Origin of the sequence: Nonomuraea sediminis (assembly GCF_018531495.1) — a bacterium.
Taxonomy (GTDB): Bacteria; Actinomycetota; Actinomycetes; order Streptosporangiales; family Streptosporangiaceae; genus Nonomuraea; species Nonomuraea sediminis.
The window spans coordinates 282,414-338,536 of record NZ_JAHDTI010000011.1 but is presented as its reverse complement, the minus strand read 5'-3'; the positions used below and the strand labels follow the sequence as shown (position 1 = coordinate 338,536).

At 72.4% G+C, this 56,123-nt stretch carries 52 protein-coding genes and 3 tRNA genes (2 of these 55 cut by a window edge); 36 read left to right on the top strand and 19 right to left on the bottom strand.

From position 1 onward, the window contains the following. The 3 genes in view from KIK09_RS39130 to KIK09_RS39120 are tightly spaced (at most 6 nt apart) and all read right to left on the bottom strand, a layout consistent with a single transcriptional unit that may run on beyond the window. Positions 1-557 carry the 5' portion of a carbohydrate ABC transporter permease gene (locus KIK09_RS39130; protein ID WP_214324527.1) on the bottom strand. 253 nt of this gene lie to the left of the window's left edge, so the window shows 557 of its 810 coding nt (coding positions 1-557); the start codon lies at positions 555-557; its stop codon lies off the left edge, out of view. A gap of 6 nt (positions 558-563) precedes the next feature. Then, entirely contained in the window at positions 564-1,487 is a 924-nt protein-coding gene (locus KIK09_RS39125) for a carbohydrate ABC transporter permease (RefSeq protein ID WP_214324526.1), read from the bottom strand. Next, entirely contained in the window at positions 1,484-2,791 is a 1,308-nt protein-coding gene (locus tag KIK09_RS39120) for a glycoside hydrolase family 36 protein (RefSeq protein ID WP_214324525.1), read from the bottom strand. The genes KIK09_RS39125 and KIK09_RS39120 overlap by 4 nt, the downstream gene beginning before the upstream one ends. Positions 2,792-2,926: 135 nt before the next feature. Between KIK09_RS39120 and KIK09_RS39115 the strand changes: the two genes are divergently transcribed. Further along, complete coding sequence (locus KIK09_RS39115; protein ID WP_214324524.1) at positions 2,927-4,096, top strand: ROK family transcriptional regulator; 1,170 nt, start codon at positions 2,927-2,929, stop codon at positions 4,094-4,096. Positions 4,097-4,223: 127 nt separating this feature from the next. Continuing rightward, entirely contained in the window at positions 4,224-7,142 is a 2,919-nt protein-coding gene (locus tag KIK09_RS39110) for an AfsR/SARP family transcriptional regulator (protein WP_214324523.1), read from the top strand. Between the two features lie 2 nt (positions 7,143-7,144). On the opposite strand, the gene KIK09_RS39105 is transcribed toward KIK09_RS39110, so the two are convergent. Continuing rightward, a complete protein-coding gene (locus KIK09_RS39105) occupies positions 7,145-7,948 on the bottom strand; it encodes a ParB/RepB/Spo0J family partition protein (protein ID WP_214324522.1) in 804 nt (267 codons plus the stop codon). A 207-nt stretch (positions 7,949-8,155) separates the two neighbouring features. Next, complete coding sequence (locus tag KIK09_RS39100; RefSeq protein ID WP_214324521.1) at positions 8,156-10,252, bottom strand: B12-binding domain-containing radical SAM protein; 2,097 nt, start codon at positions 10,250-10,252, stop codon at positions 8,156-8,158. 262 nt (positions 10,253-10,514) lie between these two features. Between KIK09_RS39100 and KIK09_RS39095 the strand changes: the two genes are divergently transcribed. The 11 genes from KIK09_RS39095 (at position 10,515) to KIK09_RS39045 (ending at position 21,530) form a co-directional block, all read left to right on the top strand. Then, a complete protein-coding gene (locus KIK09_RS39095; RefSeq protein WP_214324520.1) occupies positions 10,515-10,700 on the top strand; it encodes an aroma-sacti cluster domain-containing protein in 186 nt (61 codons plus the stop codon). Positions 10,701-10,770: 70 nt separating this feature from the next. Further along, the gene (locus KIK09_RS39090; RefSeq protein ID WP_214324519.1) at positions 10,771-12,123 is read left to right on the top strand and encodes a radical SAM/SPASM domain-containing protein; all 1,353 of its coding nucleotides are present in this window, start codon (positions 10,771-10,773) and stop codon (positions 12,121-12,123) included. Positions 12,124-12,129: 6 nt separating this feature from the next. After that, positions 12,130-12,681: a flavoprotein gene (locus KIK09_RS39085; RefSeq protein WP_214324518.1), complete on the top strand. Its 552-nt coding sequence runs from the start codon at positions 12,130-12,132 to the stop codon at positions 12,679-12,681. Continuing rightward, positions 12,678-13,934, top strand: coding sequence for an MFS transporter (locus KIK09_RS39080; protein WP_214324517.1), 1,257 nt, complete (start codon positions 12,678-12,680; stop codon positions 13,932-13,934). Before KIK09_RS39085 ends, KIK09_RS39080 begins: the two co-directional genes overlap by 4 nt. Then, positions 13,931-14,113: an aroma-sacti cluster domain-containing protein gene (locus KIK09_RS39075; RefSeq protein WP_214324516.1), complete on the top strand. Its 183-nt coding sequence runs from the start codon at positions 13,931-13,933 to the stop codon at positions 14,111-14,113. Before KIK09_RS39080 ends, KIK09_RS39075 begins: the two co-directional genes overlap by 4 nt. Position 14,114: 1 nt before the next feature. Then, a complete protein-coding gene (locus tag KIK09_RS39070; RefSeq protein WP_214324515.1) occupies positions 14,115-17,216 on the top strand; it encodes an adenylate/guanylate cyclase domain-containing protein in 3,102 nt (1,033 codons plus the stop codon). Beyond that, the gene (locus KIK09_RS39065; RefSeq protein ID WP_214324514.1) at positions 17,213-18,082 is read left to right on the top strand and encodes a S8 family serine peptidase; all 870 of its coding nucleotides are present in this window, start codon (positions 17,213-17,215) and stop codon (positions 18,080-18,082) included. The genes KIK09_RS39070 and KIK09_RS39065 overlap by 4 nt, the downstream gene beginning before the upstream one ends. Continuing rightward, on the top strand, positions 18,069-18,716 hold the full coding sequence (locus KIK09_RS39060) for a GAF domain-containing protein (protein ID WP_214324513.1): 648 nt from the start codon (positions 18,069-18,071) through the stop codon (positions 18,714-18,716). The genes KIK09_RS39065 and KIK09_RS39060 overlap by 14 nt, the downstream gene beginning before the upstream one ends. Further along, on the top strand, positions 18,713-19,741 hold the full coding sequence (locus KIK09_RS39055) for an ATP-grasp domain-containing protein (RefSeq protein WP_214324512.1): 1,029 nt from the start codon (positions 18,713-18,715) through the stop codon (positions 19,739-19,741). The genes KIK09_RS39060 and KIK09_RS39055 overlap by 4 nt, the downstream gene beginning before the upstream one ends. A gap of 3 nt (positions 19,742-19,744) precedes the next feature. After that, the gene (locus KIK09_RS39050; protein ID WP_214324511.1) at positions 19,745-21,019 is read left to right on the top strand and encodes a YcaO-like family protein; all 1,275 of its coding nucleotides are present in this window, start codon (positions 19,745-19,747) and stop codon (positions 21,017-21,019) included. Between the two features lies 1 nt (position 21,020). After that, positions 21,021-21,530, top strand: coding sequence for a TOMM precursor leader peptide-binding protein (locus tag KIK09_RS39045; protein ID WP_214324510.1), 510 nt, complete (start codon positions 21,021-21,023; stop codon positions 21,528-21,530). A 1,454-nt stretch (positions 21,531-22,984) separates the two neighbouring features. Here the strand turns inward: KIK09_RS39045 and KIK09_RS60735 are convergent. Continuing rightward, positions 22,985-23,833: a helix-turn-helix domain-containing protein gene (locus KIK09_RS60735; RefSeq protein WP_372455742.1), complete on the bottom strand. Its 849-nt coding sequence runs from the start codon at positions 23,831-23,833 to the stop codon at positions 22,985-22,987. 80 nt (positions 23,834-23,913) lie between these two features. Here KIK09_RS60735 and KIK09_RS39035 point away from each other — a divergent pair, with 80 nt between their 5' ends. Beyond that, on the top strand, positions 23,914-24,693 hold the full coding sequence (locus tag KIK09_RS39035; RefSeq protein ID WP_214324508.1) for a phytanoyl-CoA dioxygenase family protein: 780 nt from the start codon (positions 23,914-23,916) through the stop codon (positions 24,691-24,693). Here KIK09_RS39035 and dusB read toward each other — a convergent pair. Then, entirely contained in the window at positions 24,690-25,799 is a 1,110-nt protein-coding gene (gene dusB / locus KIK09_RS39030; RefSeq protein WP_308164578.1) for a tRNA dihydrouridine synthase DusB, read from the bottom strand. The genes KIK09_RS39035 and dusB overlap by 4 nt on opposite strands. A gap of 82 nt (positions 25,800-25,881) precedes the next feature. Here dusB and KIK09_RS39025 point away from each other — a divergent pair, with 82 nt between their 5' ends. The 8 genes from KIK09_RS39025 to KIK09_RS38990 all read left to right on the top strand — a co-directional run bounded on the left by KIK09_RS39025 (position 25,882) and on the right by KIK09_RS38990 (position 31,645). After that, a complete protein-coding gene (locus tag KIK09_RS39025) occupies positions 25,882-26,517 on the top strand; it encodes an ACT domain-containing protein (RefSeq protein WP_214324507.1) in 636 nt (211 codons plus the stop codon). A 38-nt stretch (positions 26,518-26,555) separates the two neighbouring features. Then, positions 26,556-26,627 (top strand) — tRNA-Gly (locus KIK09_RS39020). 13 nt (positions 26,628-26,640) lie between these two features. Continuing rightward, positions 26,641-26,711: transfer RNA gene (locus KIK09_RS39015), tRNA-Cys, on the top strand. A 3-nt stretch (positions 26,712-26,714) separates the two neighbouring features. Continuing rightward, a tRNA-Val gene (locus tag KIK09_RS39010) sits at positions 26,715-26,789 on the top strand. A 63-nt stretch (positions 26,790-26,852) separates the two neighbouring features. After that, complete coding sequence (locus tag KIK09_RS39005; protein ID WP_214324506.1) at positions 26,853-29,534, top strand: helix-turn-helix transcriptional regulator; 2,682 nt, start codon at positions 26,853-26,855, stop codon at positions 29,532-29,534. Positions 29,535-29,605: 71 nt separating this feature from the next. Further along, positions 29,606-30,472 (top strand): NAD-dependent epimerase/dehydratase family protein, encoded by an 867-nt coding sequence (locus KIK09_RS39000; RefSeq protein ID WP_214324505.1) that lies wholly within the window; start codon positions 29,606-29,608, stop codon positions 30,470-30,472. A 10-nt stretch (positions 30,473-30,482) separates the two neighbouring features. Further along, positions 30,483-30,671: a hypothetical protein gene (locus tag KIK09_RS38995; protein WP_214324504.1), complete on the top strand. Its 189-nt coding sequence runs from the start codon at positions 30,483-30,485 to the stop codon at positions 30,669-30,671. A 53-nt stretch (positions 30,672-30,724) separates the two neighbouring features. Beyond that, entirely contained in the window at positions 30,725-31,645 is a 921-nt protein-coding gene (locus KIK09_RS38990) for an NAD(P)-dependent alcohol dehydrogenase (RefSeq protein WP_214324503.1), read from the top strand. Here the strand turns inward: KIK09_RS38990 and KIK09_RS38985 are convergent. Then, positions 31,638-32,399, bottom strand: a complete 762-nt coding sequence (locus KIK09_RS38985) for a nucleotidyltransferase domain-containing protein (protein ID WP_214324502.1) — start codon at positions 32,397-32,399, stop codon at positions 31,638-31,640. The two genes, KIK09_RS38990 and KIK09_RS38985, sit on opposite strands and share 8 nt — an antisense overlap. A 131-nt stretch (positions 32,400-32,530) precedes the next feature. Next, the gene (locus KIK09_RS38980) at positions 32,531-33,514 is read right to left on the bottom strand and encodes a S66 family peptidase (protein WP_214324501.1); all 984 of its coding nucleotides are present in this window, start codon (positions 33,512-33,514) and stop codon (positions 32,531-32,533) included. Positions 33,515-33,566: 52 nt separating this feature from the next. Here KIK09_RS38980 and KIK09_RS38975 point away from each other — a divergent pair, with 52 nt between their 5' ends. Continuing rightward, complete coding sequence (locus tag KIK09_RS38975; protein ID WP_214324500.1) at positions 33,567-34,037, top strand: hypothetical protein; 471 nt, start codon at positions 33,567-33,569, stop codon at positions 34,035-34,037. On the opposite strand, the gene KIK09_RS38970 is transcribed toward KIK09_RS38975, so the two are convergent. Beyond that, entirely contained in the window at positions 34,018-34,716 is a 699-nt protein-coding gene (locus KIK09_RS38970; RefSeq protein WP_214324499.1) for a helix-turn-helix transcriptional regulator, read from the bottom strand. The two genes, KIK09_RS38975 and KIK09_RS38970, sit on opposite strands and share 20 nt — an antisense overlap. 105 nt (positions 34,717-34,821) lie before the next feature. On the opposite strand from KIK09_RS38970, the gene KIK09_RS38965 reads away from it, so the two are divergent. The 4 genes from KIK09_RS38965 to KIK09_RS38950 all read left to right on the top strand — a co-directional run bounded on the left by KIK09_RS38965 (position 34,822) and on the right by KIK09_RS38950 (position 37,087). Continuing rightward, positions 34,822-35,319, top strand: coding sequence for a DUF2231 domain-containing protein (locus KIK09_RS38965; RefSeq protein ID WP_214324498.1), 498 nt, complete (start codon positions 34,822-34,824; stop codon positions 35,317-35,319). A gap of 2 nt (positions 35,320-35,321) precedes the next feature. Beyond that, on the top strand, positions 35,322-35,750 hold the full coding sequence (locus tag KIK09_RS38960) for a hypothetical protein (protein WP_214324497.1): 429 nt from the start codon (positions 35,322-35,324) through the stop codon (positions 35,748-35,750). A gap of 164 nt (positions 35,751-35,914) precedes the next feature. Further along, positions 35,915-36,841, top strand: a complete 927-nt coding sequence (locus KIK09_RS38955) for an ankyrin repeat domain-containing protein (RefSeq protein WP_214324496.1) — start codon at positions 35,915-35,917, stop codon at positions 36,839-36,841. A gap of 18 nt (positions 36,842-36,859) precedes the next feature. Next, the gene (locus tag KIK09_RS38950; protein ID WP_214324495.1) at positions 36,860-37,087 is read left to right on the top strand and encodes a hypothetical protein; all 228 of its coding nucleotides are present in this window, start codon (positions 36,860-36,862) and stop codon (positions 37,085-37,087) included. Positions 37,088-37,126: 39 nt separating this feature from the next. On the opposite strand, the gene KIK09_RS38945 is transcribed toward KIK09_RS38950, so the two are convergent. Then, positions 37,127-37,714 (bottom strand): hypothetical protein, encoded by a 588-nt coding sequence (locus KIK09_RS38945; RefSeq protein ID WP_214324494.1) that lies wholly within the window; start codon positions 37,712-37,714, stop codon positions 37,127-37,129. Positions 37,715-37,867: 153 nt separating this feature from the next. Between KIK09_RS38945 and KIK09_RS38940 the strand changes: the two genes are divergently transcribed. The 4 genes from KIK09_RS38940 to KIK09_RS38925 all read left to right on the top strand — a co-directional run bounded on the left by KIK09_RS38940 (position 37,868) and on the right by KIK09_RS38925 (position 42,151). Beyond that, positions 37,868-38,881, top strand: coding sequence for a sugar ABC transporter substrate-binding protein (locus tag KIK09_RS38940; RefSeq protein ID WP_214324493.1), 1,014 nt, complete (start codon positions 37,868-37,870; stop codon positions 38,879-38,881). Beyond that, positions 38,878-40,350, top strand: coding sequence for a sugar ABC transporter ATP-binding protein (locus KIK09_RS38935; protein WP_214324492.1), 1,473 nt, complete (start codon positions 38,878-38,880; stop codon positions 40,348-40,350). The genes KIK09_RS38940 and KIK09_RS38935 overlap by 4 nt, the downstream gene beginning before the upstream one ends. After that, positions 40,347-41,279 (top strand): ABC transporter permease, encoded by a 933-nt coding sequence (locus tag KIK09_RS38930; RefSeq protein ID WP_214324491.1) that lies wholly within the window; start codon positions 40,347-40,349, stop codon positions 41,277-41,279. The genes KIK09_RS38935 and KIK09_RS38930 overlap by 4 nt, the downstream gene beginning before the upstream one ends. Positions 41,280-41,347: 68 nt before the next feature. Beyond that, the gene (locus KIK09_RS38925; RefSeq protein ID WP_214324490.1) at positions 41,348-42,151 is read left to right on the top strand and encodes an SAM-dependent methyltransferase; all 804 of its coding nucleotides are present in this window, start codon (positions 41,348-41,350) and stop codon (positions 42,149-42,151) included. Between the two features lie 34 nt (positions 42,152-42,185). On the opposite strand, the gene KIK09_RS38920 is transcribed toward KIK09_RS38925, so the two are convergent. After that, entirely contained in the window at positions 42,186-43,073 is an 888-nt protein-coding gene (locus tag KIK09_RS38920; protein WP_214324489.1) for a LysR family transcriptional regulator, read from the bottom strand. A gap of 61 nt (positions 43,074-43,134) precedes the next feature. On the opposite strand from KIK09_RS38920, the gene KIK09_RS38915 reads away from it, so the two are divergent. Further along, positions 43,135-43,485 (top strand): DoxX family protein, encoded by a 351-nt coding sequence (locus tag KIK09_RS38915; RefSeq protein WP_214324488.1) that lies wholly within the window; start codon positions 43,135-43,137, stop codon positions 43,483-43,485. Here KIK09_RS38915 and KIK09_RS38910 read toward each other — a convergent pair. The 7 genes from KIK09_RS38910 to KIK09_RS38880 all read right to left on the bottom strand — a co-directional run bounded on the left by KIK09_RS38910 (position 43,478) and on the right by KIK09_RS38880 (position 50,412). Then, positions 43,478-43,999 (bottom strand): GNAT family N-acetyltransferase, encoded by a 522-nt coding sequence (locus KIK09_RS38910; RefSeq protein ID WP_214324487.1) that lies wholly within the window; start codon positions 43,997-43,999, stop codon positions 43,478-43,480. The two genes, KIK09_RS38915 and KIK09_RS38910, sit on opposite strands and share 8 nt — an antisense overlap. 125 nt (positions 44,000-44,124) lie before the next feature. Further along, positions 44,125-45,492 (bottom strand): MDR family MFS transporter, encoded by a 1,368-nt coding sequence (locus KIK09_RS38905; RefSeq protein WP_214324486.1) that lies wholly within the window; start codon positions 45,490-45,492, stop codon positions 44,125-44,127. Next, positions 45,489-46,205, bottom strand: a complete 717-nt coding sequence (locus KIK09_RS38900) for an NAD(P)/FAD-dependent oxidoreductase (RefSeq protein ID WP_275956435.1) — start codon at positions 46,203-46,205, stop codon at positions 45,489-45,491. The genes KIK09_RS38905 and KIK09_RS38900 overlap by 4 nt, the downstream gene beginning before the upstream one ends. A gap of 207 nt (positions 46,206-46,412) precedes the next feature. Beyond that, the gene (locus KIK09_RS38895) at positions 46,413-47,234 is read right to left on the bottom strand and encodes a carbohydrate ABC transporter permease (protein WP_214324485.1); all 822 of its coding nucleotides are present in this window, start codon (positions 47,232-47,234) and stop codon (positions 46,413-46,415) included. Beyond that, entirely contained in the window at positions 47,231-48,184 is a 954-nt protein-coding gene (locus tag KIK09_RS38890; RefSeq protein WP_214324484.1) for a carbohydrate ABC transporter permease, read from the bottom strand. Before KIK09_RS38890 ends, KIK09_RS38895 begins: the two co-directional genes overlap by 4 nt. Position 48,185: 1 nt before the next feature. Further along, positions 48,186-49,457: an ABC transporter substrate-binding protein gene (locus KIK09_RS38885; protein WP_214324483.1), complete on the bottom strand. Its 1,272-nt coding sequence runs from the start codon at positions 49,455-49,457 to the stop codon at positions 48,186-48,188. A gap of 4 nt (positions 49,458-49,461) precedes the next feature. Beyond that, entirely contained in the window at positions 49,462-50,412 is a 951-nt protein-coding gene (locus KIK09_RS38880) for a carbohydrate kinase family protein (protein WP_214324482.1), read from the bottom strand. A 125-nt stretch (positions 50,413-50,537) separates the two neighbouring features. Between KIK09_RS38880 and KIK09_RS38875 the strand changes: the two genes are divergently transcribed. The 4 genes in view from KIK09_RS38875 to KIK09_RS38860 are tightly spaced (at most 1 nt apart) and all read left to right on the top strand, a layout consistent with a single transcriptional unit that may run on beyond the window. Beyond that, positions 50,538-51,290 carry a DeoR/GlpR family DNA-binding transcription regulator gene (locus tag KIK09_RS38875; RefSeq protein ID WP_214324481.1) on the top strand — a complete coding sequence of 251 codons (753 nt, stop codon included), beginning with the start codon at positions 50,538-50,540 and terminating at the stop codon, positions 51,288-51,290. Next, entirely contained in the window at positions 51,287-52,627 is a 1,341-nt protein-coding gene (locus KIK09_RS38870) for a 6-phospho-beta-glucosidase (RefSeq protein WP_214324480.1), read from the top strand. The genes KIK09_RS38875 and KIK09_RS38870 overlap by 4 nt, the downstream gene beginning before the upstream one ends. Before the next feature lies 1 nt (position 52,628). After that, positions 52,629-55,634, top strand: coding sequence for an alpha-mannosidase (locus KIK09_RS38865; RefSeq protein WP_214324479.1), 3,006 nt, complete (start codon positions 52,629-52,631; stop codon positions 55,632-55,634). After that, on the top strand, positions 55,631-56,123 hold the 5' portion of the coding sequence (locus tag KIK09_RS38860; RefSeq protein ID WP_214324478.1) for an endonuclease/exonuclease/phosphatase family protein. The gene runs 317 nt beyond the window's last position; the window shows 493 of its 810 coding nt (coding positions 1-493); it begins with the start codon at positions 55,631-55,633; the stop codon falls past the right edge of the window. Before KIK09_RS38865 ends, KIK09_RS38860 begins: the two co-directional genes overlap by 4 nt.

Sequence of the window (56,123 nt, the reverse complement as noted above, 5' to 3'; positions counted from 1 at the left end):
GGCTTGCACAGCGGCAGCAACACCCGCACCAGGATCGTCAGCGGCCCCGCGCCGTCGATGCGCGCGGCCTCCTCCAGCCCTGCCGGCAGCGACCTGAAGAACTGCCGCATGAGGAAGATCCCGTACGGCGTGCCGAGGATGTAGGGCACCAGCAGCCCGCCCCAGGTGTTGATCAGGCCGAGCTTCTGCATGATGAGGAAGAGCGGGATGACGGTCACCGCGACGGGCACCATCATGGTCGCCACGAACACCCAGAAGAGCACGTCCCTCCCGCGGAAGCGGAGCCGGGCGAAGGCGTAGGCGGCGAACGTGGTGAACACGAGCTGGCCGATCGTCAGCGCGAGGGTCATGAGCAGCGTGTTGAGGATGTAGTGCGGGAACTCGCCGCCGAGCAGCGCGGCCAGGTTGTCGGTGGTGGGCGGATTACCGGGCAGCCACGGCTGGGTCGAGTGCAGCTGCGTCTGCGTCTTGAACGCCGTCAGCACCACCAGCAGGTAGGGGAAGACCGAGATGATCGAGCCGATGACGAGCGTGGCGTAGAGGAGGATTCGCTTCATGGCCCCTCAGCTCAGGTCGTAGGTGGTGCGCTTGCCGAAGAACCTGACCTGGGTCAGCGTGACCAGCAGGATCACCAGGAACAGCACCAGCGACAGCGTCGAGGCGTAACCGAAGTCGAACTCCTTGAACGCCACGTGGAAGATCTTGTAGTTGATGACCGACGTCGACTCGCTCGGACCGCCGGCGGTCATGGAGTAGATCGTGTCGAACGCCTGGAAGGCGCCGATCATGTTGGTCACCGTGACGAAGAACATCGTGGGGTTGAGCAGCGGCAGCGTCACCCGCCAGAACCGCTGCCGGGGCGTGGCCCCGTCGCAGGCGGCCGCGTCGTAGAGCTCCTGCGGGATGCCCTGCAGCCCGGCCAGGAAGAACAGCATGTTGTAGCCGGTGTTCTGCCACACGTGCACCAGCGCGACCGCGGGCAGCGCCAGCGACGTCTCCGACAGCCAGGCGGGGCCGGTGATGCCGAACAGGTCGAGGAACTGGTTGATCGCGCCGTCCTTGGGATCGAAGATCCAGCTCCAGACCAGGCCGAGGACCATGGGCGTGGCCATCCACGGCACGACGAACAGGGCGCGGAAGAACTTCACGCCCCTGACCTTCTGGTTGGCCAGCAGGGCCAGCCCCAGGGCCAGCACGGTCTGCAGCGGGACGCACAGCAGCACGTAGGCGACCGTGATGCCGAGAGAGCTCCACACCGAGCCGTCGCCGGCCATCTTGCGGTAGTTGTCCAGGCCGACGAACGTCGGGTCCGACAGCAGCTCCCAGTCGAAGAAGCTGAGCACGAAGACGATGACGACCGGGAGGATCAGGAAGGCGACGACGCCGAACAGGCTGGGGCCGATGAACAGGTAGGCGTGCCAGCGGCCCCGGCGCCTGGTCCTGGTCTTCCGCGACGCGAGGCGCCGGGTGAGGGCTTGCGTCGTCATGCCGGCTCCACCGAGGTGGGGATCATGAGCTGTCTGGTGGTCTCCAGTCCCCACGCGTCCAGCGCGGCGATCGGGTCGCTTGAGCCGCGCAGCCCGCCGGTCGTCGCGACGAAGGCCGCCCACTCCTGCCTGGCCTCCACCTCGGGGCGCAGGATGATGCAGTCGGGGTCGTTGACCCACCAGCGGGCGTGCAGGAACTCCCTGGCCCCGCTGGTCAGCCGGGCGCCGAGCTGGGAGGGCTGGCTGATGTCGCCCGACTTGGGCAGCAGCGTGGGCGCGATGTCCGGGCCGACCCGCATGACGTCCACCAGGCCGATGCTGGGCAGCATCGGCGCGCCGCAGCCGTGCAGGGTGGCCTCGGGGCCCGCGCCCCGGCGGATGAGTTCCAGGCCGCGGCGGTAGGCCTCGACCGGGTCGACCTCCTCGTGGCGGCGGCCGTGCAGCGCGCCCGCGTAGACGAAGTCGAGCTTGAAGTGGGTGATGCCCTTGCCTGCCAGCTCGCTGAAGACGTTGACGAGATGGGCGGCGGCGTCGGGGTGGGTGACGTCGAGGACCGCGAGGTCCTGGTCCCACATGCGGCCGGCGTGGGCGTCGCCGACCAGCCAGTCGGGGTGTTCCTGGAAGATCCGGCTGCGGTGGCCGACCAGGAAGGGGGCGGTCCAGATGCCCGCCCGCCTGCCCGCGCCGGTGACCGTGCCGACCGCCCTGTCGAGCGAGCCGAAGCCGGGGCGTAACTCCAGCCAGTCGCCGATCTCCGCCTCGTAGCCGTCGTCGATGAGGAACATGTCGGCGCCCAGGCCGTGGCGCTCGCACAGCTCCAGGTTGTCGATCACGTCCTGGTCGGTGACCTTGTCCCAGTAGCCGTACCAGGTGCACCACATGGGGGGCACCGCCGTGATCCTGGGCGGGGACGACCCGGCCATCGTGTCCGCCCACTCGCGCAGCGCCGCGTCCAGGCCCGCCGTACTCCAGTGCAGGACGGGGCCGTCGGCGGAGACGACGACGCGATCCCCCTGCCTGCGTGCCCTGATCGAGGGGACGTGCAGCGGGTCGGGCGCGGAGAAGACCTGGACGGGCCCGCCGTCGCCGGGGTCGACGGCCAGCAGGCCCTCGCCCTGGAACTGGCCGGCGGGCACCGGCGTCTCCGGCCGGTAGCAGAGGGTCTGGATGTTGCCGTCGGCGGCTCTGGGTGGGGTGTCGCCGAGACCGTAGGAGCCTGAAGGGCTCCACGACTGCCAGCCGTGCTCGAAGATCCGCGCCCGGTCTGGCAGGCACCCGATCTCGCCGACGTCCGCGAACGGCATCTGGCTTCCTTTCACCTACTTACGAAGGAGCGCTTCATTACTAGCATTGACGATCGGGGCGGTCAATGCCCGTTCTTGCGCGATCGCTGGCATACTTGAGCATGACTTAACCAGGACACCTGCATTAGGACAACGATGGCCAAACTTCGCGGAGGCGACCTGTCCCGGCTCAGGCAGCTGAACTCCCTGACCGCGATCGGGGCGCTGCGCGGGGCCGAACCGCTCACCCTCTCGGCGCTGGCCGAGCGCACGGGCCTGTCGCGTCCCTCCACGAAGGAGGTCGTCGACGAGCTCATGGCGCTGGGCTGGGTGGAGGAGGTGCCGCCCACCCAGGGCACGATGGGCAGGCCGGCCCGCCGCTACCGCTTCCGCTCAAGCAGCGGCTACCTGGTCGGCCTGGACATCGGCGGCCACAACATCCGGGCTGCGCTGGCGGACCTCGACGGCGAGATCCTGGCCGAGACCAGGCAGCCCGTCCTGCCGGACACGCCGCTCGAGGAGCGCCTGGCCGCGATCGAGCGGGCCGTGGCCGGCTGCCTGGCGCTGGGCGGCAAGACGATCGCGGACGTGTGGATCGTCGCCGCGGGCACGATCGGCGTGGTCACGCCCGCGGGCCGCATCCTGTACTGCGCCGCGATCCCCGCCTGGACCGGGCTCGACCTGGCCGGGCACCTGCGCGAGATGTTCCCGTGCGAGGTCCTGGTCGAGAACGACAGCCGCCTCGCCGCCAGGGCCGAGGCCAAGCGCGGCGCCGCCCGCGGCGCGAGCGACGTGGTGTTCCTGCACGTCGGGCGCCGGATGGGCGCGGGGCTCATCATCGGCGGCAGGGTCCACCGCGGCTTCGGCACGGCCGCGGGCGAGATCGCCATGCTGCCGCAGTCACGCTGGTTCGACGCGCCTGAGCACCTGCAGACCTGCTCGATCATCCCCGCGGGCACCTCGCCCGAGGACGCCGCCGCCTACACGCTGGCGGCGGCCCGCGACGGCGACCCCGTCGCCCTGGACGCGGTCGACCGCTACGTCGACGACCTCGCGGTCGGCACCAGCGCCATGGTCCTGCTGCTCGATCCCCAGGTGGTCATCCTGGGCGGCGGCTTCTCCCGCTCGGCCGACGTCCTGCTGCCGCCGCTCAGGGAGCGCCTCGAACACGCCTGCATCCGCATGCCGGACCTGCGGGCCAGCACGCTCGGGGACGAATGCGTGGTGGCGGGCGCCATCGACTTCGCCGTCGACCACCTCGACCACCAGCTCTTCACCCCCGACACCCCGCTCCCGCCCATCAACGCCGAGACCGTTCCATCATGAAGACATGTCGCGATCCGCGGTGAGCAGCCGGTTTCGCCGGGAAAGTCGCGACTGAACCGGAAATATAGAGCGAACGGCGATCCTCGAGGCGGGACGTTCACCCGCGGCGATGCAAGGGGCGATCGAGGTGCCAAAAGAACTGGCGGCAGACCGTACGGCCGGCGAGGCGAGCACCGAGCACGCCGAGTTCCGCGTCCTCGGCAGGCTGGAGATCACGCGGGCCGGGCGGGGGGTGCGCCTGCCAGGGCAGCACGTGCACTGGCTGCTCGCCGTACTGCTGCTCTCCGACGGGAGTCCCGTGTCGGAGGACCAGCTGCTCCACCTGGTCTGGGGGCCGTCGGGGACCAGCGTGCGCGCGCTGCGCACCACCATCTCGCGGCTGCGGTCGTGGATGCGCGGCCACGCAGGGGCGGCGCACGCGATCGAGCACGTCAGGTCCGGCGGGTATCTCTTCGAGTTGCCCGGGGAGCGGCTGGACGCGGCGCGGTTCATGAGCCTCTACCAAGCCTCGGGACGCGAGCCCGATCCGGACGCCGGGCTGGGCCTGACGTTGCGGGCGTTGAAGGAATGGCGGGGCGTGGTCCTGGAGGGCGCGCCGGAGAACATCCGGGCGCATCCGGCGATCGGCCGGTTGGAGCGCGCCCGCACCGCGTGCGCGTCGCGGGCGGCGGATCTGGCGCTGCGCGCGCACCGGCCCGAGGCCGCGTTACGCCAGGTGCGTGATCTCGCGGCGGGCGCTCCCTTCGACGAGCCGTTGCAGGCGCGGCTGATCAGGCTGCTGGCGGCGACCGGGCGCAGGGCCGAGGGGCTGCGGCACTTCGCGCAGGTACGGCACAGGCTCGCCGACGAGCTCGGCGTCGATCCCTCCGACGAGCTGCGCGCGGCCCACGCGCTCCTGCTCCAGGAGCCACCGCGCACGGACACCGGCGCGTCCTCGCCGCCGCACTCGGGAACCGGCGCCCTCGCCAGTGCCGGGGGCACCACGACCGGGTGTGATTCCGTGGTGCCGGTCGCGGCGGAGTTGCCGATGGACGTGCGGACGTTCACCGGGCGCGCGCGGGAGGTCGAGAATCTCTGCTCGCTGCTGTCGGCGCCGCGGGGCGATGGGTCGGCGATCGCGTCGATCTCCGGATGCAGCGGCGTCGGCAAGTCGGCGCTGGCGATCCATGTGGCGCACAGGATCGCCGGGCTCTACCCGGACGGGCAGCTGTATGTGAACCTCGGCGGCTCCACCCCCAACGTCAGGCCGCTCGCCCCGGCCGCCGCGCTCGGCCGCATGCTGCGCTCGCTCGGGCTGGACGGCCAGGCGGTGCCGGTGGAGACCGAGGAGGCGGCGGCCAAGCTGCGTTCCCTGGTCGCGGGCAGGCGCCTGCTGATCGTGCTGGACAACGCCCTGGACGCCGCCCAGGTCCGCGACCTGCTGCCCGGCGACCGCGACGGCGCGGTCCTGATCACCAGCCGCAGGATCCTGACCGAGCTCGACGGTGTCACCCACGTCCGGCTTGATCTGCCTCCCGAGGAGGAATCCCTGTCACTGTTCGCCGGCCTGGTCGGCCGGCACCGGGTGCGGGCAGAGCCGGACGCCGCCGAGGACGTCGTCAGCCGGTGCGGCCGGCTCCCCCTGGCGGTGTGCATCGCGGCAGCCCGGCTCAACGCGCGCCTCACCTGGAGCGTGCGCACCCTGGCCGACCGGCTGTCCGTCGACCGGCACCGCCTGGGCGAGCTGCGGGCGGGCGACCGCGCGGTGCGGGCGAGCTTCGCGGTCGGCTACGACGAGCTCGACGCCGATGAGGCGCGGATGTTCCGGCGGCTCGGGCTGCTGGCCACGCCCGACGTCGACGTGGCCGTCGCGGCGGCGCTGGCGCAGGTCGAGGAACGAACGGCGGAGGACCTCCTCGATCGGCTCGTCGACCTGCACATGGTGGAGAACTACTCCCCCGGCCGCTACGGCATGCACGATCTGCTGCGCCAGTTCGCCCACGACCGCGCCCTGCGCGAGGAGGCGCCGCACGAGCGTGAGCGGGCGGTGCGCGAGGTCGCGCACTGGTACCTGGCCACAGCCCGCACGGCGTGCCTGCGCCTCAACCCGGACGCCGCCTGGCGCACGGAATGCGGATCGCGTCACCTGGACACCGCGGGCCGGCCGCTGGAGACCAACCAGCAGGTCCACGTCTGGGTCAAGGAGGAGGCGGCGAGCTTCGCCACGGTGCTGCGGCAGGCCGCGGCGGCGCTCGAGGACGGGCCGTCGCTGGTGGTGGCGCTGGCGGCGGCGCTCTATCTGCCGCTGGGATACCAGCGGCTGTGGAAGGAGCAGCTCGCGCTGTGCGAGCTGGCCGTCGAGGCGGCGGCACGGACGGGCGACCCGCTGCAGCACGCCATCAGCCACGGCGATCTGGGCGACGCGCGCTCGCACCTGGGGCGGCTGAGCGACGCGATCGACGAGCTGCGGGACTCGCTGGAGACCTACCGCGCCATCGGGCACGCGCGCGGCCAGGCGACGCAGCTCGATCGGCTGGCGGGCGCGCTCGGGCTGCTCGGCAGGTTCGAGGAGTCGATCGACTGCTACCTGCAGGCGCTTGAGCTGGATCGGCGGCAGGGCGACCGGTTCAACCAGGGCATCACGCTGAGCAATCTGGGGATCGCCTACCAGCAGGCAGGCCGCTACGACGAGGCGATCCAGGCGCATGACCAGGCCATCGTGATCCACCGGGAGGCCGACGACCCGTTCGGGCTCGGCAGCCTGCTGGGCAACCTGGCGGAGGCCTGGCGGCTCAAGGGCGATCCCGAGCGGGCGGCGGGCCTTTACCGGCAGGCGTTGCAGGCCGACGCGGACGCCCGCCGTACGGGCACCTACGACGAGGCCGAGCACTGGTGGGGGCTGAGCCGCTGCCACGACGACCTGGGCGAGCCGGAGGCAGCCAGGAAGTCCCGGCGGACGTGCGGAGCGATCCTGTACGACCTGGGGCTGATCACCGCCGCGGAGAGGCGCGGCATGGACGCGGAGCGGCGCCCGCCGACCCCGGAGATCATCCGCAGGAACACCTGAGGTCAGGGGCTACGGGGCGCGCCGCGGGCGGCGTCGCGCAGGAACGAGGCGATGATGCGGGCGCCCGCCCTGTCCTGGGTGAGGTTCCTGGTGCGCGCCCAGGCCCTGAGCGCCTCCAGGTCGGGGATGGTGAGCGTGACGATGATCTGCTTCACCGAGCCCGGCTTGTGCGGGGCGCGGCCGGCCTGCTCACCGGCGCTGAAGAAGTCGGACTGCTGGGCCATCGACATCCCGGCCACCTCCGCGGCGAGCTGCCTGAGCTGCCGCTCGTCCACCTCGCCGCGCTGGCAGTGGTCCTCCAGCTTGATCGCCGTCCTCAGGTCTATCGCCCCGTCCCTGACGAGCTCCTTCAGCTCGGGCCGCAGCCGGTCGAACTTCACGTATCGCCGCACCCTGCCGTACGGCAGGCCGAACCGCTCGGCGACCGCCTTGATCGACCCGTACCGGTTGTACAGGCTGGTGCAGGCGTCGATGAGGTCGAGCACGCTCAGGTCCCTGCGGATGAGGTTCTCGGAGATCGACAGGGCGCTGGCGACGTCGCGGTCCGGCCGTTCGTCGATGACGGCCGCGGTGATCTCGCTGGCGCCGAGCCTGCGCATCGCCAGCCAGCGCCGCTGGCCGGCCAGGATCTCGTAGTGGCCGTCGTGGTCGTTCAGCGGGGCGACGATGATGGGTTCCAGCTGGCCGTGAACGCGGATGTTGGCGACGAGCTCGTCGATGTCCTCCTCGACCTCGCGGGTGCGCACCTGCCGGTCGCCGATGACGAGCCGGTCCAGGGAGATCTTCTCGACTCTGCTGAATGACACCACTCTTGCCCCTCCTCGGCTCGAGCGCTCGACATCCCGACGATGACATCGGCCGATGACAGCTCGTTCACACCCGGCCGCCGCCGGCTTCATCCGGGTTACAGGGCCGGTGATCCTAAGAAACATCGCGGTGGTCCTAAGACCAGTGCGGGTCGCCGCACTGGTCTCAGGCCCCGGCCCGCCAGGCCGCCTGCCGGCCGGCGGACGTCAGGCATCGCCTCGCATGCGTGCGGCCAGCGTGACCAGCTCCGTCAGCCGTTCCGTGGGAAGGCCGGGGTCGTGGGCGTCGAGGGCGACGACGGCGCCCGACGGGGTGATCGCGACGGTGGCGGCGCCGCGCCTGGCCCGGCCGGGCCAGGCGAGCCAGGCGCTCATCCTGCTCGAGGTGGCGCCGCCGTCGCGCTGCTGCGCGAAGTACTCATCGCGCAGGTCCTCGAAGCGGGTGAACTCCTCGACGTTGCGGAAGGGGATGTCGAGCCGGGCGACACGGGCGAGCCTGCCGGCGGGTTCGTCGCCCGGGCTGCCCGGGGTCAGCCGCGGGCCGTACCTGCTGAAATAGAGCAGCGTGTGCGCGGTGTCGAGGCCGCCGACGAAGGGCCGGTCGTCCATCGTCCTGACGAGCGCTGCGGCGCGCTCCTCCCCCACGCGGCCGTCGGCCTCTCCTGGCCACTGCGGCGTGCGCTCCAGACGGCCCTGCCAGGGCAGGTAGCGGGCGATGTCCTGGGTGGCGGGCAACGGGAGGATGTCGATGTCGAACCTGTCGGGGTTCTTGGCCACGATGGATCCCGGAGTGAGCGAGAACGTGCCGATGCCGGCCAGGGCCCACAGTTCGCCGTGCTCGATGAGGAAGTCGTAGGTCCGCTCCGCCTCGTCGGCGCGTTCGGTGGGGAACCCGATGAAGCCCATCATCTGCACGCCGATGTCGTGTTCCGCCAGGTGGCCGAGGATGGCCGGAACCTCGGCGAGGTTGACGCCCTTGTCGATGAGGTCGAGCACGCGTTGCGAGCCCGACTCGTAGCCGAAGGAGATGGCCACGCATCCCGATCGCCTCAGGCGGCGTGCCATGTCGCTCTTGGGGAAGGTCCGCTCCAGCCGCAGCTCAGCACTCCAGCGCACGCCGGTGCCCGCATCGGCCATGGCCTCGCTCAGCCTGCGCAGGTATCTGGGGGACATGGCGTCGACGGAGAAGTAGACCGTCCTGCCGATCGCGGACATCGCGGCCAGGTCCTCGAGCACGGTCTCGACGGGCCGTTCCCTGGAGGGGGAGGTGGGCCTGTCCAGGTTCAGGCCGTAGTCGCAGAAGGTGCACTTGTTCCAGTAGCAGCCGCGGGTAGGGCTGTAAAGGACGACGGGTTCGGGAGTCCAGTAGGAGTCCCACTGCCACACGTCGTAGGCGGGGGCGGGCAGCTCGGCGACGTTCTCGTAGGTGATGGGCGGCGTGTCGGGCGTCGACCCGTGCGTCAGGATGCCGGGGATCCCGTCGAAGCCGCGACCGTCGTGGACGGCGCGCAGGATGTCGCAGAAGGGCGACTCGCCCTCGCCGGGCACGATGATGTCGGCGTCGCTGAAGAGCTTCCAGTAGTTCTTCGGTTCCCTGGCCAGGCGCACGTCGTCGCAGACCTCGGTGCCGCCGAAGACGATGACGGCGGACGGCAGCGCCGCGCGCGCCTCCCGCGCCAGGCGCAGGGCGGCGGGGAGCTGGCCGGTGAAGGCGACGGAGAAGCCGACCACCGCCCATTCGCGTTCGCGCAGCACGTCGGCGAAGGCGCCCTTGATGTACGGGTCGAAGGGGGCGGTCAGCCGGTCGATCACCGCCGGATCGCACAAGTCCTGGTAGGAGGACAGGTTGACGACGCCGCCCGGCAAGATGCCGAAGCCGTCGATGCTCTTGGGCACGCCGTCCAGGCAGAGCAGGTCCTGCCAGCGCTTCATCACCAGGACCGCCTGGCGGTAGGTCGGGTAGTGGTAGAAGGCTTCCTCGTCCTTGAAGACCTCGATCGCCCTGCTCACCAGGTCGGGGGTGAGCGTCTGCGCCGCCAGCGCCGACTCGTAGGTCAGCTCGTCGAGCCTGGTGAGCCGTGGCAGGTGCTCGATGCGGTCCCTCGCCTCGTCCGCCCTGGCCAGCAGGGCGGCCACCTGGTCGGGGCGGGCCAGCTCGTTCAGCGCGTCGATGTTGGCGTCGACGCAGCGCTCGCCGGTGAAACCGGCCGCCCGCGCGGCGCCGACCAGATAGGGAATCGAGTGGTAGGGCTGTGTCGGGTCGGTCAGCGGTGGATTCACCAGCAGATAGGGCAGCGTGCTCACCCTGCGACTCGTCCGGCGGACCGCTGGCGCCTGGGTGAGGAAAACCGGCATCCCTGCCTCCGAGAATTCTGACATCCGTTGCTCGCTCAGGCGCAGCGTACTTGAGCAGGAAATTAATAGAAGTGCTTTTTAAGAATTGCCCGGCTTGTCTTAGGAACACGTCTTAGGAATTCGCCCGAAGAAACACCTGGACACGTTCTGCGGGGCTGCTTATCGTCGGCCTCGACAGCGGACATCCGCATTCGGAAAAGAGGAGTCAAGCATGTCCAACGATCCCCTCGAGCCCCTGCGCGCCGCCGGCCTGGACAGGCTTCCCGAGTCCCAGCGGGCGGTGTTCGAGGAGCTGAGCCCGGAGGAAATGCGCGTGGTCAGCGCCATTCAGGAGCGCCTCAACGCCGCAGCGCCCGAAGTCGAAGGACAGATGAACAAGAACAACTGCCTCTGCTGACGGCGGAGCCCAGCCGGCCCGCCCGTATCGCGCGGGCCGGCAACCATCTTCGCGCGGTGAGGAGTGAAACGTGCAGGAGAAGATCGGCCACTATTTCGTGGTGAGCGACAATGTCTATGACGACGGCTCGGGCCTGCGCGTGAACATTGTTTATGCGACGCGCACGGCGGAGCTGATGTTCGTCATTCCTGAGGTCGCGGACGCGCTGCGCGCGGGTGAGCTGGACCCGGTTTCCCCGGGCATGCGCGCGGCGCTGCGCGAGGCGCAGATCGTGGTCCCCGAGGGCCAGGACGAGCTCGACGAGATCCTGAGCCGCAACCGGGCGGCGGCGCTCGACAGGTCTCTGGTCAACTTCATCCTGCTGCCCACCTCGTACTGCAACATGGGCTGCGCGTACTGCGGCCAGGAGCACGTGCGCGGCGGGCTCACCGCCGACCACCGCGACCGGGTGCGGGCGCGGGTGCTGCGCGCGATGCGGCTGCCGAGCACGCGGCGGGCGCTGGTCGACTGGTTCGGGTCGGAGCCCATGATGGGCTACGCCGTCATCCGTGACCTGAGCAAGCACTTCGTGCGAGAGGCCGACGAGCGCGGCATCGGGTACTCCTCCCAGATCGTCACCAACGGCTCGCTGCTCAATAGCAGGAACCTCGAGGTCCTGATCAAGGAGTGCCGGGTCGAGAAGTTCTACCTGACCGTGGACGGCCCGCCCGAGGTGCACGACGTCCACCGGCCGCTGAAGAGCGGCGGCGGCTCGTTCTGGAAGATCGTGCGGACCATCAGGGCGGCGCTGGACCGCGAGGACTACCGGCACGTGGTGTTCGACTTCCGCACCAACGTCGACGTGCACAACCAGGACAGCGTCTCGCGCTACATCGACCTGATGGCCGAGCTCGGCTTCGACAAGCCGAACGTCAACTTCACCCTGGCCCGCGTGCGGCCGTGGGGGAACGACGTGTCGGCGATCGAGCTGGCCGACCGCGACTACGCCGAGCGCGAGCTGGGCTGGCTGCGGCGCATGCAGGAGCGCGGCCTGCCGTTCATGCGGATGCCCAGCCTGGCCAAGCGGGTCACCTGCCCGGCCGTCAAGGCGACGTCGGAGCTGATCAGCGGCACCGGCAACATCTTCTCCTGCACCGACCACCCGCTGGTGCCCGAGTCCGAGCGCACTTCGGCGCTGGCCCACATCAGCCAGGACGACCTGACCGTCTTCCGGCCCGAGGGCGAGTTCGACGGCTGGTACGACGAGGTCGAGCAGGGCAAGTCGTGGTGCAGGGACTGCGTGTTCCTGCCGACGTGCGGCGGCTCGTGTCCCAAGGCCTGGCACGAGGGCAACCCGCCGTGTCCCGGCTACAAGTTCAACGTCCAGGGGCGGCTCGATCTGGCGGCTCAGCGCCTCGGCCTGCACCCCGTCGAGGCCGGGTGATCCAAGGTGGGCTCGCGGCTGCTCGTCGGCGCCTGCGGCGCGGCGAACGTGATGAACCTGCCCGGCTACCTGCTGGAGCTGCGCAGGCTGCCCGGCGTACAGGTCAGGGTCGTCATGACGGCGAGCGCCGCCAGGTTCCTGCCCGCCCGTACGCTCGCCCTGGTGAGCGAGACCGTCTTCTGCGACGGCGAGCACGACTTCGAGCCAGGGCACGCGCGGCTGGCGCGCTGGGCCGACCGCTTCATCGTGCTGCCCGCCACGGCGGACGTGCTCGCGCAGGCCGCGCACGGTTTCGCCGGCAGCCTGCTGACGGCCGCGCTGCTGGCGCACGAGGGCGCCGTGATCTTCTTCCCCAGCATGAACGAGCAGATGTGGCGCAAGCCCAGCGTCCAGCGGAACGTGGCCCAGCTCAAGGCCGACGGCCACCACATCGCCGGGCCGGTGATGACGCGGTGCTGGGAGATCGCCGGGCAGGACGACCGGGTCGGCCCCGGCCTGCCCTCGCCTGCGCAGGTGGCGGGGATCGTCGGCGACATCATGAAGGAGGACGCCGCATGAGCCGCACGCCGCTGACCCTGCCGGCGTCGGGGCCGATGGCCGTGCGGGGATTCCCGTGGCTGCTCGCGGGCCAGTTCACCTCCAGCGTCGGCGACCTGTGCTACGCGATCGCGCTGCCGTGGCTGGTGCTGTCATCGGGCGGCGGGCCTGCCCTGCTCGGCGTCGTGCTGGCGTGCTTCGGGGTCAGCAGGGCGGTCGCGATCCCGGCGGGCGGCGTGCTGGCCGACCGCTTCGGCCCACGTGTGATCATGCTGGTCACCGACGCCGTCCGCTTCGGCCTGGTCGGCGTGCTCGCGCTCCTGGCCGGTACGGTCACCCCGTCGCTGGCCGTGCTCGCGCCCATCGCGGTGGCGTTCGGAGTCTGCAGCGGGGTGTTCGTCCCCGCCTCCTACGCGCTGCTGCCCGGCATCCTGCCGGAGAAGGACCTCACGGCGGGCAACTCGCTGTCGACGGTCGCGACGGAGCTGGGCACGCTGCTCGGGCCGGCGCTCGGCGGGATCCTGGTCTCCCGCCTGGGTCCCTCGCCCGCCCTGCTGGTCGACGCGGGCTCCTACCTCGTCTCCGCCGCGGCGCTGCTCGCGGTGCGCGCGCCGCGCAGGGAGCAGGCGCCGGCGCAGGTCGCCGACGGCCACGCGGTGACGTTCGGGACGGTGCTGCTCCAGGGCAGGCTCCTCCAGGTGCTGCTGGTGGCGGCCATCATCGGCAACGTCGTCTACGCGGGCATCGCCGAGGTCGCCCTGCCGACGCTGGCCCACGAGGACTTCGGTGCCGGAGGCTACGGCGTCATGCTCGCCGGGCTCGGCGTCGGCATGATCGCGGGAGCGCTGCTTGCCAGGCCGCAATGGCGGCGTCCTCGTCCCGGCTACCTGCTGGCGATCCTGGTGCTGGTCATGGGCGCGTCGGTGGCGGCCGTGCCGTACTCCGGCGGGCTGGTGGGCGCCACGGTGTGCGTGACCGTGTTCTCCGTCGCCAACGGCTGGTCCGGCATCGCCATCATGACGATGTTGCAGCGGTGGGCGCCGCGCCACCTGCTGGCCCGGGTTATGAGCGTCATGCTGCTGGCGATGTCGGGCACCTTCCCGCTGTCGGTGGCGGTGACGGGCTGGGGCGTCGAGCGGTACGGCGTGGCCGCGTTCTTCGTGGTCGCCGGGTGCGGCATGGCCTGCGGCGGCCTGTGGGCGCTCAGCCGGCGGGTCTTCAGGAACTACCGGCACGGCGACCAGTTCGCCGAGAAAGGGGTGACCGCGTCATGACATTCGACGCTCTGGCCGCGCTGCGTGGCAGCGGCCAGTGGGTGGACCTGCTGTCCGCCGAGCAGAAGCAGGTGCTCGCGCAGCTGTCGCGAGCCGAGGTGGAGGTCCTCGTCCGGCTCAAGCGCCGCCTCGACGAGGCCGCCCCCGACGTCCAGGGCCAGGAACTCAAGGTCCTGTGACGTGGACGGGAGCGCCTGGGACTGCCGGGTGTGCGGCTCGCGGCTGTCGGACGGCGACCGGTTCTGCTCCTCCTGCGGAGCCGTCGCGGCGGTCGCGGAGGCGGGCCCCGAGGCCCGCAAGAACGTGGTCGTCCTGTTCGTCGACCTGGTGCGGTCGACGGCGCTGGGCGAGCGGCTGGATCCGGAGCTCCTGCACGGCGTGCTGCGCCGCTACTACGGGGTGTGCAGCGACCTGATCACCGAGCACGGCGGGGTGGTCGAGAAGTACATCGGTGACGCCATCATGGCGGTGTTCGGGGTCCCCGTCGCCCGCGAGGACGACGCGCTGCGCGCGGCGCGGGCGGCCCTGGCGCTGGTCGAGGCGGTGCACCGGCTGTCGGCCGAGCTCGGGCCGATCGAGGCGGACCTGGAGGTGCACTGCGGGATCGGCTCGGGCGAGGTGGTCGTGATCACCACCCCGGGGGCGCAGCTGCGGATCGTGGGCGACACGGTCAACACGGCCGCGCGGCTGCAGAGCGCCGCGGGGCCCGGCGAGACCCTGCTGAACGGCGAGGCCGCGCAGCTTGTGCGCGGGCGCGTCGGGCTGGAGGAGCTCCGGCCGCTGGCGCTCAGGGGGAAGGCGCTGCCCGAGCGGGCCTGGCGGGTGACCTCGGCTGTCGCGGCTCCCGCCGGTGCCCGCACCGCGATGGTCGGGCGCTCGGCGGAGCTGGACGGGCTGCTCGAGCGCTATCTCCGGGTGGTGGCCGAGGGGTTCTGCGGGTGCGTGCTGGTGCACGGCGAGGCGGGCATCGGCAAGACGCGGCTGGTCCTGGAGTTCACCGCCCGTCCCGAACTGGCGGGGGCGCTGGTGCTGACCGGCTGCTGCCAGCCGTACGGCAAGGACATCACCTTCCATCCGCTGGCGTCGATGCTGCGCGACTCACTGCCGGGCGGCTGGGTGGGGCTGGAGCGGCTGCTCGGCTCCGGAGAGCAGGGCGAGCGGGCGCGCAGGACCCTGTCCGCGGTGGCGGGCTCGCCCGAGCAGGCGGGCGGCGTGCCGGCCGGGGCCGAGGAGATCTGCTGGGCGGCGACCCGGCTGTTCACGGGCATCGCGCGGAGCCGGCCGCTGGTGCTGGTCTGGGAGGACCTGCAGTGGGCCGAGGGGGCGCTGCTCGGGCTGCTCGACGAGCTGACCCGCCGCCTGTCGGGCGTGCCCGTGCTGGTGGTCTGTGTCGCCAGGAACGAACTGCTCGAGAAACGCCAGGACGCGGGCGTGCCGGGCGCCGAGCGGATCGGCCTCGGCCCGCTGGGCCCTGCCGACACGCTCGGCCTGGTCGAGACGCTCACCTCCGGCGCGGCGGAGGTGGCCGGGCAGGGCCAGGACGCGGTCACCGCCAGGATCGTCGAGCTGAGCGCGGGCAACCCGCTCTTCGTGACGGCGATGATCGACGCGCTGGCCGACGACGGCTCTCCGCCGGCCGCGCCGCCGACGATCTCGGCGATGCTGCGGGCGCGCATCGACGCGCTGCCGCCCGCGGAGCGGCGCGCGCTGCAGTGGGCGGCCGCCTGCGGCAGCGACTTCGCCGACGACGAGCTGCTCGTGCTGGCCGAGCAGGACGGTACGGCGAGCGCCCACGTGCGCGTGGCGCTGGCGGGCCTGCGCAGGCGTGGCCTGATCCAGCCGCTGGGCGCGGGCCGGATGCGGTGCGGGCAGAGCCTGGTCCGCGACACCTGCTACGCGATGACGGCCAAGTCGTCGCGCGCCCGCTGGCACGCCCTGCTGGCCGAGCGGGCGCCGTCGCCGGCCGAGTCCATGTTCCACGCCGAGCGGGCCACGCAGCTGTTCCGCGAGGTGGGTCCCGACGAGCCGCGGCTGCCGGTGCTGGCGGGGCTGGCCGTACGGCTGCTGGCGGAGGAGGGGACGACGGCGCTGCACAGGCGCGACGCCGTCGCGGCCGGGTCGCTGTTCCAGCGGGCGCTCGAGCTGCACGCGGAGCGCGGGCGGCACTACGCCGACCTCACCGTGCGGTTGAGCGAGGCCAGGCTGGCGCTGGGGGACGGCGGCGGGGCGCTGGAGGTCCTCGAGGCGGGACTGGAGGGAGCCGCGGCTGACGGCCGGGTCGTGCTCAGGCTGCAGCGCGACATCGTGCGCTTCCGGCTGGGTCGGCTCGGGTTCGAGGCGGCGCGGGCGGCGATCGCCGCGCACGAGCGGCGGCTTGACCCGAGCGCGGTCGACGAGCTTGGCCGGTGCCTGATGCACCAGTTCAAGGCGTTCGTGGCGCTCGGCGAGGACCAGGTCGGCAGGGCCGAGGCGGAGTTCCACGCGGCGCTCGAGCGGGCGCGGCGGCTGGAGGAGCGCTGGATCGAGCACCGGCTGTCGAACGCGCTGTGCGAGCTGGCGCAGTGGTCGCCGGCCACCGTTTCCGAGGGGCTGCGGCTGTGCGGCGAGCTGCTGCGCGGGTTCGAGGCCGACCGGCTGCTGCTGATCCCCGTCATGGCGGCGCGGGCGCGCCTGCTCGCGCTGGCCGGACGGGTGGACGAGGCCAGGGCGGCGCTGTCGGCGGCGCGGCAGGACGCCGCCTCGCTGCGCGCGGCGTTCCCCGAGATCGCGATCAACCAGTCGGAGGCGGTGCTGCTGTCGCTGGTGGGCGAGCACGCGCCGGCCGCCCGCCGCTTCGGCGAGGCCGCGGCCATGCTGCGCGAGCAGGGGCACCTGCAGCCCGCGCTGACGCTGGAGGTGTACGCGGTGCGCGAGCTGCTGCGCTGCGGGCGGTACGGCACGGCCAGGGCGGCCTTCGACGCGCTGGAGGCGGGCGAGCACACCATCGGCATGGTGGCGCGGGCGCGGATCTGGCTGGAGCTGGTGCGGGCCCGGTTCGCGTGCGCGGAGGGGCGGCCGGCCGAGGGGTTCGAGCTGGCCGCGCGGACCCTTGACGGGATCTCCACGGACGACCCGTGCCTGCTCGGGGACGCCTGGTTCGAGTTCGCCGCGATCTCCCGGATGGCGGGCCGGCCGTACCGGGTGGCGATCGACGCGGCGGAGGCCCATTACCTCGCCAAAGGGGCGACGCTGCCGGCCGGGACGGTGCGCCGCTGGGCGGCGGGCGACGGAGGTGGACGGTGACCCTGCCCTGGCACGACGGCGAGCAGGAACAGTTTCCCGGGCTGCCGGCCTGGGGGGCGCCGACGTCGCGGCGCCCGCTACGCGGACTGCCGGCCTCCCGGCTGGCCGACGTCACCGCCGACTGGGCGTGGGGCGGCGCGGACGGCTCAGGGATCAGGGTGTGCGTGGTCGACAGCGGGATCGACGGCTCCCACCCGCTGGTTGCGCCGCTGGAGGAGGCCATGACGGTCCAGCTGGAGGACGGCCGGGCCCCCCGGATCGTGCCGTCGGAGCCCATCGACCTGGCCGGGCACGGCACGGCCTGCGCCGGCATCATCCGCTCGATCGCGCCCGAGGCGGCGATCTCGTCGATGCGGGTGCTCACCGAGTCCATCACGGGGACGGGGCGAGCGCTGCTTGCCGGGCTCGAGTGGGCGATCGAGTCGGGCTTCGACGTGGTCAATCTCAGCCTGTCCACCACCAAGCCGGAGTTCCTGCCCGCGCTGCACGCCCTGGCCGACCGGGCCTACTTCCGCCGTTCGGTCCTGGTCGTGTCCGCGCACAACATGCCGGTGCGGAGCTTCCCCTGGTCGTTCGCCTCGGTGATCTCGGTGGCCAGCCACGACCAGGCCGATCCGCTGCTGCACTACTACAACCCGGCGCCGCCGGTGGAGTTCTACGCCAGGGGGCTGGCGGTGCCCGTCGCCTCGCCCGGCGGCGGGCAGACCCGCAACAGCGGCAACAGCTTCGCCGCGCCGCACATCACCGGCCTGTGTGCGCTGATCCTCAGCAAGCACCGCTGGCTCACCCCGTTCCAGCTCAGGTCGGTGCTCTTCCAGACCGCGCACAACGTCACCCACCACGGAGCACGCCATGCCCCTGCATGACTACACGCTGCCGGATTCCCGCCCGGAGGGCCGGGCGCCGCTGACCGAGCGTCAGCTGCTGCACTCGGTGGTCGAGATGGCGCGCCTGCTGTTCGGCGCGGCCGCGGCGTCGATCTTCCTGGTCGACGGCGACACCGGGGAGCTCGTCTTCGAGGCCGTCTCGGGGAATGGTGATGCCCACCTGCCCGGCACCAGGTTCCCCTCGGGGACCGGCATCGCCGGCTGGGTCGCGATGAGCGGCCAGCCCGTCCACGTCGACGACCTGGCCTCCAGCACGCTGTTCGCCCGCGGCTCGGCCGAGTCGACCGGATTCGTGCCGAACAGCCTGATGGCCGCGCCGCTGATCAGGGAGTCGGACTGCCTCGGGGTGCTGGAGGTGCTCGACCCGTCGGCCGCCCCGCGCGGCGAACTGACCGATCTGGACGTGCTCGGCCTGCTCGCGGTCCAGGCGGCCATCGGGCTGGAGATCCTGATCCGCGCCCGTGGCAGGGCGAACGGGGCGGCACTGGCCGACGAGCACGCGCTGCTGCTCGAACGGATTGGCGCGGCCATGAGCACGGCCGCTCCCGCCACGGTGACGCTGGCCGGCAACCTGCTGGCCGCGGCGGAGGAGGTCCTGGTGGGGCGGCGATGATCCTCGACCATCGGACGCTCGTGCTGTCCGCCGATGCCCACCCGGGCGCGGCGGACCCGGCTGGCTCGGCCGCCGGCGGGTGCGTGGTGTTCTTCACCAGGCGCGCCGACGCCGAGGTCTCCGCGCTGGAGCGGCTGCTGGCCCTGGCAGGAGTCCCCACCCGCCGCGTCGACGCCGACGCCCTCGGCCCGATCCAGCTGGACCTGGCCCGCCCGGGGGTGCTCCGGCTCGGCGAGGGCCTGGTGCGGCCCACGGCGTGCTGGACCCGCAGGTTCTGGTCCTCGGCCATGACGGACCCGCGGACCGCGGCAGGGCTGCTGCGCCGCCAGTCCTGGCTGGCGCTGGTCCGGCAGTCGCGGCTGCTGGCGCCGCACGACCTGCCTGGCCCTCGGCTGGGGCTGCTCGAGCAGCTGGCCGGCGCCGCCGCGGCGGGCGTGCGCGTGCCCGCGACGGTCGTCACGACCGCGCCGGCGCGGGGGGCCGGGCTCCTGCCCGGTGACCGGGTGGTGGTCAAGACGCTCGGCCCGCATTTCGTCGAGCCCGAGCCGGGCACGCTCGACGGCGTCCTGCCGCGGATCCTGACGCGGGACGAGCTCGCGGACGGCGAAGGGCCGGTGCCGCTGGTCGTCCAGGAGTACGTGCCGCACCTGGCCGAGTACCGCGTCTACGCCATCGGCGACCGGCTGGTCGCCTTCGAGGTGCGCAAACCCTCCCCCGAGGCGATCTGGCACGACCAGGAGACGGTCGAGGTACGGCAGGCGGACTGCCCCGAGCCGGTGGCCGGGCTCGTCACCGGGCTGGCGGCGCGCTGGCGGCTCGGGTTCGGCGCGTTCGACGTGCTGCTGACCGAGGACGGCGCCGTGCTGCTCGAGGTGAACGCCGACGGCGACTGGCTCTGGTACGAGGCCAAGGCAGGCACCCGGGCGGTCAGCAGGCAGGTCGCGCTCGCCGTACGGGATCTGCACCTGGCGGCGGGCGGACGGCTCGCCGGGGGCGCGGGGCTGCCCGCGCTGCTGGGAGGGTGACCGATGGCCACCAGCCTGCTCGACCTGGCCGGCCCGTTCGGGGCGGTCGGCCGGCCGCAGCCGGTCGCCACCGGCGGCTGGCTGCCGCGCGAGTGCTCGATGTTCACCTCCTGGACCGGCAACCCGTCGGCGGTGGGCGGCCCGTTCCGCCGCAACGCGAGGACCGGCTACGGGATCGGCCGCGCCTACGGCGACCCGGAGCGGGCCCGGCTGCTCGCGGTCGCCGAGGCGCTCGAACGCTACGCAGGGCTCGTCGTCGACCGGCGGCGGCTGACCGTGGCCACCGCGGCGGAACTCGGCTCGCAGGCGCTGGATCCCGAGCGGATCCCGCGCTGCTCGGTGAGGGAGCTGGCCAGGCCGGGCTGTCCCGTGACGGGCTTCGACGGCAAGCGGCCGATCCGCTGGGTAGAGGCCGAGGAGCTGCGCACGGGCCGGCGCGTGCTGGTGCCCGCGGTCATGGTGTTCCTGGAGTTCCCCGAGCTGGACGCCGAGAACTTCTGGGTGCCGATCTCCACCGGCTGCGCCGTGCACACCGGCTTCGAGGCGGCCGCCGTCGGCGCGATCTGCGAGGTGATCGAGCGGGACGCGCTCGCGCTGACGTGGCTGCAGCGGCTGCCGCTGCCCAGGCTGGCGCCGTCCTGCCTGTCCGCCGCGGCCCGGTCGATCATCGACTGGTGTACGGCACGCGGCATCGACTCCCACCTGTTCGACGCCACCACCGACGTCGGCGTGCCCGTCGTGTACTGCCTGCAGACCACCGAGCGGGCGCCGCGCGGCGCCCAGATGGTGGGCGCCGCCTGCGGTTTCGACGTCGGCGACCTGGCCGAGCACGCGCTGCTTGAGACCATGGGGCTGCGGCCGGGGATCCAGGAGCAGGCGGTGCCCAGGAGGTACGCCGACTACCGTTCGGTCGACGACGGCGCGGCCGCGATGGCGCGCAGGAGCAGGCGCGCGGCGTTCGGCTTCCTGCTCGGCGAGCGGCCCTGCTCGGCGCCGCGGGAGGCGGGCCCGCGCTCGGATCGGGAACGGCTGGCCTTCCTGCTGCGGCGGCTGGAGCGGCTCGGCATGGGCGCGCTGGCGGTCGATCTCACGACGCGGGAGCTGCGCGAGAGCGGGCACGTCGCCGTCCGGGTGCTGATCCCCGAGCTGCAGCCGATGTCGGCCCGCCCGCTGGTGCAGTACCGCGGTCACCGGCGCCTGTTCACCGCGCCGCCCCGGATGGGCTTCCGAGCCCTGCCGGAACACCGGCTCAACCCCTACCCCCAGCCGATGGCGTGAGATGGACATCTGGATCAGCCCCAGCGGGGACTTCGGACACAGCTTCGCCGAGCAGCTGCGCGCCCTGCTGGCGGGCACCGGGCGCACGGTGCGCGTGGCCGGCGAGCCGGGGCCCGGTTTCGCGGTCCGCGCCGCGTGGCGGGACGTGCCCGCCGAGTTCGAGGCGTTCGCGGCCACGGCGCGGACGCCGTGGCTGGCGGTGGCCCAGGCGCATCCGTACCTCAGGGTCGGGCCGGCCGTGGTGCCGGGTATCGCGCCCTGCCACGAGTGCTACCTCACCCGGGTGCGGCAGCACGGTCCGGCTGACGGCGTCGAGGCGGCCCTGGCCGCACATCCGGAGGTGGGGGTGGGCGGGTTCGCGCCGCACCAGGTCATGATGGCGGCGGGCATGGCGCTGGCGCTGATCGACACGGCGGAGGCCGGGACCCTGGTCACGATCGACTGCCGCACCGACGAGGTCGTCTCGTGGCGGGTGGTGCCCGCCCACGCCTGCCGGGGGTGCGGGACATGAACGCCTATCCGCGCCTCACCGAAGGGCTGGCCTTCATCCCCGTCGCCGACGGATACGTGGTCGAGGGCGGGCAACGGCGCCAGACCCTCACCGGGCCTCTCGCGCGCGACGTGCTGCCCGTGCTGCTTCCCCTGCTCGACGGCAGCAGGACCGCCTGCGAGCTCGGGCTCCCGCCCGCCCTGGTCTCCGCGCTGGTACGGCTCGGCCTCGTCAGACTGCTGGACAGGCCGTGGACGCCCGATCCCGAAGACTCGGCGTTGCGGGTCTGCCTGCGGCGCTCGTTCCCTCCGGAGCGGGCGGATGGCGTCTGGCGGCGGCTGCGCGCCTCGCGAGTGGCCGTCGTGGGCCGCCATCGGCTGTGCGGACTGATCGCCGCCGTGCTGACGCAGTCCGGAGTCGAGGTGGGGCCGGGCTCCTTGACCATCGCGGTGAACGAACCCGGCGTGGATGCCGTGCTGCACGTGAGCGCGGGCAGTTCCACGATCGCGCTGGGCCGTGTCGTCCCGGACGCGGGTGCGGACTGTTCCGCCGCGCTGGCGGGCGCGGCGGCCGGGACGATCGCCGGGATCGCCCTGCGCCTGCTGGGCGGGCACGGGCCCGTGCACAGGGACGTGCAGGTCGTGGAGTCGGGCGGGCGGGTGCGGGTGATCGGGCCGCCCGTCGTCGGGGCGGGCGGCGCGAGCAGCCGATACCTGACGGAACGCCGCCTGCCGCTGCCCGCGTGGCTGCGGGGCCTGCCCGCTCCCCCGGGCGCGGTCCGGCTCTACGTGCGCGACGGCGCGGCCTCGTACTTCGCCGACCCGATCGCGCGCGAGCTGGTCGAGCTCGCGGGGTCGGGGCGGCCCGGGGGCGACGGGCCCGCGGTCGTGCTGACGTGTCCCGCGACGCGCGCTTCGACGGGCGTCGAGGCGGGCATCGAGGCTGGCATCACGCTGGCGGAGCTCGCGGCGGGCGTCCGCGCCCGCGGCCTGCGTGCCCGAGCCCGCAGGCCGCCGCGGGACGGCTCGCTGGACGAGCGGCTCGACCTCGACCCTGAACGCGAGCGGGTCGCCGTGGTTGTCGAGCTCTCCCCCGGTCCCCGCGCGGCGCGCCCGGTCAGGCGCCCGGCGACCTCCGCCTTCGCCGAGCGTCCCCTCGACGGGCGGCGCCTGGCCCGCCTCATCGAGCGGGCACGCTCCGCGGCCGAGGAGATCCACCCGGACGCCCTGCCGCGATGGACCCTGTACGCCCGCCGGGTCACCGGCGTCACGGCCGACTCGCCGCCGGAGCTGGAGCGGTATCTGGATGGCCGGGGCATGTCGCCCGCGGCGGTGCTGCTGTTCGCCGACGGGCCGGACCTGATCGGCGCGGGGCTGGCCGCGGGGACCGTCCGGCTGCTGGCCGGCCGCGCCGGAATCGCCGCGGCGCTGCTCGCGGATCAGGGCCTGTACGGCTGCGCCCTCGGATACGCCGCGTCATCTGAGCCCCCCGCGGTAGCCGCGCGGGGAGAGGCCGAACTCCTGGCGGAAGGCGCGGCTGAAGTGGAAGGGGCTGACGAAGCCCGAGGCCGTGGCGATCTGGGCGATGTCCAGGTCCGTGGCCTCGAGCAGGCGGGCGGCGTGCCACACCCGGGCCTCGCGGACGGCGCGCATGGGCGTGCGGCCGGTCTCGGCGGCGAACAGGTGGGCGAAGCGCGACGGCGACAGGGCGACCGCACCGGCCAGGGACGCGACCGAGTGGCGCGCGCCCGGCTCGGCGGCGATGAGCGCCAGCGCCCGGGCGACCCGCGGGTCGCCCGGCTCCTCCCCCGCCCTGGCCGAGGACGTGGCCAGCACCAGGATCTCCTCGAGCGCGCCGAGCACCAGCTCCCGCGCGGGAGCCGCGGTCGCGACCGCCGGCGCGACGGCGTCCCCCGGTCCCCGCTCAGGGTCGGGGACGGGCTCGGGGTGGCCGGCGGGGAGGCGGGCGTCGTGGTGCGCGCGGTGGAAGGCCGCCAGGATGCGCGGGTGCAGCGCGGCGGGCACCCCGGCCACCAGGTGGAACCCGGGCACCAGGGTGTGCGGCGCCAGCCACCCCTGCCAGGAGGGCCGGGGCTGGAAGTGGGCCCACCAGAAGCGCCAGTGCGCGTGCCCGGGCGCGACCCGGTAGTGCTGGGGCGCCCGGGATCCCAGCACGACCAGGTCGCCGGGCCGGGCCAGGCAGGCCGTACCCGACTGCTCGACCGAGCCGGCGCCCGCCTGCGTCCACATGAGCAGCCAGCTCGGCGAGCCGGCCGAACGGCGGATCGCGTAGCCGGGCGGCTTGTCGTGGTGGCCCACGATCATCAGCTCGGCAGCAGGAACAGACATGTTCTCAGCGGTCACAGACATACCCTTCCCCATGCGGGCTCCCTACCGTGAGAGGTATGAGGCGCAACGAGTTCGAGGAACGGGGCTACGTGATCGTGCCCGCGCTGCTGTCACCGGACGAGGTGGCCGAGCTGCGGGAGGAGTTCATGGCCCTGCACGCCAGGGGTCCGATCCCCGGGCACTTCAGTCCGGTTCCGCAACAGCCGGGCCGGCCGTACGACGTGCTGCGCGACTACCCGCGCGTCATGCACCCGCACCAGGTCAACGACGTGGCCCTGCGCTACCTGCTGGACACCAGGATCGCGGCGATACTGCGCGAGCTCCTGCAGGAGGAGCCGATAGCAGCCCAGAGCATGTTCTACTTCAAGCCTCCCGGCGCCAAGGGCCAGGCGCTGCACCAGGACAACTTCTACCTCCAGGTCGAGCCGGGCACCTGCGTGGCCGCGTGGATCGCGCTGGACAAGGTCGACAGGGCCAACGGCGGGCTGGAGGTCGTGCCGGGGACGCACAGGATGGACCTGTTCTGTCCCGAGGACGCCGACCCGAGCGTGTCGTTCACGCGGGACTACGTGGCGCCGCCGCCCGGGCTGGAGCGCGTGCCGGTCGACATGGAGCCGGGCGACGTGCTGTTCTTCAACGGCAGCCTGGTGCACGGCTCGGAGCCCAACACCACCGCCGACCGCTTCAGGCGCAGCTTCATCTGCCACTACGCCGGCCGGTCGGCCGAGCGCATCGCCACGTACTACCCGACGATCACCATGGACGGCGAGCCGATCCGCCTGGAGCCCGCCACGGGCGGCGGCCCCTGCGGGACGGAGGTCGACGGGCCGCACTAGCCGCCGGAGATGTCCGACTCGGCCTCCTCGGGGACGACGCAGTCCCACGGGTCGTCCAGCCAGCCGTCCGGCAGGTGCACCTTGCCGCGCTCACCTGACTTGCCGCGCGGGGTGTCGGTGTTGGGCGGCCACGGCTGGTCGCGGTCGAGCTTGGCCAGGCTCTCGCGCAGCCCGTCCAGCGACTCGGCGGTGGCCAGCTCGCGCCGCAGCGCGCTGCCGACGCTGAACCCCTTGAGGTACCAGCCGACGTGCTTGCGGAAGTCGGCGATCGCGTACCGCTCCTGGTCGAAGCACTCGGTCAGGCCCTCGGCGTGCCTGGCCATGGTGTCGGCCACCTCGCCGAGCGTCGGCGTTTTCCTGGAGTCATCGCCGTTGAAGGCGTTCTCGAGGTCCGCGAAGAGCCACGGGCGGCCCAGGCAGCCGCGCCCCACGACCACCCCGTCGCACCCGGTCCGCGCGACCATGCGCAGCGCGTCGTCGGCGCTCCAGATGTCGCCGTTGCCCAGCACCGGGATCTCCTCGACCGCCTCCTTCAGACGGGCGATCGCCTCCCAGTCGGCGACGCCGCCGTAGTGCTGCTTGGCCGTACGGGCGTGCAGCGCGATCGCGGCGACGCCCTCCTCGACGGCGATCCGCCCCGCGTCCAGATAGGTCAGGTGATCGTCGTCGATGCCCTTGCGCATCTTCATCGTCACCGGCAGCGGTCCCGCGTTCGTGACGGCCTCGCGCAGGATGCGCCGCAGCAGGTTCCTCTTGTACGGCAGGGCCGAGCCCCCACCCCGCCGGGTCACCTTCGGCACCGGGCACCCGAAGTTCAGGTCGATGTGGTCGGCCAGGTCCTCCTCGGCGATCATCTTGACCGCCCGCCCCACGGTCACGGGATCCACGCCGTACAGCTGGATGCTCCTCGGCGACTCCGACTCGGCGAACCTGATCATCCTGAACGTCTTGGGATTGCGCTCCACCAGCGCCCGCGTCGTGATCATCTCGCAGACGAACAGTCCGGCGCCCTGCTCCCTGCACAGCACCCGGAAAGGCGAGTTCGTGATCCCCGCCATGGGCGCCAGCACAACCGGCGGCCACACCCCTATCGGCCCAATCTTCACCCCTTCAGTTGTAGCGCACCTCCAGCCCCTGGAGGTATTCGCGGATAGGCTGAGGCCGGGGACTCAGCTGGGGAGGCGATGGATGCTGCTGAGACTGCGTATCGCGCTGCCCGACAAGCCAGGCTCGCTCGCCCAGGTCACCAGGGCACTGGGCGCGGCAGGGGCCGACATCACCCAGGTGACCGTCCTGGATCGGGGCGCGGGCCGGGCCGTCGACGACCTGACGGTCTTCTGCCCGGAGAGCACGCCCAAGGAGTCCCTCGTCAAGGGGCTGGAGAGCGTGCCCGGCGTGACCGTCGAGGGCGTCTGGACCACCCGCGAGGCACCGGGCACCTACCCCGAGCTGGAGATACTCAAGTACATCGCCACGGCGGGCGACAGGGCGCTCACCACGCTCGTCGACTCGCTGCCCGTCCTGTTCAGCGCCGACTGGGCCGCCATCTCCGGCGAGCACGGCGTCGTCTACACCAGCTGGCGGGCCCCGCAGGACGTCCCGAAGCTGCCCGACACGCCGCATCGCCCGGTGGCCGCCACGCTCGGCGGCGAGCTGCACGTCATCCACGCCCCGCTGCCGCCGCTGGCGCTCACGCTCCTGCTGGCCCGCTCCGACGGCCCGGCCTTCCACCGGATCGAGGTCCACCGGCTCACGCGCATCCTGGAGATCTTCCTCAGCCTGCCCGCGACCGAGCGCAGCGTGGCGCGCCAGCTTCGCAAGTGAGCATCCGGTCGGGAAACCCGGTACAATCGACGGGCAACGCGGAAGTGGCTCAGTGGTAGAGCATCACCTTGCCAAGGTGAGGGTCGCGGGTTCGAATCCCGTCTTCCGCTCGGAGATCGCCTCGGTGGAGTGGCCGAGAGGCGAGGCAGCGGCCTGCAAAGCCGTATACGCGGGTTCAAATCCCGTCTCCACCTCACGGACGATTAGCTCAGCGGGAGAGCGCTTCCCTGACACGGAAGAGGTCACTGGTTCAATCCCAGTATCGTCCACCACCAAGCCCCGGCTCACCGAGCCGGGGCTTTCGTTCTTCCTGGCGTCGGCTAGGGTGGGCGGCCGTGTTGAGGGGGAGGTCGGCCGAGCTCGCCGTACTGCGTGAGCTGCTGGCGCGGGCGAGCGAGGGCCGTGGCGGCGCCGTGGTGATCCGCGGGGAGGCCGGCACCGGCAAGACGGCGCTGCTGGAGTCGATGCCCGAGGGCGACGTCCGGCTGCTGCGGGCCAGTGGCGTCGAGTCCGAGGCCGAGCTGCCGTACGCCGGCCTGCAGGTGCTGCTGGGCGAGGTGCTCGGGCTGGCCGACCGGCTGCCCGGCCAGCAGGCCCGCGCGCTGCGCGGAGCGGTCGAACCGCCCTACGGCGTGCGCGGCGACCGCTTCCTGGTGGGCGCGGCCACGCTGACCCTGCTCAGCGAGCTGGCCGCGGACCGGCCCGTGGTGGTGCTGGTCGACGACGCGCACTGGCTGGATCTGGAGTCGGCCGAGACGCTGCTGTTCGCCGCGCGCAGGCTGGGCGCCGAGCGGGTGGCCGTGGTGTTCGCCACCCGGGACGACTCGGCGGTGTTCGACCGTCCGGGCGTGCCGGTGGTGCAGCTCGGCCCGCTCGGCGACGACGAAGCGGCCGTGCTGCTGGCCGATCGCGTGCCGGACCTGCACGCCTCGGTACGCCGGTGGCTGCTGTCGCAGGCTCGGGGGAACCCGCTCGCGCTGGTGGAGCTGGCCGGGGCGCTCACCCCGGCGCAGCGTGACGGCAGCGAACCGCTCGACGACCGCGAGCTCGCCGCCATCCCCGTCTCGCGGCGGGTCCGGCGGATCTTCGACGACAAGATCCGCGCGCTCGGCGACCGGGCGCGGTCGCTGCTGACGATCGCCGCCGCCGACGACACCGGTGACCTGGCGCTCGTCGTGCGTGCGGGAGAGCGGACGGGCACGGCGGCGGCGGATCTCGCGCCCGCGGCGGACGCCGGGCTGATCCTGCTCGGCGACGGCCGCGTGAGGTTCCGCCACCCGCTCGTGCGGGCCGCCGCCTACCAGGGCGCCTCGCTGTCCGAACGCGCCGCCGCGCATCTGGCGCTCGCCGGGGCGCTGCCCGCCGGCGGGGACGCGGCCCGGCGCGCCTGGCACCTGGCCGCCGCGACGGCGGGCTACGACGAGGGCGTCGCGGCGGAGCTGGAGAGCAGCGCCGAGTCGTTCAGGTCGCGCGGCGGTCTGGCCGCGGTCGCCGCCGCCTACCGGCGTGCCGCGCAGCTGACGCAGGAGCAGGACGCCAAGGCCCGGCGCCTGACCGCGGCGGCCCTGGCCGCGAGCGACGCCGGGCAGCTCGAACACGCCGCCGCGCTGGCGGACGCGGCGGCGGCGCACGTGCACGACCCCGCGCGGGCCGCCCGCCTGGTGTCGGTGCGGGCGGATCTCGAACACGCCATGGGCCGGCCCGAGGCGGCCCGCATGCTCCTGGTCGAGGCCGCGCGGCTGGATCCGCTCGTGGTCTTCAAGGCGATGGCGGCGGCCTGGGACGCGCCGAATCCGGCCGCCGCGGCGGCCGACACCGCGGCCCGGCTGTCCGGGATACAGGTGCGCGAGGCGTACGTGAGCAGGGGCGCGGCCGGGCTGTGCGGGCTCGCCACGGGCGACCTGGCGGGCGGGGCCGCCGCGCTGCGGGAGTTCGCCGCGCACGTCGCGGCCACCCGCGGGGAGCGCGGCCTGTCCGACCACGCCCGGCTGCAGGGCTGGGAGCTGCTGCTCGGCGACTACGAGAGCGTGCACGAGCAGGCCGTCGCCCTGGATCGGGAGTGCCGCGAGCAGGGGGCGCTGGGCGTGCTGCCCAGGGTGCTGCTGCGGCTGGCTCGCTGCCGGCTGTTCCTCGGCAGGCACCGCGACGCGTACGCCACTGCCGTGGAAGGGCTGGAGATCGCCCGCGACACCCGGCAGCACCACTACGTGGCCATGCTCGGCGGGGTGCTCGCCGTACTGGCCGCGATCGAGGGAGACGAGCAGGGCTGCCTGAGGCCCGTGGGCGAGGACCCGCCGAACCCGACGTGGCACGCGCACGCGCTGGGGCTGCTCGACCTCGGCCGCGGGCGGTACGAGTCCGCGTCGCACCGGCTCGGGTCCGTCACCTCCGGCGCCAGGAAGCAGGTCGTGATCGCGGTGCACAGCCTGCCCGACCAGGTGGAGGCGGCCGCCAGGCTCGGCGGGGACGGCGGCGCGCGCGAGGCGTGCGACCGGTTCGAGCGGTGGGCCGCCGCCGTCGGGACGCCCTGGGCGCGGGCCGTCGCGCTGCGCTGCCGCGCCCTGCTGGCGCCCGGCGAGGAGGCCGGGCCGCTCTTCGAGGCCGCGCTGGCCGCGCACGCGGAAGACGGCCGACCGTTCGAGCGGGCGCGTACCCGGTTGCTCCACGGCGAATGGCTGCGGCGCGCCAAACGACGCGGCGCCGCGCGCGAGGCGCTGGGCTCGGCGCTCGAGGCGTTCGAGCGGATGCGGGCGACGCCGTGGGCCGAGCGCGCCAGGAGCGAGCTGCGGGCGATCGGCGCCAGCCCCTCCCCCGCGCCGGCGGGGGTGGATCAGGTCGCGCGGCTGACGGCGCAGGAACTGCAGGTGGTACGGCTGGCCGCGGCGGGCCTGAGCAACCGCGACATCGGCGCCCGGCTGTTCATCAGCCCGCGGACCGTCGGCTACCACCTGTCCAACGCCTATCCCAAGCTCGGCGTCTCCTCCAGGGCCGCGCTGGCCCGGCTCGACCTGTCATAGAACCCGGTCATTCGACAGATCCGTGGCCATACCGCCCGCCCTTAGCGTTCGGTCAACGGAAAGGGGTTCCAATGAAGGTTCTCGTGCTGGGTGCGACGGGGTACATCGGTTCCGCGGCGGTGCGGCGGCTGCGGCGGACGGGCCACGAGGTGGTCCCGTTCGTGCAGGCAGGCGGTCAGGCGGAGGCCGGGGCGCGGGTGGGCGATCTGTCCGACGCGGCGTCGCTGCGGGCCGCGGTCACGGACGACGTCGACGCGGTGCTCAACATCGCGACGCCGACCGGCGACGAGGCGGTGGACGCCGCGGCGGTGGACGCGCTGCTGGAGCGGCTGCGCGGGACGGGGCGGGCGTTCGTCTACACCAGCGGCGTGTGGGTGCTCGGCGCCACGGGCGACCGGGCGGCCGACGAGGAGTCGGCGACCGACGCCATCGACATCGTGGGCTACCGGCCGCGGATCGAGCAGCGGGTGCTGGCGGCCGCGGCGGACGGCGTCCGCTCCGCGGTGGTCCGGCCGGGGATCGCCTACGGCAACGGCGGCGGCATCCCGGCGCTGATGGTGGCCTGGGCCAAGGAGCACGGCCACGGCCGGTACGTGGGTCCCGCCTCGACGCGCTGGCCGATGGTGCACGTGGACGACCTGGCCGAGCTGTACGGGCTGGTGCTCGAGCGGGGTACGGCGAGCGGCATCCTGCACGGCATCGCGCTGGAGGCGGTGCCGACCGCCGCGCTGGCCGCGGCCGCCGATCTGGCCGCCGGTGGGATCGGCCGGGCCGAGCCGTGGCCGGTCGAGCAGGCCGCCAGAACGCTGGGGCTGCCCTTCGCCCAGGCGCTGGCGCTGGACCAGACCGTGTCGGCCGCGCGCGCGACGGCCGAGCTGGGCTGGCGGCCCAGCAGGCCGTACGTCACCACCGATCTGGCTTCCGGCTCCTACGCCTGAGGGGCTCGCGATGATCACCATGCATGAGTACGCCCATGTGGAGCACCACCACCGTGCGGCTCCCGCCGGAATCGCGGCTGGTACCGGGGGCGTGGTGCTCGGCCTGGCCGCCGGGGCGGCGCTGGGCTGGGGCGACCTGCCCACGATCGTGATGGCGGGGGTGCTGGCCTGCGTACCGGCCTGGATCCGGGGAAGGTAGTTGTCGCCCTCGGGACCACTGATCGTCGCTGATCCCTCAGGCTGAATGAGGCCATGCGCGCGGTCGTGCACGACAGGTACGGCCCACCGGAGGTCCTCCGCCTGGCCGACATCGAACCGCCCCGCCCCGGGCCCGACGACGTGCTGATCCGGGTCCACGCCACCACGGTCAGCAGGACCGACTGCGCCTTCCGCAGCGGCAGGCCGTACGTCGGCCGGTTGGTGACCGGCTTCCCCCGGCCGAGGTGGCGTGTCCTGGGCAGCGAGCTGGCCGGGACGGTCGAGGCGATCGGCCCCGCCGTCACCGGCTTCGCCGTCGGCCAAGAGGTGTTCGGGCTCAACCCGTGGCGCTTCGGCACGCACGCCGAGTTCGTCCGCGTGCCGCAGAGCGGCCTGCTGGCTCCCAAGCCCGCCGGGGTCGGTTTCGACGAGGCGGCGGCCGTGTGCGACGGGGCGACGCTGGCCCTGATGGGGCTCAGACCCGCCGGGCTGCGTCCCGGCCGTTCGGTCCTCGTCTACGGGGCCTCAGGCTCGATCGGGACGGCGGCGGTCCAGCTGGCCAGGCACGCGGGCGCCGACGTCACCGCCGTCTGCCAGGCGCACAAGGTCGAGGCGGTGCGCCCGCTCGGCGTGGAGGTCGTCGACGCCTTCCCGCCGCGGACGTTCGACGTCGTCTTCGATGCTGTCGGCAAGCTGACCTTCCGCCGGTGCGCCCGCTCGCTGGCTCCCGGCGGCGTCTTCGTCGCCACCGACGGCCTGGGCAACCTGCTGCTGAGCCGGGTGAGCCGACGGGCCCTCTTCCCCGTCCCGCCGCGCTACGACAGCCGCGACGTCCTGTTCCTCAAACAGCTCGTCGAGGAGGGCCACTACCGCCCGGTCATCGACCGCCGCTACCCCCTCGAAGAGGTCACCCAGGCCACCCGCTACGTCGAAACGGGCCAGAAGACCGGCAACGTCGTCCTCACCGTCAGCTGAGCGAGCCTGCCGCGACGTCGAAGAGGCGTTCCGCCTCGGCGACCACGGCTGCCAGCGTGTCGGGCTCCGGTCCCAGGCCGGCCAGGAGCGTGTCGAGGGGGCGCAGGCCCGCCCGGTTCAGCAGGCGCTTCTCGTTGGTGACCCACTCGCCGCGGGCCGCCAGGATCGCGTGCGCGGTGTACGCGGCGGCGGTGGCCACGGCGCCGGCGACCTCGGTGGCCTGGCCGCGGGGGACGTAGGCCCCCTTGGCGTACAGCAGCGTCATGCGCGCCCGCTCGCGCCACACCGCGGGCGCCGACTCCCGCAGCGCCGGTGGATAGCCTGGCCGTGTCAGGTCGCCGCGCAGGACCCGGTTCGTGGCGAGCTCGGCGACCACCAGGTAGCTGGGGATGCCCGCCAGGTGGAACATCAGCGGCTCCCAGCGGAAACGCCCCTGCCGGGCCTCGGCGAGCTCGTGCTCGACCACGTCGAGATCGCGGTAGTGGACGTCGACGCGCCTGCCCTCCACGCAGAGCCACGCGCCGCCGTTGAAGACCCCGCCGCCCCAGCCGCCGAGCTCGGAGACCTCGCCTTCCCAGCCGACGGCCCGCAGGTCGGCAGGGTCGAAGCCACCTCGGTAGTAGAGCGCGAAGTCCCAGTCGCTGTCGGGGGTGTGGGTGCCCTGCGCACGCGACCCGCCAAGAGTGACAGCCCGTACGGCGGGCAACCCGGCAAGCCGGTCGGCGACAAGGTCGAGGAACATCTCATCGGTCATGAGGATCCGATCGTAGGAAGTGAATGACGGACACCACGCCGGAGCCAAGGCTCGAACGGCGTGTCACCGGTGCCGGATCATCACTCCACGACCCACGACCCTACCAGGTCACCCTCCGAAGATGATCAGGCCTAGTGGCGGAGGAGCGTGAGGTCGGCCCCGGCGTCGGTGACGGTGAGGCGGGCCTGCCCGCCGACGGGGAAGGTGGCCAGCGGGTGGGTGTGGCCGACGTCGACGTTGGCCAGGACGGGGAGACCCGCCAGGGCCGGCTGGGTGGCGATGATCTGCTCGAGCAGGGGGCGGGTCATGCGGCTGGCCTGCTGGAAGCGGCCGACGACCAGGCCCTGGACTCCCCGGGCGTCGGGGAGCTGGAGGAGCGAGGTGAGGTCGCGGGCGAAGGTCGCCGGGTGGGATTCGAGGTCGTCCTCGACGATCAGGAGCGCGCCGTCGAGGGACGGCATGTAGCCGGTGCCCTGCAGCAGGTTGAGCGTGCAGAGGTTGCCGCCGACGACGCGGCCTTCGGCGGCGCCGGGCCGCAGCCGCCACCAGCCGTCGTTGGGCATCAGGTCGCGCTTGGACTGGTCGAGGAACCAGAGGTCGTCACTCCACCGCTCCGGCGGGGTCAGGACGACGGGAGCGGTGCCGAACATGACCGCGGTGAACCATTCCAGGGTCTGCTCGAAGTGGTCCCGCATGCCGAACGTCGACCAGTGCGGACCCGAGTAGGTGACCAGCCCGGTCCTGGCCAGGATGGCGTTCTGCAGGGCCGTGATGTCGGAGTATCCGCACAGGATCTTCGGGTTGGCGCGGATCAGCTCCCAGTCCAGGTGCGGCAGGAGCTCGTTGCAGTTGAAGCCGCCGATGACCGTCATGATCGCCGCCACCGACGGGTCGGCGAAGGCGGCGTGCAGGTCGGCGACCCGCGCGGCGACGCTGGAGGAGTCGAAGGCGTCCCGCTCGTCGACGTGGTCGCCGTAGGTGAGCTTCAGGCCGAGGTCGGCGAACCTGGCCTCGATGACGGCGGAGTGGTCGTACTCCATCACCATGGAGCGCGACATGGCCGGCGCGACGACCCGGACGACGTCGCCTCTGTTCAGCTTGGCAGGGAAGATCACATCGTCAGGATACCTTGACGATCACGTTGAGCGTCAAGGTATCTTGACGCTCATGACTCTGAAATTGGCCGACATCCCCGGGCACGAGGGGTTCGCGGCGCCGGTGCTTCCCGGCGGGGAGCTGGCCCGCTCCGCCGGCGCGTTCACCAGGGACTTCGTCGGCTACCGCGGCGCGTGCTCCTGCGGCTGGTCCGACCGGCGGCAGTACCCGGCCACGCCCGAGGGCGCCAAGGAGGCGGAGGGCCGGTGGACCGTCCACGCCGGGCCGCTGCTCCTGGCCGCGCCGCCCAGCTGGCTGGTGATCAAGTCGAACCTGCTGTGCGAGCAGATCGTGAACCTCACGGCCGAGCGTCCTCTTGCGGCCCTCACCCTGCTGTCGCAGGTGGAGAGCTGGCAGCGCGCCCTGCTCGACCAGGCCGTGGCCAAGGCCAGGGAGGGCGGCGCGTCCTGGTCGGACGTGGGCGAGGCGATGGGGATCTCCAAGCAGGCCGCGCACGAGCGGTTCAGGTCCCACGCGGACTAGCCGCCGCGGACTCCAGCAGCACGCAGCACTCCCCCTCGCGCGGGTCCAGGCTCGCCCGCACCCCGGTGACCTCGAGCCCGTCCAGGTAGCCGGTCACGAACTGCTGGTTCATCGCGCACACCAGGTCGGGCGCCTGGGCGGCCAGCGGGTGGAAGGGGCAGTTGCGCAGGCGCACCCGCGTCGGGCTGACGCGGTCGGGCTCGAAGCCGAGCCGTTCGAGGACCTCACGGCAGAACGTGAGCGCGCGCTCCGCGCCGAGCCGCCCGGGGCGGGCCGCCGCCCGGTCGGCGGCTCCCAGTTCCCTGCCACGCTCCCGTGAGGTCCTGATGGCGGCCTCGGTGCCCGCCTCGCCGGAACGCTGACCGAGGATCGCCTCGAGGAAGAGGCCCGCCAGGAACTCGTGGCGCCGTTCGGGGATGCTGACCTGGACCTGCGTGTCGGCCGGCACGTAGACCTTGGGCTGCCTGCCGACCTTCCGCACTCCCCCTGGCGCCGCGTACTCGGCGCGCAGCAGCCCGGCCGTGACGAGTTTGTCCAGGTGGAAGGCGGCCAGCTTGCGGGAGATGCCGGCACTCGCGGCGGCCTCGTCCCGCGTGACGGGACGCCTGGCACGCCGTACGTAGAGGTAGAGCTCCCTGCGCGAGGGCTCGCCGAGCGCGCCCACGAGCTCCAGATCCATGCATACCTCCCATGAGCATTGGCGTAATTGTACGTCTTGACTGTGCGAGGGAATAAGACCAGCATTGGTTAGTGAAAAAGCCCTCCTGCTAGGGAGCTGGTCGCCGTGACGCCAGGCAAGCAACCGGTCAGCGCCGTACTCGCGGGACCGTACGGGCACCCGTACCATCCGATCCTGGTCACCGTGCCCATCGGCGCGTGGGTGTCCAGCCTGGCCTTCGACGTCGCCTCCCATCTCGTGGACGACGGCCGGTTCCTGGCCGACGGGGCGCTGTGGCTCATCGCGATCGGCATCGTGGGCGCGGTCGGCGCGGCCTGCGTCGGGGCGCTCGACCTGTTCGCCATCCCGACCGGCACGCGCGCCTTCAAGACGGGCCTGCTGCACATGACCCTGACCCTGTCGGTGACCGCCGCCTACGCGATCAACCTGTGGTGGCGGCTCAACGGCGGCGAGGGAGCGGGCGTGCTCGTGCTCAACGTGGCCGCCCTGGCCGTGCTGTCCGTCGCCGGATATCTCGGGGGCAAGCTCGCTTTCCGTTACGGCGTGCGCGTCGCCGACGAGAGCACGCAAGCCGAAGGGTTCACCCATCACGCTGAGAGGTAGCCATGGAAATCGCCGCACTGATCCTCTGGATCCTCACCGCTCTGGGCGGTGTGACCATGCTGGGCATGTGGCTCTCGCGCGGCGGAGCCCGGCAGGGCGGCACCACCCACCTGCCCGTTCCCGTCATCTTCGGCCACTTCGCCCTGGCCGCCGTCGGCCTGCTCGCCTGGATCTTCTACGTCGTCACCGACGCGAAGGCCCTGGCCTGGACCGCCCTGATCCTGCTGTTGCTGGTCGCCGTGCTCGGCTTCACCATGCTCGCCCGCTGGCTCCAGGTACGGCGGGCCAAGGCGGCCGTGGCTGCCGGGCAACCGGACACCGCGGCCTCGGCCCCGCCGGAGAGCCACTTCCCCGTGGCGATCGTGGGCGGCCACGGCGTGCTCGCGGTGGCGACGCTGGTGCTCGTGCTGCTGAGCACCCTGGCGGGCTGACGACTCCGCCGGAGCGCACCCGGCGGGCTATGGTCGAGGTGGGCGCGTGAGGGCGCCTCCGGGTCCGCGGGCAGGACTGAGTCCACCTCACCTCACCCAGCTCGACGAAGCCGACGATCTCCTTTCGGCCTGGCACGCGGACCTCGGGCCACGAAGGAGACGTCATGCCCGAGCTTCCCGCGCGCCCCGATCTCGACCAGCTGCGCCGCCAGGCCAAGGAACTCCTCCGCGCGGCCAGGGCGGGCGATCCCGCCGCGCTGGCCCGGATGAACGCCGTGTCGCCCCGCCTGACGCTGGCAGGCGCCCAGCTCGCGATCGCCCGCGAGCACGGCTTCGGCGGCTGGCGCAGGTTGCGGACCGAGGTGCTGCGGCGCGAGATCCTCAACCAGCGCGACCTGGAGCGGCTCGCCGTACTGCTGGCCGAGCAGCCCGAGCTGGCCAGGACGAGCATGCGCCGCTGGTGCGACCACCCGCGCGGCGCTTCCCCGCTCGGCTACGTCGCGATGCTCCGCTTCGACGCGGGGCGGCTGGGCCTGGACGGGCCGCTGCCGGGCACCGGCGCGGTGGCCAGGGCGCTGCTGGCGGCGGGCGCTCCTGTGAACGGCGAGCCAGGCGACCAGGAGACCCCGCTGATCACGGCCGCGAGCTACGGCGACGCCGAGGTGGCCGCCGTGCTCATCGAGGCGGGCGCCGACCTGGAGGCGACCGCGGCGCCGGCCTCCGGCGGGGTGCCGGGCGGCACGGCACTGCTCCACGCGGCGGTGTTCGGCATGACCGAGGTGGTGGAGGTGCTGCTGGCGGCCGGTGCGCGGGTGAACAGCCTCGGCGAGGCCGCGGCGGCCGGGGACGTCACGGGCTGGCTGGGGCCTGACACCCCGCTGCAGGACCGCGTCCGCGCCCTGGCCATGGCCGCCGACCACCAGCGGCTGGACGTGATCGACCAGCTGCTGGCCGCCGGGACCCCGATCGACGCCGAGGACGACCGCTACCACCTGCAGGCGCTGCGCCTGGCCACCGAGAACGGCAGGACGGCCAGTGTCGAGCACCTGCTGCGCCGCGGCGCGACCCCGCTCCCCCATCTCGATCGGTGATGGGTGTGATCGGGCGGGATGGTGGTGATCCCGCCCGGCGTGCCGCACGCCTTCGGCGCCGCGCCCGGGTCCGCCGCCGACCTGGTCGCGGTCCTGACCCCGGGCGTCGACCGGTTCGAGTACTTCAGGACGCTCGGGCGGGTCCAGCGCGGCGAGGAGTCCTTCGACGTCCTGCTGCCCGATCAGGACCGCTTCGACGTGCACTTCGTGGACGCCACCGCCTGGCTGGAGGCCCGCGGTCACTGACTCCCGAGAAAGGCGGGGGCGTCGCGACCTGTCGTGAGGTCAGCTCCAGGTTGCCTGCTCGAGGATCTTCGCCAGCCCGGGCGTGTTCCAGCCGTCGGCGACGAGGATCCCTGCCTTGGGGAGATACCACTCGCGCTGGGTGAAACGCTTGCCGGCCTTGTTGGTGTTGAAGTCGTAGCATTCGGCGGCCCATTCGCGGTATTGCGCCTTGTGGCCGCTGCCGAGGTCGCGGTGGCCGTTCACGGCCGGCTTGGTGCTCGGGTAACGCTCGCCGAATTTGGTGTCGGACCTGAACCGGCAGCCGCTGACGCCGGTGCCGGGCGCGAAGGGGTGGTCGGTCTTGTAGGACTCCATGGCGTCCCCGCCCCGGATCACCTTGGGGCCGACGATGTCGAAGCTCGGGCAGCTGGGCTTGGAGTGGCAGGACGTGGTCCAGATCTGGAGCCAATCCTTGCCCACGGCGTCCGTGTCGCTGCGTCGCACCTTCCATCCGGCGGGGACGACGATGCTCATCCCGCGGAAGGACACCGTCTTGGTCTTGGTCTGCTCGGCGGAGGCCGGGGAAACGGCGAACGCGCCCAGCAGTGCGGCCGCGGAAATGCCCATCAGTAACGGCGTGATCTTCATGGTTCGTTAGATGCCGGTCCACGCCGAAGAGTTGGCCGCGAATCGCGACACGGGGAAGCGGGGGCTTCTCTATGATCAAGTCCAGCAAGTCGCGAAATTTCCTCACGTGCACATTCGCCGGCGTAGCCACGCCAGGAAGCGAAGGAGACCGAGATGGTCGCACGATGGGCCGGGTTACCCGTACTCGCCGCGGTGATGCTCCTGGCCGCCGCGTGCGTCAATCCGAGCACCGACCGGCCGCCGCAGCCCAGCGCGAGCGCGAGCGGCGGCGCGCAGAAACGCATCGCGTTCTTCGGCTTCGCCAAGGCCAACTCCTTCGCCTCGGCCACCTTCGCCGGCATCGAGGACTACGCCAAGGCGCACGGCGCCGCCGCCGAGTTCTTCGACCCCAACTTCGACGCGCAGGCGCAGGTACGCCAGATCCAGGACGCCGTGACCGCCAAGCGCTTCGACGTGTTCGTCGTCCAGGCCAACGACGGCGCCGCCGTGGTCCCCGCGCTGCAGGCGGCCGTGCGGGCCGGCATCGCGGTCGTCATCCACTTCACCCCCGCCGGCACCCGCTACGACACCGCGCAACCCCAGGTGGACGGCACGGTCACGCTGGTGGACGTGCCCACGCGGAACGGGCAGACCCTCGGCGAGCTGGCGGTCCAGGCCTGCCGGAGCAGGAAGCTGAACCCGTGCGAGGTCGCCTACCTGGAGGGGCTCAAAGCGCTGCCGCTCGACAACGCCAGGACGCAGGCGGCCGTCGGCGTGCTGAAGCAGGCACCCGGCGTCAAGCTCGTGGCGCAGGTGGAAGGCGGCTACACCCAGGACACCGGCCGCAAGGCCATGCAGGACATCCTGCAGCGCGACCCGGGCATCGACGTCGTCATCGGCTCCTCGCAGGCCGTCGCCGGCGCCGAGGCGGTCGCCAAGGGCAAGCAGATCATGTACGTGGCCAACGGCGGCTCGCGCCAGACCGTCAAGGCGGTGCAGGACGGCCGCTGGTTCGCCGCCTACTACCTGCCGGTGCGCACCCTCGGCGCCAAGGCGGCCGAGCTGGGCCTGGACAGGGCGCGCGGCGAGCAGGTGCCCGCCGCCAACATCATGACCGACGTCCAGCCGGGCAAGAGCCTGGGCACCAAGGAGGTGCTGGCCGGCGTCACCGGCGAGTACGACGAATGATCCGGCTGGAGGGCGTCACCAAGAGCTACGCGGGCACGACCGTGCTGCACGGGGTGAGCCTGGACCTCGAGCCTGGCCGGGTGCACGGCCTGGTCGGCGAGAACGGGGCGGGCAAGACCACCCTGGTGCGGATCATGTCCGGCCTCACCCCGCCGGACGCGGGCCGGGTCCTGCTCGACGGGCGGCCCGTGACCCCGCGCGCCGCGCACGGGATCAAGCTGGTGACGCAGGAGGTGACACTGGTCCCCGCGCTGTCGGTGCTGGAGAACGTCTTCCTCGGCGGCTTGACCGGTCGCGGCGGGTGGTGGACTCCGCGGGCCGACCGCAGGCGGCTCGCGGCGCTGCTCGGCCGTACCGGCTTCGCGATCGAGGCGGACAGGCCCGTGCGGGAGCTGTCGGTGGCCGACCGGCAGCGGGTGGAGATCCTGCGCGCGCTGGCGGGCGAGCCCAGGGTGATCGCGCTGGACGAGCCGACGGCGCTGCTCACGCAGGCCGAGGCGGACCAGCTGCTCGACCTGCTGCGGCGGCTGGCGGCGGACGGGGCGGCCGTGGTGCTGATCTCGCACCGGCTGCCTGAGGTGCTGTCGGCGTGCGAGGTCGTCACCGTGCTGCGCGACGGGCGGCACGTGCTCACCTCGCCCGCGTCGGAGCAGACGCCGGACTCGCTGGTGCGGCACATGGTCGGCCGGCCGATCGAGGTCCTCTACCCCGAGCCGGGCCCGGTCGCCGACGACGCGCCCGTGGTCCTGTCCGTCACCGGCCTGCGCGCGGCGGGCACGCTGGACGTGCCCAGGCTGGAGGTCCGTTCCGGCGAGATCGTCGGCCTGGCCGGGCTGGTCGGCAGCGGCAGGACGCGGACGCTGCGGCTGCTGTTCGGCGCCGAGCGCCGCACGTCCGGCCGCGTCGAGATCGACGGGCAGCCGGTACGGCAGGCCACGCCGGCCGCGGCCATGGCGCGCGGGATGGCGATGGTGCCCGAGTCCCGCCAGGAGCAGGGCCTGGTGCTGGTGCGCTCGCTGCGCGAGAACCTGGCGCTGGCCTCCCTGCCCGCCCGGCGGCGCGCGGGCTTCGTCCGGCGGGCCGCCGAGGCCCGCGACGTCGCCGCCTGGACCGGCCGGCTGGACATCACCGCGGCCGATCCCCGCGGGCCGGTCGCCGGGCTGTCGGGGGGCAACCAGCAGAAGGCGATGTTCGGCAAGTGGCTCCTGCGCGAGCCCAGGGTGCTGCTGGTGGACGAGCCGACCCGCGGGGTGGACGTGGCCGTGAAGATCGAGATCCACCGGCTGCTTGTCGAGCTGGCGGCGCGCGGCATCGCCGTCCTGATGGTCTCCTCCGAGATCGAGGAGGTCCTCGGCCTGTCACACCGCGTCCTGGTCATGCGGGCGGGCAGGGTGGTGGGCGAGTTCGCGCGCGGGAGCGCCGCGCGCGAGGACGTCATGGCGCTCGCCTTCGCCGGGGAGCCGTCGTGAGAGTGCGCGACCTCGGCATCCTGCTGGCGCTGACCGCCCTGGTCGGGGCGTTGTCGCTGGCGACGGGCACGTTCCTCACCCAGGGCAACCTGGTCAACCTGCTCGACCAGGCCGTCATCGTGGGGCTGCTGACCTGCGGCATCACGATGTGCATGATCGGCGGGGTGTTCGACCTGTCGGCCAGTGCGGTGCTCGCGGTCAGCGCGATCGTGGCCGTGCTGGTCACCAGGGCGGCGGGCGTGGGCGCGGGGATCGCCGCGGCGGTGCTGGCCGGGGCGCTGATGGGCGCGGTCAGCGGCACGGTCGTGGTGCTGTCGCGCGTCCACTCCTTCATCGTGACGCTGGCGTTGAGCATCGTCTATCGCGGCCTGGCGCTCGTCCTGACCGGCGGGGCGATCGTCTACCCTGACGCGGCGCGGCTGACGGCCTTCCAGTCGCTGAGCTGGCCGACGGTGCTCGGCGGGGTCACCGTACCGTCGCTGATGCTGCTCGTCGTGGCCGCGGTGACCTCGCTCGTGTTGTGGCGGACCACGCTGGGGCGGCGCGTGTACGCCGTCGGCGGCAACCCTGAGGCGGCGCGGCTGTCCGGCATCCGGGTGGGGCGGGTCAGGGTCGTCGTGTTCACCGTCAGCGGGGTCTGCGCGGCGCTGGCGGGGCTGGTGCTGGCCGCCCGCGGCGGCTCGGCGCAGGCGAGCATGGGCACGCTGCTCGAACTGAGCGCGATCGCCGCCGCCGTGATCGGCGGCACCAGCATCCTGGGCGGGGAGGGCGCCATCTGGCGCGGCATGGCGGGCGTGGCGATCCTCACGCTGATCGGCAACGGCTTCAACCTCCTGGGCTGGGACACCACCTACGAGCCGATCGTCGAGGGCCTGCTCATCCTGGCCGCGGTGACCACCGACCACGCCCTACGTCGGCACAGGGCGTAATCGCGATAAACCCTCATATAAGGCGTTAACATCTGTTCATCAAATGGGCGCTCACCCGAGGTGCGAACATGACCAACCCGACGCGCGTGCCGTCCGGGATCAACCCGAACATCCCCAATGCCGCGCGCATGTACGACTACTACCTCGGAGGCAAGGACAACTTCGCGGCCGACCGTGAGGCGGCGGAGAAGATCATGGCGCTCGGGCCGAGCAGGCAGATCTGCCTGGCCAACCGGTGGTTCCTTGGCAGGGCGGTCAGGTTCATCGCCAACCAGGGCATCCGTCAGTTCATCGACCTGGGCACCGGCCTGCCCAACCAGAACAACGTCCACCAGGTGGCGCGGCGGATCCACCCGAACGCGCCGGTGGTGTACGTCGACCACGACCCGGTCGTCATCGTCCACGCCCGGGCGCTGCTGGCCGACGTGAACGGCAACACCGCCTTCGCGCACGCCGACATCAGGGACCCCGGGTCCATCCTCGACCATCCGGACGTCGAGCGGCTGATCGACTTCTCCCAGCCCGTGGGCGTGGTGTTCCTGGGTGTGCTGCACTGCCTGACCGACGAGGAGGACCCCTACCGGGTGGTCCGCGCCTTCGCCGACCGGATGGCGCCGGGCAGCTACCTGATCGTGTCGCACCTGACCGACGATGCCCACCCGGAGGTGGGCGTGGCCGCGCGCGAGGTCTACGACAAGACCGACACGCCCCTGATCCACCGCAGCCACGGGCAGATCGCCCGCCTGTTCGACGGCTTCGACGTGGTCGAGCCCGGCGTGGTCCACGTCGCGGACTGGCGACCCGAGGAGCCGTGGGAGGAGGACCCCGAGGGCAGCGAGTGGTGGTACGTCGGGGTCGCCCGCAAGCCCTAGCGCAGCACCTCTGGACCACCGAACCCGTCGACGATCACGGCGACTCCTCACAGCAGCGGACGAACTCCTGGACGACGGGGTTGGCGTCGTCGGCGGGCGCCCAGGCGACGGCGACCCGGCTCGGGCTGACGCCGCTGACGGGGCGGTAGGTGACGCCCGGCCGGGAGTAGAAGCGGGCCGAGGATTCGGGGGCCAGGGCGACGCCGTAGCCGTTGGCGATCGCGCTCAGCCAGTCGTCTGGCTGGTCGGTGACGGCGCCGATGCGGACCGGGTGTCCTTCGCGTTCGTCGGCGGCCAGCCAGTAGTCCCGCCACCGGCCGGTCTCCGCGGGGGCCGCGACGAACGGCTCGTCCCACAGGTCGCGGAAGGGGATCAGGTCGCGCCCGGCCAGCGGGTGCGTGCTGGCGAGCGCGACGCAACGCGGCTCGCTGAACAGCGTCTTCACGCGCAGGCCTTCCTGGCCGGGGAACGGCAGGCGCAGCAGGGCGACGTCGACGTCTCCGTCGGCGAGCCCGGCGCCCGGGTTCGACCAGGCGGCCTGGCGCATGTCGACCCGCCAGCCGGGGCGGCGGCGGGCGAAGGCGGCGATGATGTCCTGGGTGGCCTCGTTGGCGGCGCTGGCGATGAAGCCGACCCGCAGCACGCGGGCGGCCCTGCTGGCCACCTGCCGGGTCTCCCGCAGCGCCCGGTCCCACCCGGCGAGCAACGCGGGCACCTTCTCGGCCAGCGCCTGGCCGGGCTCGGTGAGCGCCATCCCGGCCCGGGAACGCGTGAACAGGCGCATGCCGAACTGGGTCTCGAGCTGCTTGATCTGCTTGGTGAGCGCCGGCTGGGAGACGAACAGCCGATCGGCGGCGCGGGTGAGGGTGCCCTCCTCCGCCACGGCGATGAAGTACCGCAGCAACCGCGTGTCGACATCCATGCCATCAGGTTATAGATACAGGTATTGGACGGTGAACCTGGCATCCCTCGAGACTCGGGGCATGCAGGCCGCATACGTCGCCGTCACCCTCCTCACGATCGTGGCCAACGCCGGGGCCGCCGTCGCCGACTTCGCGCGGGCCGAGGTCGTCCTGGTCAACGCGGCCGCCGTGGGCATCCCGCGGTCGTGGCTGCCCGCGCTCGCGCTGCCGAAGGTCGCGGGCGCCGCCGGGCTCCTGCTCGGCCTGCTGGGCGTCCGCCTCATCGGCACCGCGGCCGCGGCCGGGCTCGTCCTGTTCTTCGCCGGGGCGCTCGCCGTGCACGTCCGTGCCGGAGTCTTCCGGACGACCGGCATCCCCGCGGCCTTCTTCGCGCTGGCCGCCGCCTCGCTCGTCCTGGCCACGCTCACGTAGTGGGCACGAGGAAGCGCTGCTTGACGCCCCTGCTGCCGATGTAGCGGCCGCCGTTGCGCTCGATCACGCGGCGGGAGGCCAGATTGGTGTCGTCACAGGTCAGCAGCGCCGGGTCGATGCCCAGCCGGTGGGCGACCGGCAGCGCTTCGCGCAACATGGCCGTGGCGTGCCCCCGGTTCCTGGCGCTGGGCCGCACGTCGTAGCCGATGTGACCGCCCGCGTCCTCCAGGGCCGGGGTGAGCCGGTGGCGGACGGCCAGCCTGCCGAGGAACTCCTGCCCGTCGATCCACCACAGCGTGGTGGCGGGCACGAAACCCTCGGGGCGCGGGGTGCTTTCCAGGGGTTCGGCGAGCAGCCGGGTCACGTACCGCTCGAAGGCGTCGGAGGCGGCCAGCTCGCCGGGATCCAGACCGGCGACGAACCAGGGCGGCGGCTCGGGGTGGGCGTGGAACTCGCGGGCGGCGGCGACGAAGGACTCGTGGACCACGACCGTGGGCAGCATCAGTTCCGGCATGGTTCACAGACTGCGGAGCGCGGCCGCCGCTGTCCACCAGATAACGCTGTCCACCAGATAGAACGGGGTCCGCCGCCGCCCGGTGTGCCAGGGGATGGCGGCGGACACCCGTAGGTGACGGGCGATCAAGAGGTCTCGCTGTACCGGGGAGATGCCGGGGAGGTGGACGGCTCCTTCGGGGCGGAGCGTGGTAGCAGGGTCATGAGGGCGACCAGGGCGAGGGCGACGGGGATACCCCAGGTGAGGGCGTCGGGGATGGCGGCGGCCGTGGCCCGGGGGGTGGGCGGGTGGCCGTGCAGGCGCTGGGTGAGGAGCGAGCCGAAGGCGGCCACGCCCAGCGAGAGGCCGAGGCCGCGGATCGAGACCACGGCGGAGCCGGCGGCGGCCAGGTCCGCCGGCGGGACCGCGTTCTGCGCGACGACCACCAGGTTCTGCATCAGCAGGCCGAAGCCGACCCCGAGCACGCCGGCCTCCACGGCGAGCACCGCGTAGGGGACGCCGGGGTCCAGGAGGCTCAGCAGGGCGAAGCCGAGCGTCACGATCACCGAACCGGCGATCAGGTAGGGCTTGAAGCGGGCGCCGATGCGGGCCCCGGCCACGAAGGACACGATCACGAACGTCAGGACGTACGGGTTGAGCGCGAGCCCCGCCTGGGTGGCGCCCATGCCGTACGCGGCCTGCAGGTACGTCGGCAGGTAGACGATCGAGCCGCCGAGCAGCGCCCCGAGCAGCGCGGTTGCGGGCAGGGCGACCCGCAGCACGCGGTCGGTGAACAGGCGCGGCGGCAGCAGCGGGTTGGCGGCCCGCCGTTCCCACCACACGAACAGCGCCGCCAGCACGACGAAGGCCAGCGTCCCCGCGATGGAGGCGAGCAGGAGGCTCACCACGGCACCCGCGAGCAGCACGGCCCCCAGGACGTCGACCTTGCCGTCGCCACCCGCCCTGGGCAGGCGCGGCGCGAAGGCGGCCAGGGCCATGGCGAGCAGCCCCAGCGGCAGGTTGACGTAGAAGATCCAGCGCCAGCCCACGGCGTCGGTGATCGCGCCGCCGGCCAGCGGGCCGCCCACGCCGGCCAGGGCGAACACGCCGCCGGTGAAACCCTGGACGCGGCTGCGCGTCCGCGGCGGGTACAGCTCCGACAGCGCGATCGTGGGCAGCACGAACAGCGCGCCCGCGCCGACGCCCTGCAGGGCCCTGGCGGCGATGAGCTGCCCGATCGTCTGGGACATCCCGCACAGCGCGGAACCGGTCATGAAGATCGCGATGCCGGTGACGAACACGGCGCGGCACCCGAAACGGTCGCTGACGCGGCCGTAGAGCGCGCCGGTCGCGGTCGAGGCCAGCACGTAGGAGGTGACGATCCAGCCGATCGCGTCCATCCCGCCCACGTCGGCGACGATGTCGGGCAGCGCGATGGCCACCACCGTCTGGTCGATCAGCGACAGCAGCATGCCGATCAGCAGGCCGGCCGTGGCGAGCGCTCTCGACCTCACGATCGGCTCCCGGCCAGGTCGAAGTCGGTGTCGAGCAGGTCCTGGTCGATGACCGCGCCCGCGACCGTGCCGCTGGCCGCCGCGGCGACGACCGCCGCCGGCGGCATCGGTACGGTGGCCCGCCGCGCCATGTCGCCGGCCGCGTACACGCCGGGCACGCTGGTCCTGGCGAACTCGTCGACCTCCACGCACCCGTCGGCGAACGCGGCGCAGCCGAGCCGGGCAGCCAGGTCGGAACGCCGGCGCGGCACGCTGGCCACGAACAGCGCGTCCCTGGCCAGCGGCGGTCCGCCGTCGAAGACGAGGTCGCCCGGCGCCTCCACGCGGATGACGGGCTCGCAGCGGACGGTGACGCCGTTGGCCTCCAGCTTCGCCCGGGCCGCCGGGTCGAGCGGCTCGCCGCCGGTGCACAGGGCGACGTCCCCGGCGAACCGGCTCAGCTGCAGCGCCAGCCGTACCCGGGCGGGACTCGACCCGAGCACGGCGACCGACCTGCCGGTGCACTCGTAGCCGTGGCAGTAGGGGCAGTGGAAGGCCGAGCGGCCCCACAGCCGTTCCACGCCGGGCGGGCCCGGCAGCTCGTCGGCCAGCCCGGTGGCGAGCAGCAGGCGGCGCGCACGCACCTCGCCGCCGTCGTCCACGGTCAGGCGGAAGGCGTCCGCCACCGCGGTGACCCGCCCCTGGCGGAACTCGACGGCCGGGTAGCAGGACAGCTCGTCCCTGCCCAGTTCGCGCAGGCGGGCAGCGGGAGATCGAGGCGTCCAAGGCGCTCATCGAGCACGTCATGGAGTGCCGCGCCGACGACTTCACCCAGTGCCCCGCCTACCGGCGCATGGTGGAAAGCGTCCGCCTATGAGGGACGGCCGGCAGGCCCGCCGACATGTCGGCGGGCCTGGCTCCGGCCTCCTGAGATGAGGTTTTCAGCCGCGCAGGGCGCCCTTCATCGCGTCGCGGATGAAGCCGCGGGCGAACAGGGCGAACACCAGCGCCAGCGGCAGTACGGCCAGCAGCGTCCCAGCCATGATCATGCTGTAGTCGTTGTTGTGCGCCGTGTTCAGCTGCGAGAGCGCCACCTGGAGCGTGAGGTTCGACGGATCCACCATGACGATCAGCGGCCAGACGTAGTCGTTCCACGCGCCGATGAACGTGGTGATGCCGAGGAAGGCGAGCCCCGGCCGGATCACGGGAAGCACCACGTACAGGTACTGCCGGAAGAACCCGCACCCGTCGATGCGGGCGGCCGCCAGCAGGTCGTCGGGCACCGCGCCGCTGATGTACTGGCGCATCCAGAAGATGCCGAACGCGTTGGCCGCCGCCGGGACGATCAGCGCGTTGAGCGTGCCCACCCAGTCCAGGTTCACCATGATCACGAACTGCGGGATCAGGGCGAGCTGGCCCGGCAGCATGAACGTCAGCATGAGCAGCCCGAACAACAGGTTCCTGCCGGGGAAGGCGAACTTGGCGAAGGTGAAGGCGGCCAGCGAGTCGAAGAACAGCACGAGCAGGGTCACGCTGGTGGCCACGATCGTGGTGTTGAGCATCGAGCCGAAGAAGTCGATGTTCTCCAGCACCCGGCCGATGTTGGCGAACAGTTCGGGGCCGAAGGTCAGCTTGGGCGGCACCCGGTACATGTCGCGGGTGGTGTTGGTCGCCATGACCGCCGTCCAGTAGAACGGGAACAGCGAGATGACGACGCCGACGACCAGCGTCAGATGCAGGCCCACCCCACGGAACCGGTTCATCGGCCCTCCTTCCTGGGACGGGCCACGATGCGCCAGTTGATCGCGGTGAACAGCAGGATGACCACGAACATGGCCCAGGCGATGGCCGCGCCGTACCCGTAGTCGTTGTTGTTGAAGGCCTCGCGGTAGAAGTACAGGATGGCGGTGAGGCCGGCCGAGCCGGGACCGCCGCCGTTGGCGGCGTTGGCGGCGTTGCCGGAGAAGAGCACCTGCGGCTCGGTGAAGGTCTGCATGCCGTTGATGGTCGACATGACCACCGTGAACAGGATGATCGGCCGCAACTGCGGGATGGTGATGCGGAAGAAAGTCTGGACGGCGCCCGCCCCGTCGATCTTGGCGGCCTCGTACAGCTCGGTCGGGATGGCCTGCAGCCCGGCGAGGTAGATGATCGCGTTGTAGCCGGTCCACTGCCAGCAGATGAGCGTGGCGATGACGACCTTGATGGTCCACTCGTTCACCAGCCAGGGCACCGGCGAGGACCCCAGCCAGCCGAGGACCATGTTGATGAGCCCGAAGTTGGTGCTGAACACCGAGCCGAAGAAGATCGCGATGGCCACGACGGAGGTGACGTTCGGCACGAAGTAGGCGATCCGGTAGGCGCCGGCGAAGCGGACCGTGGAGTTGAGCAGGTTCGCCAGCACCAGCGCCAGGAAGAGCGTCGGCACGGTGGACATGAACCAGATCACGAAGGTGTTCTTCAGCGACAGCCAGAACGTGGAGTCCTTGATCAGGAACTGGAAGTTCCGCAGGCCCACGAACTCCATGTCGCCCAGGCCGTCCCACTTCTGGAAGGCCAGGTAGAGCGAGAACAGGATCGGGATCAGCATGAACACCAGGAAGAGCACGAAGAAGGGGGAGATCGCCAGGTACTGCGGCCAGTACGAGCGCAGCGCCCCCTTCTTCGGCGGGGCGGCGTGAGCCTTGGGCCTCGCCACCGAAGTGGACACCACCTCAGCTCACTCCCTGGCGTTCGGCGATCTGCTTGGCGGCCGCGACCGCGTCGTTCCAGGCCTGGTCGCGGTTCTTGCCCTTGACCCACACGTTGGTCAGCTCGTCGGAGTACGGCTGGCTCACGGCGGCGTCCGCGGAGGCCTCGTACTGCACGGGCACCTTCTTGGCCGCCTCGCCCAGCACCTCGATCGTCTTCTGCCCGCCGAAGAACGCGTCGCCCTGGGTGAGCGCGGGCATCGCGTAGGTGGCCGGAGAGGAGGGGAACAGCGCGGCGTCGGTGAAGCCCCTGGCCTGGTTCTCGGCACTGAGCAGCCAGGTGACGATCTGGAAGGCCAGCTGGGGATCGCGGCACGTGGTGGGCAGGGCCAGGAACGAGCCGCCGATGTTGGCCGGGCCGACCGGGGTGGCCGCCACCCGCCACTTGCCGTCGGTGCCCTGGGCGCCGTTCTTGATGTCGAGCGCCGCCCACGCGGCGCCCTGGATGGCGGCCAGCTTGCCGTTGGTCATGGCGGCGTTCAGGTCCTGGCCGTCGAACTTGGGGGCGGCGACGCCCAGCTCGACGGACTTGACGGCGATGTCCCACGCCTTGCGGATGTGGTCCTGGTCGCCGATGAAGTGGTTGTTCTGGTCGATGAAGCGCTTGTCGCCCTGGCCGACGGCGACGGTGAACACCTGCAGGACGCCGTCGACGATGAAGGCGTCGGGCACGGCCTTCTTCAGCTTCTGCCCGGCGGCGAACAGGTCTTCCCAGGTGGACATGGCCGCGGAGACCTCGGCGGGCTCGGTGGGCAGGCCGCCCTTCTTGAAGATGTCCTGCCGGTAGAACATCGCGGTGGGACCGATGTCGATCGGGAAGCCGATCAGCTTGCCGTCCTTGGTGGAGCCCTGCTTCCACTTCCATTCGACGTACTGGCCCGCCAGCTTGTCGGCGCCGAGCGTGTTGAGGTCGATGAAGCGGTTGGCCTCGTCCAGCATCGAGGCGATGTTCTCGCCCTTGATGCCGGTGATGTCGGGCACGAACTTGCGGCCGTTCATCGTGGTGACGAGCTTCTGCTTGAAGTCGCCGCCGATCAGCGACGGCTTGAGCGTGATCTGCTTGAACTGCTTGACGGCGTCGGCCACGACCTTGTCGCTGAGGCCGCCGCCCCAGTACCAGAGGGTCAGCTCCTTGGTCGCGCCGGAGCCGCCGCTGCCGCCCTTGCTGCTGCAGCCCGCCACCGCGAGAGAAGAGAGGAGTCCTGCCTGAATCAACGTCCTGCGGGTGAGTTCCATGGCCTCATAGCTCCTTCAAGAAGGCGTAGTCACGGCGGAGGTCGGGGTCGGTGAGGTGCTGCCACCAGTGGTCGAGCTCGTCCCGCGTGGGCGCGGAGACCGCTCCGCCGACCCGCTGGACGGAAAGCGCGGCGGCGAGGTTGGCGAAGCGCAGCCGCTCCACCAGGGGCCTGCCGGCCAGCGTCGCCGCGACGAGCGCGGCGCCGAACACGTCGCCGGCTCCGGTGGGGTCGGCGATCTCGACGGGCAGCCCGGGGACGCGGGCGGTCTCGCCGGTGGTGGAGTCGACGGCCAGGGCGCCGTCGGCGCCGCAGGTGACGACGGCGAGCGGGACCAGCTCCGCCAGGCTGCGCAGGGCCGCCTCGGGTGTGCCGGTCCTGGTGTAGCTCATGGCCTCGTGGGCGTTGGGGGTGAAGGCGTGGCAGCCGGCGAGCTGGTCGAGCATCGCCCGCGACCACTGCCTGGACGGGTCCCAGCCGACGTCGGCGAAGACGAGGCCGCCCGTCCTGAGCGGCCAGGCCACCGGCTCGAGTTCCAGGTGGACGATCGCCGCCTTGGCGGGCGGCGGATCGCCGATCATCTCGTCGGCGCTCATGGGTGGCGCCGCGCCGTGGGTGATCAGGGCGCGGTCGCCCTGGTAGGCCAGCGCCACGGTGGTCGGGGTGGTCCAACCGGCGAAGCGCCGCGACAGCGTGAGATCGACGCCTTCCCCGTCGGCGAGCAGCTGCCAGCAGTAGCCGCCGAGCGGGTCGTCGCCGAAGGCAGCCGCCAGGCCCGTACGCAACCCGAGCCTGCTCAGCGTGAACGCGAAGTTGGCGATGCCGCCGGGGCCGGAGGCCATCGCGGAGGTCCAGACCTCGGTCCCCGGTTGGGGGGCGTGGTCGAGGCCGGAGAACGCGACGTCGAAGAAGAGCAGACCTGAGACGAGGACATCGAGTTGCGGGGGGTGGGTCACGATGCTTCACCTCGGGCGTGCGATTCAAATTACGGTGGATGGTGCACCGCTTTGCCGAAGTTCGCAAGAGTTTGAGCGAAATTGCCCCCTAGCATTGAGCGACTTTGAGCGCTAACGTCCCAGGCATGCTTCGAGACCGACGGCACGAATTGATACTGCGCATCCTGCGCTCCGAGGGGACCGCCACGGTCGAGGCACTGGCCGAGCGGCTGGACACCAGCGTCGCCACGATCCGGCGCGACCTGGTGCAGCTGGATGACGAGGGCCTGCTGCGGCGCGTGTACGGCGGCGCCATGCCGATCGAGGGGAAGGACGAGCCCTTCCTCGACGTGTCGGCGGTGCGCGCGGAGCAGAAGGACAGGATCGCGCAGAGATGCGCACAACTCGTCAAGGACGGCGAGACCGTCCTGCTCGACATCGGCACGACCGCGCACCGGGTGGCCCGGCATCTGCGCGGCCGCAACCTGACCGTGGTGACCAGCAGCCTGGCCGTGCTCGAGGAGCTCAACGACGACGAGGGCATCCAGCTGCTGCTGCTCGGCGGGATGGTCCGCCGCGACTACCGGTCGCTGGTGGGCTTCCTCACCGAGGACAACCTGCGGCAGATCAAGGCCGACCGCCTGTTCCTCGGCACCAGCGGGGTACGGCCGGGCGGCCACGTCATGGACACCACCGTGGTGGAGGTCCCGGTCAAGCGCGCCATGATCGCCGCGAGCGACCACGTCGTGCTCGTGGCCGACAGCGGCAAGTTCCCCGGGACAGGGATGGCCAGGGTGTGCGGGCCTGAGCAGCTCGACGTCGTCGTCACCGACGCGGGCGCCGATCCCGGCACCCTGTCCACGCTTCGTGAGGCGGGCGTCGAGGTGATCGAGGTATGAGGCTGACCATCCTGGGCGGCGGCGGCTTCCGCGTGCCGCTGGTGTATCGGGCGCTGCTGAACGACCGGGGCAGCGGCCGCGTCACGCACGTCACGCTGCACGACCTGGACGAGTCCAGGATCGCGGCCATCGGCCGGGTGCTGGCGGAGCTGGCGGACGGTGTCGCCGACGCCCCCGAGGTGACGATCACCACTGATCTGGACGAGGCGCTCAAGGGCGCCGACTTCGTCTTCTCCGCGATCCGCGTGGGCGGCCTGCAGGGGCGCGCCGTCGACGAGCGGGTCGCCATCGAGGAAGGCGTGATCGGCCAGGAGACGGTGGGCGCGGGCGGCATCGCCTACGGACTGCGCACGCTCCCGTTCGCCCTCGAGCTGGCCAAGCGCATCGCCGCGGTCGCGCCCGAGGCGTGGGTCATCAACTTCACCAACCCGGCGGGGATGGTGACCGAGGCCATGTCCCGCCACCTGGGCGAGCGCGTCATCGGCATCTGCGACTCCCCCGTCGGACTCGGGCGGCGCGTGGCGATGGCGCTCGGCGTGGACCCGGCGGCGGTACGGATGGACTACGCCGGGCTCAACCACCTGGGCTGGCTGCGCGGCGTGCACGTCGACGGGCGGGACCTGATGCCCCGGCTGCTGGCCGACGAGCAGGCGCTGACCTCCTTCGAGGAGGGCAAGCTCTTCGGCGCCGACTGGCTGCGCACGATCGGCTGCGTCCCGAACGAGTACCTGCACTACTACTACTTCAACCGGGAGGCGGTGGCCGCCAGCCGGGCGGCCGGCCTTACCCGCGGGGCGCTGCTCATCGAGCAGCAGCGGCGCTTCTACGGGCACGAGGGCGGCTCGGCGGTGGCGGCGTGGGAGGACGCCAGGCTGGAGCGGGAGAGCACGTACATGGCGGAGAACCGCCAGGCGGCCGGCGTGGGCGAGCGAGAGTCGTGCGACCTGGAATCCGGCGGCTACGAGCAGGTCGCTCTGGCGCTGATGCGGGCGATCGCGCTGGACGAGCGGACCACGCTCATCCTCAACGTGCGCGGCCGCGGCACGCTCGCTCCGCTCGACGACGACGCCGTGGTCGAGGTGCCCTGCTCGGTCGACGCCGGCGGGGCGCGCCCGCTGGCCGTCGGCCCCCTCACGGGACACGCGGCGGGTCTGGTGACGACGGTCAAGGCCGTCGAGCGGTCGGTGATCGAGGCCGCGACCGGCGGCTCGAGGGCGGCCGCGCTGCGCGCGCTGGCCACCCACCCGCTCGTCGACTCCGTCGCCGTGGCCGGACGGCTGCTGGAACGGTACGAGGCCGAGCTCCCCCAGCTCGGCTACCTGCGCGGAAAGGCCTGACATGCACGACGACCGCAAGCTCGTCGAGGAGCGGATCGACCGGGTGCTGCGCGAGCGCGTCGCGCCGGCGGTCTACGCGGCTCGGATCCCGCTGGAGCTGGCCGCCTGGCACGTGCCCGGCGAGCCCGTCCCCGTCGAGGAGGCGCTGAAGGCGACCTACGAGCCGTTCGCCGCGGGCACCCGCTGGGGCCGCCCGTGGTCGACGACCTGGCTGCGCGCCACCGGCACCGTGCCCGCCGAATGGCTGGGGCGGCGCGTGGAGGCCGTCTTCGACCTCGGGTTCATCGGCGACTGGCCGGGCGGGCAGGCCGAGGCGCTGGTCCACGACCTGTCGGGCAACCCGGTCAAGGGCCTCGAGCCGCAGAACCAGTACGTCCCGGTCACCGGACCCCAGGTCGGCCTGCTGCTGGAGATGGCCGCCAACCCGGACATCCTGGCCGACGGCTTCCTGCCCACGCCGCTCGGCGACCTCGCGACCGCCGGCGACGAGCCGCTGTACCGCTTCGCCCACGCCGACCTCGCCCTCCTGGACGAGCAGGTCTGGCATCTGCGCCTGGACCTGGAGGTCCTGCGCGAGCTGATGGCCGAGCTGCCGCAGACCGACCCGCGCCGCCACGAGATCCTGCGCGCCCTCGAGCGCGCCCTGGACGCGCTGGACATCCACGACGTCTCCGGTACGGCAAGCCAGGCCCGAGCCCGGCTGGCCGCGGTCCTCGCCTCACCCGCGCACGCCAGCGCGCACACGGTCTCCGGGGTCGGCCACGCGCACATCGACTCCGCCTGGCTGTGGCCGATCCGCGAGACCCAGCGCAAGAACGCCCGCACGTTCGCCAACGTCACCGCACTGGCCCGCGACTACCCCGAGTTCGTCTTCGCCGGTCCGCAGGCGCAGCAGTACGCCTGGGTCAAGCAGCGCTGGCCGGAGATCTTCGACCGCATCAAGGAGGCGGTCAAGGGCGGCCAGTGGGTGCCGGTGGGCGGCATGTGGGTGGAGGCCGACGGCAACCTCCCCGGCGGGGAGGCGCTGGCCAGGCAGCTCGTGCACGGCAAGCGCTTCTTCGCCGAGGAGTTCGGCGTCGAGTGCCGCGGGGTGTGGCTGCCCGACTCCTTCGGCTACACGGCGGCCTATCCGCAGATCGCCCGGCTGGCCGGGATGGACTGGTTCCTCACCCAGAAGATCTCGTGGAACCAGACGAACAAGTTCCCGCACCACACGTTCTGGTGGGAGGGCATCGACGGGACGCGGATCTTCACCCACTTCCCGCCCGCCGACACCTACAACGGCACCTTCTCGGGCAGCGAGCTGGCGCACGCGGTGCGCAATTACGCCGAGAAGGGCGCGGGCACGCGGTCGCTGCTGCCGTTCGGGCACGGCGACGGCGGCGGCGGGCCCACCCGCGAGATGCTGGAGAAGGCGCGGCGGCTGCGCGACCTGGAAGGCTCGCCGCGCGTGGTCGTCCAGCCGCCAGACGCGTTCTTCGCCGCCGCCCGCGAGGAGCAGCCCGACGCCGCCGTCTGGTCCGGCGAGCTGTACCTGGAGCTGCACCGGGCGACCTACACCTCGCAGGCGCGCACCAAGGCGGGCAACCGGCGCAGCGAGTCACTGCTGCGCGAGGCCGAGCTGTGGGCGGCGACCGCGGCGGTGCACGCCGGGTTCGCCTACCCGCACGAGGAGCTGGACCGGTTGTGGAAGGTGGTGCTGCTGCACCAGTTCCACGACATCCTGCCGGGCAGCTCGATCGCCTGGGTGCACAAGGAGGCCGAGGCCACCTACGCGCGGGTCCGCGCCGAGCTCGAGGAGATCATCAGCTCCGCCACCGCGGCGCTGGCCGGGCCGGGCACCGCTTCGTGGGTGTTCAACGCCGCCCCGCAGCCGGTGGAGGGCGTGCCCGGCGGCGGCATGGCCAGGCTCGAGACCCTCCCCGAGCCCGGCGCGCCCGTCACCGTCGAGGGCACCACGCTGGACAACGGCCTGGTCAGGGTGGTGATCGACGAGGACGGGCTGTTCGCCTCGGTCAGGGACCTGGTCGCCGGGCGGGAGGTGCTGGCGCCCGGCACGCGCGGCAACCTGCTCCAGTTGCACACCGACTTCCCGAACCAGTGGGACGCCTGGGACATCGACGCGCACTACCGGCGGCAGCGCGCCGACCTCACCCACGCCGACTCCGTCACCGTCGTGGAGCGCGGACCGCTGGTGGGCGCGGTCAGGGTCGAGCGTTCGTTCGGCGCGTCGCGGGTCACGCAGACGGTCACCGTACGGGCGGGGAGCCCCAGGATCGAGGTCGCCACCGAGATCGACTGGCACGAGCGGCAGAAGATCCTCAAGGCCGCGTTCCCGCTCGACGTGCACGCCGACCGGTCGGCCGCCGAGATCCAGTTCGGGCACGTCCACCGGCCCACGCACACCAACACCAGCTGGGACGCCGCCAGGTTCGAGATCTCCTGCCACCGCTGGATCCACGTCGGCGAGCCCGGGTACGGCGTCGCCATCGCCAACGACGCCACCTACGGGCACGACGTCACCCGCACCACCCGCCAGGACGGCGGCACCACCACGACCGCCCGGCTCAGCCTGGTGCGCGCGCCGCAGTCGCCCGACCCCGAGGCCGACCAGGGCCCGCACCGGATGACGTACGCGCTGGTGCCCGGCGCGTCGATCGCCGAGGCGGTGGACGCCGGGTACGCGCTCAATCTGCCGCCCCGCGTGGTCTCCGGCGGCGCGGGGCCCGTACCCGAGCCGCTGGTGAGCCTGGACGGCAGGGCCGCCAGGATCGAGGCGGTCAAGCTGGCCGACGACGGCTCGGGCGACGTGGTGGTCAGGGTGTACGAGTCGCTCGGCGGCCGGGCCGCAACGCGGCTGCGCGCGTCGTTCCCGATCACCCAGGTGACGGTGACCGACCTGCTGGAACGCCCACTGGGCGAGACCGTCGCCGTCGAGGCCGACGGGAGCGTGCCTGTCGGGCTGCGCCCGTTCCAGATCCTCACGTTGCGGCTGGGCCGCCGGTGACGACGTTACGGATCGCCACGCTCAACCTGTGGGGCACCAACGGGCCGTGGCCGCGACGGCTCGACCTGATCAGGCGCGAACTGGCGGCCCTGCGGCCCGACGTCGTCGGGCTGCAGGAGGTGATGCGGGACGGCGACTCCTGCCAGGCGCGGCTGCTCGCCGACGGGCTCGGCTACGAGGTGGCCTACGCCCCCGCCTTCGAGCATCAGGACGGCAGGATCCTGGGCAACGCCGTGCTCACCCGCTGCCCGATCCGCGCGCAGCGCGCCATCCCGCTGCCGGTCGGCGGCGCCGAACCCCGGACGCTGCTGTACGTGCTGGTCGAGACCCCGTACGGCGAGCTGCCCATGTTCGTCACCCATCTCAACTGGCAGCAGAACCACGGCATGATCCGGCTGGAGCAGGTGAGATTCATCGTGGGCCGCGCGGCGGAGCTCGACGCCGCCCTCCCGCCGGTGATCATGGGTGATTTCAACGCGGATCCGGACT

Bases quoted from the DNA above. Each gene is read 5' to 3' on its own strand.
- KIK09_RS39050 (WP_214324511.1), top strand. From the start codon at position 19,745: ATGGCCACCAGCCTGCTCGACCTGGCCGGCCCGTTCGGGGCGGTCGGC.
- KIK09_RS38970 (WP_214324499.1), bottom strand. From the start codon at position 34,716: ATGGATCTGGAGCTCGTGGGCGCGCTCGGCGAGCCCTCGCGCAGGGAG.
- KIK09_RS39080 (WP_214324517.1), top strand. From the start codon at position 12,678: ATGAGCCGCACGCCGCTGACCCTGCCGGCGTCGGGGCCGATGGCCGTG.
- KIK09_RS38915 (WP_214324488.1), top strand. From the start codon at position 43,135: ATGCAGGCCGCATACGTCGCCGTCACCCTCCTCACGATCGTGGCCAAC.
- KIK09_RS38955 (WP_214324496.1), top strand. From the start codon at position 35,915: ATGCCCGAGCTTCCCGCGCGCCCCGATCTCGACCAGCTGCGCCGCCAG.
- KIK09_RS39025 (WP_214324507.1), top strand. From the start codon at position 25,882: ATGCTGCTGAGACTGCGTATCGCGCTGCCCGACAAGCCAGGCTCGCTC.
- KIK09_RS38925 (WP_214324490.1), top strand. From the start codon at position 41,348: ATGACCAACCCGACGCGCGTGCCGTCCGGGATCAACCCGAACATCCCC.
- KIK09_RS39095 (WP_214324520.1), top strand. From the start codon at position 10,515: ATGTCCAACGATCCCCTCGAGCCCCTGCGCGCCGCCGGCCTGGACAGG.
- KIK09_RS39125 (WP_214324526.1), bottom strand. From the start codon at position 1,487: ATGACGACGCAAGCCCTCACCCGGCGCCTCGCGTCGCGGAAGACCAGG.
- KIK09_RS38885 (WP_214324483.1), bottom strand. From the start codon at position 49,457: ATGGAACTCACCCGCAGGACGTTGATTCAGGCAGGACTCCTCTCTTCT.
- KIK09_RS38910 (WP_214324487.1), bottom strand. From the start codon at position 43,999: ATGCCGGAACTGATGCTGCCCACGGTCGTGGTCCACGAGTCCTTCGTC.
- KIK09_RS38990 (WP_214324503.1), top strand. From the start codon at position 30,725: ATGCGCGCGGTCGTGCACGACAGGTACGGCCCACCGGAGGTCCTCCGC.
- KIK09_RS39075 (WP_214324516.1), top strand. From the start codon at position 13,931: ATGACATTCGACGCTCTGGCCGCGCTGCGTGGCAGCGGCCAGTGGGTG.
- KIK09_RS38940 (WP_214324493.1), top strand. From the start codon at position 37,868: ATGGTCGCACGATGGGCCGGGTTACCCGTACTCGCCGCGGTGATGCTC.
- KIK09_RS39000 (WP_214324505.1), top strand. From the start codon at position 29,606: ATGAAGGTTCTCGTGCTGGGTGCGACGGGGTACATCGGTTCCGCGGCG.
- KIK09_RS38870 (WP_214324480.1), top strand. From the start codon at position 51,287: ATGAGGCTGACCATCCTGGGCGGCGGCGGCTTCCGCGTGCCGCTGGTG.
- KIK09_RS38920 (WP_214324489.1), bottom strand. From the start codon at position 43,073: ATGGATGTCGACACGCGGTTGCTGCGGTACTTCATCGCCGTGGCGGAG.
- KIK09_RS39115 (WP_214324524.1), top strand. From the start codon at position 2,927: ATGGCCAAACTTCGCGGAGGCGACCTGTCCCGGCTCAGGCAGCTGAAC.
- KIK09_RS38875 (WP_214324481.1), top strand. From the start codon at position 50,538: ATGCTTCGAGACCGACGGCACGAATTGATACTGCGCATCCTGCGCTCC.
- KIK09_RS38985 (WP_214324502.1), bottom strand. From the start codon at position 32,399: ATGACCGATGAGATGTTCCTCGACCTTGTCGCCGACCGGCTTGCCGGG.
- KIK09_RS39120 (WP_214324525.1), bottom strand. From the start codon at position 2,791: ATGCCGTTCGCGGACGTCGGCGAGATCGGGTGCCTGCCAGACCGGGCG.
- KIK09_RS38895 (WP_214324485.1), bottom strand. From the start codon at position 47,234: ATGAACCGGTTCCGTGGGGTGGGCCTGCATCTGACGCTGGTCGTCGGC.
- KIK09_RS38950 (WP_214324495.1), top strand. From the start codon at position 36,860: ATGGTGGTGATCCCGCCCGGCGTGCCGCACGCCTTCGGCGCCGCGCCC.
- KIK09_RS39035 (WP_214324508.1), top strand. From the start codon at position 23,914: ATGAGGCGCAACGAGTTCGAGGAACGGGGCTACGTGATCGTGCCCGCG.
- KIK09_RS38975 (WP_214324500.1), top strand. From the start codon at position 33,567: ATGACTCTGAAATTGGCCGACATCCCCGGGCACGAGGGGTTCGCGGCG.
- KIK09_RS39045 (WP_214324510.1), top strand. From the start codon at position 21,021: ATGGACATCTGGATCAGCCCCAGCGGGGACTTCGGACACAGCTTCGCC.
- KIK09_RS38865 (WP_214324479.1), top strand. From the start codon at position 52,629: ATGCACGACGACCGCAAGCTCGTCGAGGAGCGGATCGACCGGGTGCTG.
- KIK09_RS39060 (WP_214324513.1), top strand. From the start codon at position 18,069: ATGCCCCTGCATGACTACACGCTGCCGGATTCCCGCCCGGAGGGCCGG.
- KIK09_RS60735 (WP_372455742.1), bottom strand. From the start codon at position 23,833: ATGATCGTGGGCCACCACGACAAGCCGCCCGGCTACGCGATCCGCCGT.
- KIK09_RS38935 (WP_214324492.1), top strand. From the start codon at position 38,878: ATGATCCGGCTGGAGGGCGTCACCAAGAGCTACGCGGGCACGACCGTG.
- KIK09_RS39055 (WP_214324512.1), top strand. From the start codon at position 18,713: ATGATCCTCGACCATCGGACGCTCGTGCTGTCCGCCGATGCCCACCCG.
- KIK09_RS38995 (WP_214324504.1), top strand. From the start codon at position 30,483: ATGATCACCATGCATGAGTACGCCCATGTGGAGCACCACCACCGTGCG.
- KIK09_RS38945 (WP_214324494.1), bottom strand. From the start codon at position 37,714: ATGAAGATCACGCCGTTACTGATGGGCATTTCCGCGGCCGCACTGCTG.
- KIK09_RS38960 (WP_214324497.1), top strand. From the start codon at position 35,322: ATGGAAATCGCCGCACTGATCCTCTGGATCCTCACCGCTCTGGGCGGT.